The organism is Aminobacter sp. DSM 101952 (genome assembly GCF_001424795.1).
In the GTDB taxonomy this organism is placed as follows: domain Bacteria; phylum Pseudomonadota; class Alphaproteobacteria; order Rhizobiales; family Rhizobiaceae; genus Aminobacter; species Aminobacter aganoensis.
In genome coordinates this window covers 62476-118668 of record NZ_LMCL01000004.1, presented here as the reverse complement: position 1 = coordinate 118668, position 56193 = coordinate 62476, and the positions used below count along the sequence as shown (strand labels likewise).

The following is a 56193-nucleotide window of genomic DNA, read 5'->3' as shown; positions in this document are numbered from 1 at the left end:
TGCCGGCAATATGCCTCAGCCGGGCGGCCGCCAGGTTCAGGCAGCTCTGCCCGTCCGGGAATGCCCCCACGACGCGGGTGCGCCGTCGGATTTCTTTCATGATCCGCTTCAGCGGATTGTTGGTCCTGATCTTGAGCCAATGGCTGTCGGGGAAGGTAGAAAGTCAGGGGCTCATCGATATGCGCCTCCATCAACTCGGCCGCTTTCCCGAGCTTTTGCCGGCGTAGGTCCTCGATGATCATGGCAGCCTTCTCCTGCGCTGCTTCTCGGCTTTCCTGGGCATGGATCGCCTTGAGCATATGGCTGATTTCACGCACCTTGGTCTTTGACACGTGGCTGAACACGTTCCGGTAAAATGCACCATGCAGCGCTGCCAGCGCGCCTCGGACAGATAGTCGGCGACGCTTTCCACTAGGCCGCGGCAAGCGTCCGAGATGATCAGTTGCACGCCGCTCAAGCCGCGGTCGGTGGCGCAAGACGCCGACCAGCCGGACTTGTCCTCCTTGGCGCCTTCGCAGATGCCGGTAACCCTCGGAATTGACGGCGCTGGCCACCGGCAGCGAGACGTTGCGCACCTCGCCCGCCCAGGTCCGCTTCATCACGATGCCGTCGAGATAGAGATAGGGGTGATCGCCCTCGATCGGCGCGGTTTCGCCATTCCTCGATCTTCTCGACCCGCGTGCCTCACAGCGCCTCGGTGATGTCCTCCACGCGCCGCACCGAGACACCGGCCAGATACATCTCGATCAGCTGCCTCTTCGAGATATTGATAGACGAGCTCTTCGAGCGAGTACCTGCAGTGCTCTACGATCTCGATCGTCCGCGCCAAAGCTTCCGTGTAAAGGGGGGAAAGAGCCGCGCCATTTCTTCCGGCGGCTTCAGATAACGGTCGGCGTGCCGCTCGCGCTCAAAGCCGACATCGCTGAATGCGCTGCTCGACGCGGAGGCGGACCGCTTGTGTGGCGCAGGGCGCTATGAACGCAATGAAGGCAGCCAGGACACGCGGGCCGGCAGCTACGAGCGGGCACTGCACAGGCCGGCGAGGTGACGCTGAAGGTGCCGAAGCTGCGCCGCCAGATTTTCGAGACGGCCATCATCGAGCCGCCTCTCGACCGAACTCTCACTCCGTCGATAGCGCCTCCTCGACCGTCCCGCGCACCATCGCGGCAAGGTGATCCTTGATTTGCGCTTCGTCGATCCGGATCACCTCACCCACGCCCGCATCCTTTTCGTAATCCATCCTTGCGCTCCTTCCGTCACTGTAGAAGAAGCCGTCAAATCTGAAAGTGCGAAAGATTCTTCACGTTATCGCATCGGCCGTCGGTAAGCTGGTCCGACACGAAGTCCAGCTCTCGTCGGGGCGCAGCGGCACCAGCATCGGCGCCCTGCTGCTGATCGCCCGCTTGCGGTCGCCACGCCTGCGCCACCGGTGAACTTCTCCTATCCGTAGAGCCGGAACAATTTCTTGCGGTTCACGACGAGCCCTTACCGCCTCAGCATCACGAGGAGTCGCCGTAACCGAACCCTCCTGCGCTATCGCCTTCATCCTCCCGCGAACGTCGCGGTCGTCGGGACGGCTGGTCTGTAGCGAACCGTCATGCGGCGGCAGCCGATGTCTTTACACGCCCGCCGTTCGCTCATCCCGAAGGCAAGTTCTGTTTGGAAGCCCGTCACTTTCAGCCCGTGGAGGGCTGTCCAATACCGGCCAAGGCGCGATCAACGTGTGCTACTGCCGAAAGGACCGTGCCGACCAGATACATCAAGGATAGCGATGGCGCAGTTCAGGGCGCGATCTACTCCAGAACCCATTGACTGCCAGAACTGGATATGCCAATTTGGTCGAACCAGATCGCGATGTTTCCCGAACGTATGCGCACCTGGATGGTTGGACGTTGAAAATCTCGAAGGAGGAAGCGCCGTGGCGAAGGAAAAGAGCGGCTACTATGGCACGCGTAGGAAATTCTGGACGTGGGGATATGAAGGGGAAGACAATTCTCAGGACGAAATCCGTATCATGCGAGAACGCGTGGAGCAGCGGCTCGGAATTAAGGATATCAAAGTTCTGTCAGACCCGACTCTCGATGAGATTGAACTTTACCCGTCGCGTATAAAGATCCCACGTACTCTGGAGGATTTCTGTACCTCTGAAAAATGGGACAGAATTGTTCATACGTACGGTAAGGGTTTCAAGGACATGACCCTTATCTACAGGCGCGATTTCAAAAAGGCCCCGGACGTCGTGGCCTATCCGCGCGACGAAGAAGACATCGCCGCCATCTTCGACTGGTGTGGGGAAAATGGCTATGCATGCATACCGTATGGCGGTGGTTCGAGCGTCACCGGCGGCTTCTGGGGCCCCGAGCGCGACGCCTTTCCCGGCGTCGTCGTGATCGACCTGGGCAACCTCAACCAGATTCTCGAAATCGACCCCGTGTCACGCTGCGCGCGGATACAGGCAGGCATTCTCGGGCCGGCTCTGGAAGAACAACTGAAGCCGCACGGTCTCACCCTGCGCCATATTCCCCAATCGTGGGAGTTCTCGTCGCTGGGCGGCTGGATCGCAACCCGCTCGTCCGGCCATTATGCGACCCATCTCACGCATATCGACGACATGGTGGAAAGCCTACGGGTGGTCACGCCAGCGGGAACGATCCAGAACCGCCGGCTGCCAGGCTCCGGTGCGGGACCCAATCCGGATCGCCTGTTCATCGGGTCGGAAGGCACGATGGGCATCATCACGGATGCGTGGATGCGTCTTCAGGGACGTGTGAAATTCCGTGCGAATGCCTCCATCTCCTTCAAGACGTTCTATGAGGGTGCCAAGGCCGTCCGTCAGATCACCCAAGCGGGACTGTTCCCGGCGAACTGCCGCTATCTGGACGAGCAGGACGCCAAATTCTACGGCGCCGGGGACGGCACCGATTCGGTCTTGCTGCTGGGCTTCGAATCCGCTGACCATCCGGTGGACGCATGGCTCGAGCGTGGTCTCGAAATCTGCAAGGACTTCGGTGGCGTCGTGAAGCAGCGCGCGGGAACTGCGGACAACGCGCTGGAGACCAGCCGCAGCGGGCCGCAAGGTAACTGGCGGCATCAGTTCAGATACTTGCCCCGGCTGATGCATACGCGCGCAGCGATGGGAATCGTCAGCTTCACGTTCGAAACCGCCTACACTTGGGATCGGTTCGAAGAAGTTGACACCGAGATCATGCGTCGCGTGAGGGCGGCCCAGAAGGAGCACCTTGGTGGCGGTATTGTCTGCCGCAGGTTTTCCTTCCTGTATCCGGACGGTCCCGCTCCGTACTATTCGATCATGGCTCCTTCGACACATGACAACAGCCTTGAAGCCTATTCGATGCTCCACGATGTGGCGTCGAATGCGCTAATTGAGCTCGGCGCAACCATCACGCACCATCATGCCGTAGGCAAGTCGTTCCGTCCTTGGTACGACAAGGAGGTCGATCCATTGTTCCGCCGTGTGCTGGCGGCTGCGAAAACCGAACTCGACCCAAATTGGATGTTGAACCCTGGCCTGCTTGTTGACAAGCCGGCAGGATTGAAGATCGTCGGATAGGGATTCTTCAGCGATGATTGATCTATACTTCTGGCCAACCCCCAACGGGTATAAAGCCGCTATAATGCTTGCAGAGTTGGACTTGGAGTACCGTGTAATTCCGGTTGATATAACGGCAGGAGAGCAGTTTAATCCGGACTTCCTGAAGATCAATCCAAACAACAAGGTGCCGGCCATCGTGGATCACGATGGCCCGCACAACAAACCTTATGCGGTTTTTGAATCCGCGGTTGTACTGATCTATCTTGCGGAAAAATCAGGAAAATTCCTTTCTCAGGATCCTGAAAAACGCTATGAAACGCTAAAGTGGCTTGTCTTCCAGAATTCGACAATGGGTCCAATGCTGGGCCAAGCACACCACTTCATGGTGTATGCGGATGAGAAGATAGATTACGCCATTGAACGTTACGACCGGGAAGTTGGTCGAATATACAACATTCTCGAAAAACGCCTTGGCCAACATGAATATCTTGCCGGCGAGTATTCGATCGCTGATATCAGCACATTCCCTTGGGTTCGCACCCGAAAATTGCATCGACGCGACTTGTCGGAGTACCCGAACATTGATCGATGGTACCAAGCGATCAAAGACCGTCCGGGGGTTCGGGCGGGCATAGATACGTTGTCCGACAGCAAACGATGGGAAGCTAAGCCGGGCACCGAGGCTTGGAAGAACATGTTCGGAAAGAACGGAAGCTCGTAACAATCACACAAATCCTCCCAGGCGTCAGGCGCGGCGATCTGTTCGTCGCGCCTGCGCCGCGTAGCGGCACTTGAGGCAGCGGTTCTCCCTGCGGGGGCTAGCTCAGGATCTTGAACAATTCTGAGCGACCGTAAAGCCGTTTGAAGTCACCTACTATATCGGGCCACGAATCCGGCTGATGGATTGATTATCTACTTGACAGCCGAGGGATTGGATGACCAAATTGGATATACCAATAGCCGCGCTGAAACTATCAGGATCTGGGGAAATTGAGATGGATTTTTCGGCCGAACTGCCTCGTCGCATTCATATGATCTTGGAGGAAGGCGCGACGTTCGGTGAGTCCCGCGTCGCCTTTACAGACGAAAACGGGATTGATTGGTCCTACCGCCGGCTGATTGACACTGTCGAAGCTGTCTCTAGTGAACTGCGGGAACTAGGGATTCGGCCGGGTGATCGGATGATGATCGTTTGCGAAAACTCGATCGGGGCTATCGTTCTAATGTACGCTGCTAGCCGGTTGGATGCATGGGCGGTGCTAGCGAACGCCCGGCTCAGCAAGCATGAACTTGCTCTTATAGAAGAGGATTGCCAGCCGCGGCGTATATTTCGCACCCATCCCAACGTGTCTGCAACAGATGCGGGTGACGATAATGCTGATGTGCGGCTCTTTACTGGCATTGGCGCCGTGACGATCGGTCCGTTAAATGAGAACAGCGCGCCGGAAGAAGTACACGAAGGATCCGCAGAGCAAGTCGCCGTTCTAGTCTACACTACTGGAACCACGGGGCGCCCCAAGGGGGTTATGCTGAGCCATCGCAATCTGACTTTCGTCTCAAGCAGGGGAAGACGAACACAAACTCTTTCTCGCGACGATGTCGCCTTGTGTGTCATGCCGATATCTCATTCGTACGGGCTCGTGTTGATGCAAGGCATGTTGTACGCCGGCGCGCGCATGAAAATTATGCCGCGATTTTCATTACAAGAAGCGCTGGATGCTGTTCGCAGCGGAGAGCTGACGATTTTCAACGCCGTTCCTGCCATGCTGACCCGGGTGGTGGCACATGTCGAACAGACTGGGGAAAAGCTCACGCCTAACAACCTCCGGTACGCCTACACGGGCACCGCGCCGCTCGATCTGTCTTTGCGTAAGAATGTCGAACGGCTGTTCGGCGTAGTTCTGCAAAACGGATACGGATTGACGGAAACATCGCCGACGATCAGCCGGTCGCGTTATTCGATGGGTAGCGACGAGGTCAACATTGGTCCACCGATACAAGGGGTTGAGATCAGGATCGTCGGACCTGACGGTCTGGATGTCCCAGAGGGCCAGCCGGGAGAATTGCTAGTTAGAGGTCCCAATGTGATGTTGGGATACTATCGCCAACCGAAAGCGACCGCCGAAGTTATTGACGAGGACGGCTATCTTCATACTGGCGATATCGTCAGCCGCAACGATCGGGGCGAATTAGTCATTCAAGGTCGATCGAAGGAATTGATCATTCGCTCTGGCTTCAATGTCTATCCTCCGGAAGTCGAAGCCGCCCTAAATGCGCATCCCAGCATTCTTAACTCCGCCGTGGTCGGTCGTCCTGTTGAGGGAAATGAGGAAATTATAGCCTTCGTGGAAATGTTACCTGAAAGGCGTTGCGAGACGGATGACATTAAGTCCTTTCTGAAAAGCCGTCTTGCCCAGTACAAGTTGCCGCAGCAGATTATTGTTATGCAAAATTTGCCGATCGCTCCGAATGGAAAGATAAAGAAGAACGACTTGAAAAAATACTTGGATAATTTGAGCGATCCGATGGTCACGTGCTTCCGAGAACGCTCTGGGTCATGAGTCCGGAGCCTCCCCGACATGGTCCGCAATCCCGTAAAACTCGATATGGAGAACCCGCCCCGCCATGACCACCTTGCATGCTAACCTGATTGATGGAGCTTGGGTCGAAGGCGAAGCCGCGCCCAACATTAACCCCTCCAACACCAACGACATCGTCGGCACCTATGCGCGCGCTACGCGAGCAGACGCCCAAGCTGCGATCGCCGCCGCCAAGCGTACATTCCCGAAATGGTCGCGCACGAGCCCCTTGGAGCGCCACGCCGTTTTGCGCAAGGCGGCCGACGAAATTCTCGCCCGCAAGGACGAACTCGGTCGACTTTTGTCGCGCGAGGAAGGCAAATCACTGGCCGAGGGGGTCGGCGAAACGATTCGTGCGGCCCAAGTCTTCGATTTCTTCGCGGGCGAAACGCTCCGGCTGGCCGGCGAAACGTTGCCCTCTGTGCGTCCGGGCGTCGGAGTGGACGTGACGCGTGAGCCGGTCGGCGTAATCGCCATCATCACGCCGTGGAACTTCCCAATCGCCATTCCGGCGTGGAAAATCGCGCCGGCGCTTTGCTACGGCAACACCGCAGTATTCAAGCCGGCTGATCTCACTCCCGGCTGCGCTTGGGAGATCGTTGATATTCTGCACCGCGCAGGCCTGCCAAAGGGTGTACTCAATCTCGTAATGGGCCGTGGTTCAGTCGTCGGCCAGACAATGCTCGATAGCCCCGACATAGATGCTATAAGCTTCACCGGCTCGCTGGAGATCGGTCGGCGCGTGGCGGCTTCCTGCGTCGAATATGGCAGGAAGTTCCAACTCGAGATGGGCGGCAAGAATCCGCTGGTCGTGCTCGATGATGCGGACCTCGATGTGGCGGTCGACTGCGCCGTCAACGGTGCATTCTTCTTGACTGGCCAGCGCTGCACGGCTTCCTCACGGCTGATCGTCACTGAAAACATTCACGATCGCTTCGTCTCGGCAGTCACCGAAAAGCTTAAGAGCCTCGTCATCGACGACGCGCTCAAGGCGGGGACGCAGATCGGTCCGGTAGTGGACGAGAATCAACTCAGCCAGGACGAGAAGTATATCGCCATTGGCCGTGAGGAGGGCGCTAAGCTGGTGTGTGGTGGCGAAAGGCTGAACCGTGAGACGCCCGGCTTCTACTTGCAGCCCGCCCTGTTCACTGAGGCGACCAACAATATGCGCATCAGCCGCGAAGAGATTTTCGGTCCCGTCGCGGCGGTAATTCGCGTCAAGGATTATGAAGAGGCGCTGGAGACCGCAAACGACACGCCATTCGGCCTATCCTCAGGGATCTGCACCGCCAGCCTGAAACACGCGACGCACTATAAGCGCAATGCCGAGGCCGGCATGATATTTGTCAATCTGCCCACTGGCGGCGTCGACTTTCATGTACCGTTCGGCGGTCGCAAGGGATCGAGCTTCGGGCCCCGCGAGCAGGGCCGTTACGCCGCGGAGTTCTACACGACAGTGAAAACGGCCTACACGCTGGCCTGAAACAGCCTGATGCCGGTCCGCCTACCAGCCCCGGGGGTCCCAATGGCGCGCCGGCTTCGTCCATGCCGGCGACCGCGGCAAGAACGATCCCTCCGGGGCTGTGAGCGTGTGAGCTCGCTCTATGTAGTGGCACCATGCCTCGTTCGACCCGTGCGAGTGACTAGTAATACGTGCTCACACTGGTGTCGCTTGGCAGTTAAAAGGGGTCTTCCTCACTTCGTGTGGTGGCGATTTTGGTCGAGTGGCAGCATGCGTGCCCTGAGCAGCTCCGGGCCAGCTCTGCCATACATCGCACGCTTGATTGTGTTCAGGCGGTTGATTTGGCCCCCCGCCTGGCCGTTGCTCCACGACAGTTCGATGGGGTTGTAGACAGCGTCAAGATCGCGCTGCAGGACGCGTGCGAACCGCTCAATAGCGACCAAACCCGAGTTAACGGCATCGCCAATCCAGCTGTCGCGCTTGCCCGGATCGCGGCTGCGAAAGATTCCGCGGAAGCGCAGAGCAAGGCTGCGCATGGAAGCGAACTTATTTTTTGACGCCGAATAGCGAGATCGCAACACTGGCGTCGGGGCAAAGAAACCCGCTGACGTTACCTGCAGTGTCGTCGTGGTGTTACACTACTGAGGGGTGCGGCTATCTTTGAGCCAATCGGACGCGTCTGGCGTCAGCCCACCGCTCCACCGAACATGGCGACCCGCCGCATAGAGTCCGAACGAACTCAATATCAGGCAGGCACGCCTTCAGAGGCCAGGAGAGCGGTTGGGGCATGTAGCCGCGGACTCGCTTTTTGGCGAGCCAAGAAAAGGAAGTGTTGATCGCTTGGAGGTCATCCGTAAACAAATCGATACGCTCCTGGCCGCGAGTACCGACGCGACCCCAGCGACGAACCAGCGCGGAGCCGCCGAACAGATCCGGTTCGATCGACATGGCGTAAAAACGTGCCATGTTTTTAGTGGTGTCGATTCGCTGAACATACAGGCGGAACCGGTGCTGGGTCATGCCCCCAAGATTCGTCGCGCGAGGTTCAGCTGTCCAACAGCATGTACGAATCTTTGATCGCCAACCATGAATTTGATGCGACGCTCGAGGCCGGCTGCACTCCGCTGCACGAATCCCTTCTTGCGCAGCGCGTTGCGGCGTGCGTGATGCCGCTTCGTCGCGTTGGGCGAACTTATTGGGCCTGCAAAGACGACCCGAGTAGAAGAGTTCCGGCTCACTCCCGTTTTCCACTCCGCCCAAAGGGGCGGAGCGAAGCAGGCGGAGGCCTGAACGCGCCTTCACATTGCGCCGAAGAGAAGGTCGGAGCCTGTGGTAAACGGGAGTGGGGCGGCTGCCGCTTTCACCGCTACCCGCCCTGACTTGCAAAGGAGGACTGCGCCGCCTAGCGGCCTTCGCTCGTGCTGGTGGCGACAGCGTCGGCCGCTGGTTCGCCTGGGGTCATGCGTCTCAGAAGCCGGATCAGATCGCGCATGGTGTCTTGAGGCAATTGTTCGATGAGCTTCATCAATGTCAGGCGGTCTTCTGCTTCTTCTTCCGTCGTGCCCCACAAGTGCGGCGCTATGTCGAAAATCACATCGAGAGGCATAAAGCCCATGATCTCACAGAGATGTATCAGGCGCGGGATCGACAACCGAGCTTCTGAGCCTCGCTCGTACCTTCCGTAGACCGATACGGAGAGTCCTAGCAAATGCGCTAAATCGGCGCGGGAGATGCCCTTGGCTTCGCGCGTTTTCTTAAGCCAAGCCGAGATCTTTTCGTCCATCTCCTTTGCGGTAAGGGTGCCGTCGAAACCCGGCTGGCGGAAGACCGGTCTGTCAAATTCCGGATCGGTTATTTCGACCAAACCCCGTGCGCTCATCAAACTCATTGCATCAGTCAAAGACCTTACCCCGTTTTTGATTCCGCCCCTCAGCGATTACTATGCACCGAAATGAAGCACTTTGGAGCACGCCCCTCCGAAGATTCACAGCACATTCCATACTTTTTTAGGGGAAATTTCGCTCGCGGGCTCCTTTTGAGGCGGTGAAACAAAATGCTTTAGGACGCGCCCCAGCATTCGGGAAACAAGTTCGGCTCTGAAGACGGCGAAACAGCCGAGAACAGCCTTAGCGATTCTTTGCCGCTATTATCTTCCAATCGCCGCCTTCCTCTTGAAAAACGCTTCAATTTGCGTTTCGCCGTCGATCCACTTGAGCTGCGCGGAAAGCTCGCAAGCGATCTCCTGATCTGCAATTTGCATGCAACGCTTGACGCTGACGGTGGATCCGTTGCCATGCCTATTTAGGTCCCATTTGGACATTGCGAATAGGTGGGCCTTGGCTTGATCGTCTGTCGGCCACGTACCCTTTCGGGTACGGCTGTCGCTTCATTCATTTGAGGCAAAATGCTCCCGGCAATGTTCCCCATCCCGGGGCTCCGTGGGAATCTCTGCAATATTACCCGCTAAGAGATTTTTGGCGTGACGGAAAACAGATGATTTCCGCGTAGCGGTTCGGCGGGTCGAAATCGACGGGGTGACTGGGCAATTATTTGCGCGACAAACCCTGTCGGAATGTGAGACTGTGCGGCAACACGGAATTTGAGGTTTGTCGTGCATGTTGATCGGTTACATGCGGGTATCGAGCGGTGATGAGCGGCAGTCGGTTGCCTTGCAGCGCGACGCCCTGCTCGCGGCCGGGGTCGATCAGCGTCACCTGCATCAGGATCGCGCTTCGGGCGCGCGCGACGATCGGCCGGGGCTGAAGGCTTGCCTTGCGGAATTGTGCGAGGGTGACGTGCTGGTCGTTTGGAAGCTCGACCGTCTGGGCCGATCACTCTCCCACCTGATCAGAATCGTTGAGGATCTGAAGATGCGCGGGGTCGCCTTCCGCTCTTTGACGGAAGCTATCGACACGACGAATTCGCACGGTGCGTTCCTGTTCAACCTGTTTGGCACGCTCGCCGAATACGAGAGAGTGCTGATCACGGAGCGGGTCAACGCTGGACTGGCGGCGGCACGCCGGCGCGGTCGCAAGGGCGGTAGGCCACCGACGATCGACACCGAAAAGGTTGAGCAGATTCTGGCGGCGCTGGAAGCCGGCGCCAGCAAGGCGTCGGTGTGTCGGACATTCAAGGTGCCGCGCTCGACTCTCATCGATACATTGCGGCGAACCGGATGGACCGGACCGGGCAAAGAAGATGAGCCTGCTCCCCCAGTTTGAGAGCGGGTGTGACCGATGGCCTTCCTCGACGCGCAGTCGCGCACCGTTCTGTTCGACCCACCCGATGTTTATGAAGAGGCCCTCGCGCGCTATGCGCTGTCCGCTGAGGACATCGCTTTCGCCAGGGCGCATCGCCGATCGCATAATCGTCTGGGTTTTGCCATCCAACTCGCCCTGGTGCGTGATCTCGGTCGTCCGCTCCGCGCTGGGGAAGTTCCGCCTCAGGCAGTCGTCTCCGTTGTCGCCGACCAGTTGGGCATCGACGCTGCGGTGTTCGCACTCTATGCCCAGCGGGAGGAAACCCGTCGAGAACATACGCGGGAGATTGTCGTCGCACTGGATCTCCGGCCCGTCCGGGCGAGCGATTATCGATCCCTGATCACCGCGGCGGCACGCGAGGCAGCCGCTACCGAACAAGGCGAGCCGATCACCAAGGCCGTGATCGAAGCCCTGAAGGAGAGGAAGCTGCTCGTTCCTGTGCCGGAACTGCTGATACGTCTGGCGATGGCGGGCCGGGCGGCAGCGCGACGACAGGCTTATCGCGGCTTGATCCGGGGCATGGAGCAACCGTCCATCGAGGCGCTTGATCAGCTTCTCATCGATCGGTCCGGCGATCGGAGCCATCTCGGCTGGATTGCGGAAGCGCCGGAGGGGACGAAACTGAAAAACCTCAAGGGCCTGATTGCCCGGCTTGAGGTTCTGCGTTCGGCGGCGATTTCCGATGAGCGACGTAAAACGATCCATGCCAACCGCTATGGCATCATCGCCCGGGACGCCCGCATTCTGCATGCCCGTGAGATACGACGCCTTACATCCGAGCGCCGCTACGCCACGCTGACGGCGTTCGTCATCGAGAGGCAGGCGGCAATCACCGACCTTGCGATCGACATGTTCTGCAAACTGATCGGCAGCACCCGGCGCAAGGCTGAACTGAGCCGCACAGAACGCCGGCTGAAAGAAGCCGAGATTCTTGATGGGGTGGCGCTCGATCATCTCAAGCTTGGCGAGGCGCTTCTGGCCGCCCGTGAGAACAACACCGATCTCGCATCCGCAATTGCAGTCTCACTCGGCTGGGACGGATTGACCGCCAGCGTGGCCGCAGCCAGGTCCGTCGTGCGCCCCGATCGCAGCGACGAATTCGATGAGCTCATAGAGCGGCACAAATCGCTGCGAAAGCTGGGCAGGCTCATGTTCGGCGCGTTCTCTTTCCGGTCGTTTCGTCCCGATGATCCGGTTTTGAAGGCAGTGGATCATCTGCGTGCGCTCTACAGTGGCAGGAAACTACCCGCGCAGGTGCCGTTCGCGTTCATGACGCGCAAGTGGCGGCGACGTGTGCGCTCGGACGGTGTCACCATCGACCTTCGGGCTTGGGAAGTGGCGGTACTCGTTCACCTTCGGGAGCGCCTGCGGGCCGGTGACATATGGGTTGATGGCAGCCGAGCATGGCGCAGTTTCGAGGATTATCTTCTGCCTCGACCGATCTTTGCCCTGATGCGCGCCGAAGGCCGGCTCGGGCTTGCCATCCCTGACAGCTTTGCCGAATGGCGAGCCGAACGCACCGCCACGCTCGACGCGAAACTCAAAGAGCTGGCAAGGGCGGCGGCCGCCAACGCCATTCCGGATGCGGCTATTTCCGACAAGGGTTTGTCGGTCTCCCCGATCCGCGAGGAGGAGCGTGACGGGATCGTCGCGCTCAGCCGGCGTCTTTACATCCTCGTTCCCCGGATCAGGATCACCAGCCTGCTTGCCGAGGTCCACAGCTGGACCAGGTTCCTTGACAGCTTCACACACTATCGCACCGGCGAGACGGCGAACGACGAGCCGGCGCTGATGGCCGCTATCCTTGCCGACGCCACCAACGCCGGTGCTGAACGCATGGCGGAAAGCTCACGCGGCGTCACGATCCACCAGATGATGCTGATGGTAGATAGGCATCTGCGCTCGGAAACCTATGCTACGGCGACCGCCGTGCTGGTCGATGCGCAGCAGGCTCATCCCTTCGCCGCGGTCTGGGGCGACGGTCATATCTCCTCCTCGGACGGGCAGTTCTTTCCGGCAGGCGGGCGCGGTGAAGCCAGCCTCGAATACAATGCAAAATACGGCAAAAGACCAGGTGCTTCGGTCTATGGCTTCCTGTCCAATCGTTTCGCCTCCTTCTTCTCCCGGATGATCCAGGCGTCCGAGAGCGAAGCGCCCTACGTGCTCGACGGCCTCCTTCACAACGAAAGCTCCGTCGAAATCCATGAGCATGCAACCGATACCGCCGGCGCGACCGAAACGACATTCGCTATGTTCCATGGCTTCGGCTATAGGCTCATTCCTCGTATCCGCAATCTCGGCAATCGCAGGCTCTTCGTCATCGATCCCGACGCGGCGTACGACCCGCTCGGGGCGCTGATCTCGGGAGCCGTCAACATGGATGTCATCGAGCAGCACTGGGATGAGGTCTTGCGGCTGAAGTCATCGATTGGCGCGGGCCTCGTGCCGCCGTCCGTCATCCTCAAGAAGCTTGCCGCATCGCCTCGGCAAAATCGGCTCAATCAGGCGCTACGCGAAATGGGCCGGATTGAACGCTCGATCTTCATCTGCGACTGGTTGCTCGACACCAAGCTCCGACGCAGATCGCATGCCATCCTCAACAAGGGTGAAAGCCGTCACGCCCTTGCCCGGGCGGTCTTCCTCCACCAGCTTGGCGAGCTGCGCAACCGCGTGGCGGAAACCATGGCCTATCGGGCGTCAGGTCTCAACCTCGTCGTCAACGCCATTATCCTGTGGAACACCGTCTATCTCAGCCGCGCTGTCGATTATGTCCGCACCCAGGGCATCGATATTCCCGCCGAGCTGCTCTCCCAAGTCGCACCACTTCCCTGGGCTCATATCGCACTCACCGGCGACTATCTCTGGAACGAAATTGACCGACCCCTCGAACGCTTCAGGCCGATCCGCGCTAACCGTTTCAATCCAAACAACTTCGCTTTCCCTTAGCGGGTATTATTGCAGAAATGCCCACGGAGCCCCATCTTGCGGCGGCCGGATGCTGTTGCCGAGCGCAAACAATTTGGTCATTGGGAATGTGATCTGATCCAGTTCCGGAAGAAGTTTGGGAAGGCAAACGTGACATCGCTCGTAGAAAGGGTCAGCCGCTTTGCAATCTTCCTACGCAACAACGACCGGCAATCCCGGCCCGTCATGGATGGCCTTGTTCGTGTTCTGCAAGCCCTGCCCCACCTCGCCCGCCGATCGATCACGTTCGACCGCGGAACAGAGTTCACTGATTGGCCCTATCTTCAGGCAAGCATCGGTACGCAAACCTGGTTCTGTGATCCACAATCTCCGTGGCAAAAAGGCACTGTCGAGAACACCAACCGCCGGGTGAGGAAATGGCTTTCAAGAGAAGTCGACCCACTCACGGTCACCGACGCGGACTTGATAGAAATTTGCAGCCGGCTCAACGCAACGCCGCGCAAATGCCTTGGCTATCGAACGCCTGCAGAAGTTTTCCGCAAGAAAGTTCTCGCGCAGATGAGGCATGCCGGTTAGCTTCGGATGCCCTGCAAGTCGCGGTTCAGCATGAACTCACAGTTAAATGTAATACCTTTAATGATTGCTCACAAGGGGGAAGATTGATGGGAGTGCAACAACCAAACAGGGTGGAAAAACTTCTTGCAGACGTCGGAGCGGCACCGACCGTCGAAGATGCCCTACCAATCTTCCAGCGCGCCTATGGTCTGGACTTCGTAACCTACCATCTCGCATTAACGGTGGCCGATGTTGTCGACACCCCGTTCGTCCGGACCACCTACGGGCCGACATGGGTTTCCCGCTATCTGCTGCGCGATTATGTCAAAATCGACCCGATACTTCGTGAGGGCCTCATCAGGCAAATACCGTTCGACTGGCGTGAAGTTGAAGTGCCGATAAATGCCCGAGACTTCCTGCTGGATGCCTATAATCACGGGATCGGTCCCAACGGCTATTCCATTCCCATACTCCACAAGGCGCGCAGAGCACTCTTCTCGATCAATTCACACCAGTCTACATATCAATGGAGCGAGACCGTCAGCCGATACCGGAGTGAATGGGCAGATGTCGCCTTTCTCATCCATCATAAAGCTATCTTTCAGCTACACGGCGAACACGATCCGGTTCCGCAACTCTCGAGCCGTGAAATCGAGTGCCTGCATTGGACGGCCTTGGGCAAAGACAGCATCGACATCGCGGTCATGTTAAAATTGTCGGAGCATACTATCCGCGCCTATATCAAGTCAGCCCGCCACAAACTCGGAGGCGGCTCCATAACCTTTACCATCGCGCGGGCGATACAGATGCGCCTGATCAAACCTTTTGGGGGTGCGGCGCCGCCATACCTGTGAAGTGACCCAACCTTAGAATGGAAGGCGCGCATTGTCCTTGACTTTCTTCATGACAAAAAACGTCCGTGTCTGTCGGACACCGGGCAGTGCGATCAGCTTGTTGCCGTGCAGTTTGTTGAAATCCGCCATGTCGCGCACGCGGATCTTCAAAAGATAGTCGAAGTCACCAGCCACCAGATTGCAGTCCAGCACTTCCTTCAGTTCGAGGACCGCCCCCTCGAATGCGGCAAAGCTGTCCGGGGTCGATCGATCCAATACGACGCCGACCATAACGAGTGCCCCGAGGCCAACCGACGCCGGTGCGATTTCGGCACGAACGCCGGTAATGTAGCCCTCTTCGAATAGGCGCTGGGTGCGTCGATGGCAGGTTGCTGCGCTGGCATTGACCCGGGTCGCCAGTTCCGCATTGGTCAGTCGTCCTTCGGCCTGAAGCGTTCGCAGGATGCGCAAATCCGCGCGGTCCAATAAGCCCTTGAGAGATTCTTCCATATTTTTACCTATGATGAGATCATTCTCTTCATTAATTCGCCCGTTCATCCAATAGGCTACATAAGTAGGGCTGATTTCGGAAGCACCTTTCAGCAAAGGTCCATTACTCTGTGGGTGACGTGCAAACACCGATCCACCCTTTCCGGAGCCCCCGATGTCCCTTCTCGCAAGTTTTGAACGCTACCCCCTCACCTTCGGGCCGACTCCGATCGAGCATCTGCCACGCCTGACCGAAGCGCTGGGTGGAAAGGTGCAGATTTACGCCAAGCGTGACGACTGCAATTCGGGCCTCGCCATGGGGGGAACAAGCTGCGCAAACTGGAATATACCGTGCCGGACGCAATCGCCTCGGGTGCGGACACGCTTGTCTCGATCGGTGGGGTGCAGTCGAACCACACACGAATGGTCGCCGCGACCGCCGCCAAGATCGGCATGAAATGCGTGGTGATCCAGGAGAATTGGGTGCCACACTATGACGCCGTTTATGATCGCGTCGGCAACATCCTGATGACCCGCCTGATGGGCGCCGACAGCCGCCTTGTCGACGACGGCTTCGACATTGGCATCCGCAAGAGCTGGGAGGACGCTATCCAGTCCGTCAAGGATCAAGGCGGCAAGCCCTACCCGATCCCCGCCGGTGCATCGGTGCACAAATACGGTGCGCTCGGCTATATCGGTTTCGCCGAAGAGGTCGCGGAACAGGAAGAGGCGCTCGGCTTCAAATTCGACTACATCGTCGTGTGCGTCGTCGCGGGCTCCACCCAGGCCGGCATGATCGTCGGTTTCGCCGCGCAGGACCGCGCCGACCGGGTGATCGGGATCGATGCCTCCGGTACGCTCGACCAGACCCGGGCGCAGGTGCGGGCGATCGTCGACAATACATCGGAACTGGTCGGCCTGGGGCGCAAGGTTCGCGAAGACGAGATCGTCATAAATCCGGACTTCGCCTATCCGGCCTATGGCGTTCCCTCGGAGGAGACGAACGACGCCATCCGCCTCGCCGCTCGCACCGAGGCAATGATCACCGATCCGGTATACGAGGGCAAGTCGATGCAGGGAATGATCGACCTGACGCGCAAGGGCTTTTTCCCGGAGGGATCGAGAGTGCTCTATGCCCATCTCGGCGGCGCGCCGGCGCTCAACGGCTACAGCTATTACTACAGGGAGGGCTGAGCCCTCTTTCCGAGCCCGACCCCTCACCGCAGTTGTGGACGCACCGATGATAGATTTCCGACGCCTGCACCTCAAGACCATCGAACAGCGACTGCTATGGTTGTCGCACTGGATGATCCACAACGCCAATCATGTCCGGCCCAAGGTCGACGGCATCAAGATCGGCGGCCATCAGGCCAGTTCGGCCTCAATGGTGTCGATCATGACGGCGCTCTACTTTTCGGCGCTCCGGCCCGAGGACAGGGTCGCCGTCAAGCCGCATGCCTCGCCGGTCTTCCATGCCATACACTATCTCATGGGAAACCAGACGCGGGAGAAGATGGAAAACTTCCGTGGCTTGGGCGGCGTGCAGAGCTACCCCAGCCGAACCAAGGATATAGACGATGTCGATTTCTCGACGGGTTCGGTCGGGCTTGGCGTCGGCATCACGGCGCTGGCCTCCATCGTCCAGGACTTCATTCGGGCGAAGGAGTGGGGGGACGATCTGGCATGCGGCCACATGGTTGCCTTGATGGGCGATGCCGAGCTCGATGAGGGGAATATCTACGAGACCCTGCAGGAGGGCTGGAAGAACGACCTACGCAATTGCTGGTGGATCATCGACTACAATCGCCAATCCCTCGACGGCATCGTTCGCGAGGGACTGTTCGAGCGCATCGAGAAAATTTTCGATGCCTTCGGCTGGGATGTCGTTCGCGTCAAATACGGCGCCCTGCAGCGCACAGCCTTTGAGGAGCCGGGTGGAGACCGGCTGCGGGACTGGATAGACCGGTGCCCCAACCAGGACTACGCGGCGCTGACCTTCATGGGCGGCGCGGTGTGGCGGAAACGCCTGATGGACGACCTCGGCGACCAGGGCGACATATCCTCTCTCATCGACCGCCGCAGCGACTCCGAGCTTGCCGCCTTGATGGAAAATCTCGGCGGCAACTGCGTGGAGACGATGGCAGATGCCTTCGCCCGGATTGATCCCGATCGCCCGACCTGCTTTCTCGCCTATACGATCAAGGGCTGGGGCACGCCGATAGCCGGTCACAAGGACAACCACGGCGGGCTGATGAACAGCAAGCAGTTCGCCGACTGGCAGGCGCATATGGGCATTGCCGCCGGGCAGGAGTGGGAACCGTTCGCCAGTGTCGGCGACATTCCCGGCCTGAAGCAGTTTCTTGCGAACGTGCCTTTCTTCTCGAAGGGACCCCGGCGCCACGATGACGCGCACATCGACGTCCCGCCGATCGAAATCGACAGCGCGCGCGAGATATCGACCCAAGCCGCCTTCGGCAAGATCCTCGACGATCTCGCCAAGGGCGAAAGCAAACTGGCCGCTCGCATATTAACGACGTCGCCGGACGTCACCGGCACGACCAGCCTTGGTCCTTGGGTCAACCGGCGCAAGCTCTTTGCCCGCGAGGCCATGGCGGATGCCTTCATCGAGTACCGCATCCCCTCGACCGCGAAATGGGAATTTACGCCGAAGGGGCAGCATGTGGAACTGGGCATCGCCGAGATGAACCTCTTCCTGCTGCTCGGCGCGGCCGGCCTCAGCCACTCCCTATTCGGCAAGCGGCTGATACCGATCGGCACAGTCTACGATCCCTTCGTGTGCCGCGGCCTCGATGCGCTCAACTACGCCTGTTATCAGGATGCGCGCTTCATCATCGTCGGCACGCCCTCGGGCATAACACTGGCTCCCGAGGGCGGTGCGCACCAGTCCATCGGAACGCCCTTGATCGGCATGAGCCAGGATGGGTTGGCGGCGTTCGAGCCCGCCTTTGCCGACGAACTTGCCGTCATCATGGAATGGGCTTTCGACTATCTACAGCGCGACGGTGAAGGACAGAGGGACGAGCGCACATGGCTGCGCGACGAGACCGGCGGGTCGGTGTATCTGCGCCTCACCACCAAGCCGCTCGAGCAACCGGCAAAGCGCGTCGACGACGACTTCCGGCAGGGCGCCATCGATGGCGCCTATTGGCTGCGCAAGCCGGGGCCGAACTGCGCTGTCGTCATCGCCTATCAGGGCGCGGTCGCCGACGAGGCTATCGCCGCTGTTGGTGTGATCGGCGAAGCGAGACGGGACATCGGCGTGCTCGCCGTAACGTCGGCCGACCGTCTCAATGCCGGGTGGACGGCCGCGCAGAGGGAGCGCGCGCGGCAATCCGAGAGCGCGGAGTCATATCGAGACGCTGCTCGATCCCCTGCCTCGCGACTGCGACATCGTTACCGTCATCGACGGACACCCGGCGACCTTGTCTTGGCTGGGCGCCGTTGCGGGGCACCGGACGATCTCCCACGGCGTCGAGCATTTTGGACAAACCGGAACGATCCGCGATCTATACCGCCATTTCCGCGTCGACAGGCAGTCGCTGATGCAGTCAGTCAACCAGTTGACTGCTGGGAAACGGCTTCCGGACGGTCTAACACTCATTTTCCCTTAGCAGGCACGAAACGCTCGCGGATGAAAGACACATTTGCTGGCTTTGCGACGGCCGTTATCGAATATGGGCGTTTTCGCAATACCCCTAGTTGGGGGTACCATCTTGGGGTATTTATCGTTATCCGAGCAATCTTCATGTTGCTTACCATCAAACGATGGAGGCAAAGATGTATCTTCTTGTGCAAGCCCACGAATTCGACAGGTACCGGCATCTGCTTGATCAATCGTTTCGACTGCGCAAGAGAGTGTTTGCGGATCAATTATGCTGGAAGGTTAGCGTATCCGGCGCTTGCGAGCGCGACCAATATGACGATCTGCATCCTGCCTATCTGTTCTGGTGTGATGACAGCACAGAGAAACTCTACGGATCGGTCCGCCTCATGCCGACGACGGGTCCCACACTTTTATACGACGTCTTCCGTGAGACATTCCCCAATGCATGCGATCTCATCGCACCGGGAATCTGGGAAGGGACACGTATGTGCATAGACGAAGAGGCAATAGACCGCGATCTCCTTGACCTACGTCCTGATCGTGCCTTTTGTCTGCTCCTTCTGGCGCTTTGCGAAGTTGCCCTCGATAACGGCATCGATACCCTGATCTCGAACTATGAACCGCAAATGCGGAGATTGTACAAGCGCGCCGGAGCTGAGTTCGATGAGCTCGGTCGCGCAGATGGCTATGGCAGATTTCCGGTGTGCTGTGGAGTGTTCGAGGTCTCACAGCGCGTGCGGGCGCAAATGCAACAGAGCCTGCAGGTCAGCGTCCCCCTGTATTCGGGCCGTTCGTTTTCCAAGCGGGAAGTCGAAATGCCAGCGCTCATGACCGCTTGACCGGTATTACTGGAAGCCAACCAGAACCGGGAGGGACGGACTGAAGTTTTTCGTTTCAAGAAGGCAAAGCTGGCGGCCAGCTTTGATCGCCAGGCAATGAACATCAGCGACAGCATTTTGCGAAGAATTGGTTCAACGGGCCTTGTCATCTTTGAAAGAGATGGCACCCTTTTGCGACTGAATAATTCCACCCGCGACTTTATGTTGGGGGATGTCAGCAACGTGTTTGTCCAGATGCTGCAGCAGCTTCGTGAGGCGGGGGTTCGTTTCGGCTTTATTTCGGACACAAGGGGCATGGACGGCGGAACCCACGGCAGCTCTGAATTCGTGGCTCTGACCCGGATACTCGACGATCTATTGAAGACTCGAGGCGCCGTACCGGACTTCTGGATGCGATGGGGCACTTTTTTGCAAGAACCCGCGCTCCTTCAAGTTCGAGATGGGCGGCGCCGCAGGGTTACCGCTAATACGGTGTTGCGTGCGATCGAGTGGTACGGTGTCGAAAAGAAGGAGACCATATTGGTCAGTAGCACCGCCGCGGGACTGCTTGCAGCAAGTGAGGCGGGCATAACCGGCATCCACTATTTTGGGGTGCAAGGTGATCAACCTGTTCCTTCTCCGCTCGAAACGAATCCGCAATTTCCCTATCCCTCTGAAACCATGGAAGCCCGATGGCTCAACGACGAGATCCAAAGAATCTTGAGTTCGAACCGGCGTCGCTCAGCCTAGATGCAGGGTGGAGAACGTTTCAGCGACTGCGGTCCCGATCTTTTTCCTGAGGAGCGCGAAGCTTGACCGATTTTTGCGCCTCTCGCGTACGTTGTTGGGTCTTGTCACGGTCGCGATCGGCTTCGGGCCTGTCGTGCTCGGCATTGGACCGGGCAATGCGCGTTTGATCGATCGTCCGGTTGTTCGAACTCTTGTTGACGACACCCTGCTCTGCAACGTGATCTCGACCGGCCGCAGATTTCGTCGCCAAACTATCAAGGCCGCTTTTGTCTTTCCCGACTTCACCGAGATCGCGGTTTTTGGCCACGCGTGAGTCGAGTTGGAGCCCAACGACTTTCCCAATGATCTTGGTTGCCTGCTCGAAGATCAGCCGATCGGATGGATTGGCAATCTTTGTAGCCAGGCTAACGGCGGTGCTCGCCAGAGTCTCCTTCGCGGCCTTCGCCTGGGCGGCGCTTATAGGTGTGGATCTCAGCATGTGCTCTGCTCCTTTTTCGTTTGTTGGGTCACGACCGGCACGGACGGCTGTTTCAAGCCGCTGGTATTCACGTTGGAGCCCTATAGACAGGTCCTGACTAAGTTCGCGCGCCGTGCTGGGAGCGGATCGGTCCTTTGCTATCCCGTCCAGCATCTTCAGAACAAGTCCGACTGAGCGCCGGCTCTGATCGAGCCGCTTTTGAGCATCCTGCAATCTGGGAGAAGTCGGTGTATCTCGAATCTTTGCCAGGACTTTGTCGACGACGTTGCTCGGAGCCGTGGCTCCCATCCGCCGGAACATCTCCCATTCCCAACGCTTCACGGGAGGCGGGCCGGCCCGCTCGAGGCGCTTTTGACGATCGATCGGGATGCCACGTTCACGGGCCTTGTCGGCGAAACGGAGCCGCCATTCGGTAAAATCGCGGATGTTCGGATTGAGCATTTTGCCATTGGAGTTACGCAGGGCGACAATCACATGCATGTGTGGATGCTTGTCGAGATCGCTGCGATTGTGGACTGCCGAGGCATAGCGGTGCCCTGAAAATTGCTCTCTCAGGAAATCACGGCCAGCGTCAATAAGCTTTTCGCGATCGACATTTGCCGGTCCTGACAGCAACAGGTGCATGAAATCCCGCGGCTGTCGGGTCTGCATCAGAGCGCCAACGACTTTCCCTTCTGCCGCAAGCTGCTTGTGATCAGCAGTGGTGATTTCGCGCCGCTCAGTGCCATGGAGATAACGTCCGCTCCTGCCAGGGCGCTCCTCGACATGCGTCGTCGTCGAAAGCGTCACCTCCGCGCCCTTGCGCTGCATGGCGTGCAGCGTCGCCGTTAGCCCTTTCGGGCCTGACGAGAACTCGGCGGGGTATCGCGAGATCGGGGTGAGCCCCTCTTTCCGGAAAGCTTCATCCAGGCGTGCATCGATCGCATGCGCCACATCGAGTTCTCCTGGAATGCGATTGCCGGTGCTTCGATCCGACCTGTCCTTCTTTTCATGAGCAATAACGAGTGCGAAATGCAATCTTGTTTGCCCGTTTACGCCGTCGCTCACACTGAAGGCGTAGGTTCTTGCAGGGTCGCCGGCTTTATGAAAACCGTCGGCGGCGAGTGAAGCAAGTGCGCGGGCTACGCCTTCCCGGCGGGTGTTTTCAAGCTCGTAAGTCAGACGCAGCACGTCGCTGCTCCCCTTGCGATTGCCGAAATCCCTTTCCCATGAACGCACCGCTTCGTTCAGATCCGATACTTCGCGACCGTCCTGATCCTGAGCCTTTTCTTCCTTGCTCTGGTAGGCAAGCACGTTACGGGCGGAACCAGCACCGGCACCATAGGACAGGACCTTGACCACCACAGCATTGTTGCCCGCGGCCCGGCTAATCGCCGAGGCCGCGCCGGCATGCTTGGTCGACGGTCTCTTGCTCTGGCCGGCCGGCGATGGTTTTCCGCCTCCGCCGCCGCCACGTCGGCGCAGATCGTCTTCGATCAAATCAAGATAGCTCGGCAGTCGCCGACCTTCAGGTCTAGACTTCGAGGGATTTCTGGAGACCTTGTTCATCGTGTTTCCTGATGAGCTCGACAATGTAAGACGACGGCCGAACAAAGGCGGCATCGCGGATGGCGTCGATGGACCCCATCACCTCATCCAGCTTCTGTGCAATCAATCTGGTGCCCTCGGCGTGTCCGACCTCTTGCGCTAAAAATGCCTCATTGCGCCAGGCAAGTTCGCGGAGAAACTGATGCATGTTCGCCATTTGCCGATCATGTTCCTCGAGCATTGCGGGAACGTGCATGATCTCCCTGGTGACGATCAGCTTGGCGACGATGTTGACGGAGACGTCGAGCCGCCCGGCGAGAGCGTCGACATTCCTCAGGACGTGATCTGGTAGGCGAAACATGATGGGCGGCTGTCGCATGCGATCTACAGCCCCCTCGCCTTCAGCGCCTCCAGGATGAGCCTGTGCGTTGCCGACGACAGTTGCTCATGGCTCTCCAACGAAACCCTGAAAATCTTCGTCAACACGTCGTCTTCGAGATAGAGCGATATCCGTTTTCGTTTGCTGGACACGCCATCCGCCTTGGCCGGCGCCGGCGCCACAGGTCGCCCCTTGCGTTCTTGCCTGGCTGGCGTGTGGGCCTTAGGCACATCGGCCTCAGAAGACGCTGTTTCCTCTCGTTGTGCATCACCATCGGGCATGAGTGTGTCGAGGTCGATGGTCGTCGGCATATACGATGTCGCGGCCTCCTCCACGTCCTTAACCTGCTCTTCACGGGATCGGGCAAGGGCGAGAATGTTTCCGGCAGGCGTTCTTTCCCTCGACATCGTTTAGGCGGCCTCCGCCTGCAGAAGTCCGATGAACTCGTTGTTGATCCTCTTCACCAGATCGATTGCGTCGAGCACGCTTTCTGACGCCCGCTGTTTGGCCGACGGCGTCAACGACGGATTGTCTGCGATACCCGCAAGCTTGGAGTAGAGGGAACCATAACCCGCCCCGACATCGCTGAAATGGTTGCTCTTGCGGATGACTGTCTCAACCATCGGAATCCGGCCGCTCGCCAAGATGGCATGAACCTCGGGAAGGGATCGATTATGTTTGAGCGCAATCATGTCCACGTAGTTCCAGATCGCCGCGTAGGGGATCGGCCCACGATCCCGCTTCCGGCCTATCTCCGTCAAAATTGTAGCGACTTTGATTGCCGATGTTGCAGCCGTCGGCTCAGGAATGACCGGAATGAGGATTGCATCGCACTCGTGGTAAACCTCGATCGCACGTTGATGCACATAACCGCCGACATCATAGATCCGGATATCTGCCTCCGGAGCCTTGTCGAGTCGCTCACGGAATCTGTCTCCCGGCGCTACGCGCAAATGTAACAATGTTCCGTCGGTCGGTAACAGCCCCCGCTTCATGGATACATTAAACCAGCGCGTCGACGATTCCTGCTCGTCGCAATCGATCAGAAGCGTCCTGTGACCTTGCTGGGCGAACTCCGCAGCAAGATTGACGTTCAGGGTCGACTTTCCGGCCCCGCCTTTGAAGGTCGATATGGCGAGCGAGAGAGGTTTGACTATCATTGGATTTCTCACCCTTTGAGCCGAAACCGATGTCACGATCAACCGATCCCGCCCACACGTTCGCATGCGGAAGATCGAAATCCATCCGATTCGGCAAGTTGCCTTCGCTCCCCACCTGACACGAGGGAAACGCTTTCTCTTATCGGCCGCGAAGCTTTGCTCTTACTTCTTCCTGTAGTCGGGCTGCGACTACGCCCTCCTGAAACCGCCTCATGTCGCGCTCACGTAACGCCTCGACAATCGGATCTCCGCCCGGCCAAAACCGAAGGATCGGGAGGATGAGCAGCAAGAACGCGGCGATTGTCGCCGCCTTGAACCAAGCCAATCGATCATAGAGATTGGAAGCCCACGCCCAAATGTTCTCGGTCGTTTCAAGCGGCAGAAAAGCATAGGAAACCGTCAGGACGATCCAGTAGCCGACGAAGGCCGCAACCAGAAGGCATGCCGCTGACACCAGCAAAAAGCCTGCAATCTTGATCAACAACCAAACAGCGCGGAATGGAAGAGTGAAGACCGTGAGCGCCTTCCGATACATCGCCATCCTCTTATCCCCACACACAAATCAAACGTCTGAACAACCTTACCTCAATTTTCAGAGCTTTTCCATACTTGCACTACAGTACAATTTCGTGCATGTTCAAAAAAGTCAACAGGTGACGGATGCGAACATGAAGAATGGCGCATGGCGATCTTCTCGCCACCTCATTTATGGCCTTTTTGGTGCTCTGGTCTCACTGCCCGAAACAGTGAGGGCGGATGCGGCTGGGGAGTTCGTGAGCTACTACCAGCAGGCCTATGTTCAGGGGCAGGACCTGGTCCCCGCGTCGCCAACACCACTCGATACATCCTCGATCACAACGCGACTCGATCTTCAAAGTGTCAGCCCGAAAGCCGCGTTGGGCGGCAGCGCGTTTCTCGCTGCGGATGGAACGATCATTAAACTCGCAGGCCTTCAGGGTTGCCTTTCGACCGAGCCACTCGAATATTCGGGTGTCAGAGCCACCTGTGCCATGATCTCGCTTGCCGCGATGACGGCGACCATCGGCGAGGTACAGGCTATCGCTGGCACTGCATTCCCCTGCCATGAGCTCGGGCGGACCCCAGGCGAGCCGACGGTTCGATATGCGGAATGCTTTTTCATGGACGGAGACACGGTGCGATCACTTTCCGAGGTGCTGATCAGCAAAGGAGTGGCGTTTGCTTTCCGTGATCGGACTGGCCAGCCCATCTTCCCGGAATATGCTCGGGCGGAACAAGGCGCGCGAGGAACGAAAGCCGGTATCTGGGCCAGCGCCCATTTCCTCCATCCCTACGGCGAGCGTTACCGCGCAAATCCGACAATGCACTGATGCGGATCGGAACTTTGATGCTTATTTCCACGATCGCAGTCTCCGGCTTCTACGCAGGCTTCGTCATAATGCCGATGCTCACCGGTGGCGAGTTAACACAAATGCAGCCTTCTAGGCTGCCGGTCGTTCCCGTCCAGGCATCGCAAGCTGATGCTCCTCCCACGGAAGACGCGGCGCTTCCGCCATCTTCCGCATTCACACCATTCCCGACGCATGCGCAGTTTGAGACCGGCGATAGCTGGGTCTCAAACGGGCGACGGTACCGGCTCTATGGTCTACAGTCATGCCTGCGCGGGACTACCGTTGCCCTATCTCAGGGGACTTCGCGCGACTGCGGTGAACTCAACGTGATCATGATGCAGGCGTTGGTCAGGGACACAAAGCCCGTCTGCGCCACCATTCAGTTGGTCGACCAGAACAATGCCGTGGTTGCATGCCAGACGACTGCCGGGGAGCACCGATATGATCTTGCGACCTACGTTATCGCGCAAGGATGGGGATTTGCGGCAGTCGACAGCACTGGCCAGGTCATTGTTCCCGGATATAGAGTCGCCGAGGAAAGCGCCCGCACCGCCCGCGCGGGTCTTTGGGACTATTCCGATTTGCCGCACCCCGTCTCTGTTCTGATGCAACAAGCCGGAGTGTCGCGATGAAGCTTGCCACCATCTTGACGATTGTCCTCGCCCTCATCCCGACAGGGACGCTGGCGCAAGCCCGCCCATCCGACGTTCCCCGTCAGATATACGGCAAGGTTCAGGTCATTGATGGCACCACATTCGAGTTCGTCAAAACGCGTCAGCTTATCCGTCTGGCTGGATATGAAGCCCCCAGACTGGCGCAGAACGCAACGACCGAAGGTGTGACATGGCCTGTCGGTCAGGTCTCGCGTGCCTGGATGATCCTTCGAACTCTTGGCCAGGACGTCAACTGCGCGCCTATAGGTCGCGACAGCAACAAGAACCTGATCGCGCATTGTTTTGTTGGCGAGACAAATCTTGCAGCGACGGCAATCGCGGAAGGGATCGGCTACGCCTTCAACTATCGTAATGAACCCCAAGTCCCGGCCTATTTCGATATTGAAAGAAGGGCGAGAGGGCTTGGTTTCGGCATCTGGTCGTCGCCTGACCTGTCTCCTCCCTGGCTCTGCAATGCATCGCCAGAGCCTGGTGATGTGTCTGATGGCCCCGCGTCGGCCACAGAAGAGGGGCTTCCTCTGCCCCTGCCCGTCACTCCCGACAAAGCACTGTCGTTCACGCAGGTGCACGGAGGTTAAATGAAACGCCCTTTCGAAACTTCGACCATTATTGCCATTCTACTGGCTGTTTCTCCGGTTGCCGCCGGCGCGCAGGACGGCGCCACCCAAACCCAGATCGAGCAACGCGATCCGGACTTTTGCGGTGCGGGCGGTGCTGGTTGTGATCCGGCAGACGTGCAGCAATGGAAGGCGGTTGGCAACAGGCTTGCAGACCTGTCTTCGGCCGACCTTAGCCAATACGCCTACGCCTGCGCCAAGCATCGCGAATGGAAATCGGAGTGCGAAACCAATCCGATCGCTATCCTGAAGCGCCTCGGGATCGAAGGATATTGAGGTTGCCGATGAAGAAGCTCGACTACGGATCGCTTGTCGCCGCCGGCATTGCTTTCGTCGTGGGATCTGCCGGCGGGTACACGATCAACGAGTTTGAACGGGCCGACAGGATGGCGGAGCTTGAACAGGAGGTCGCGCGGCTCGAGAGTGAGCTTCAACGGCAGCCGACATTTGACTTTCCCGACGACAGTCAAGCGAGTGCCGCGATCGCCAAATCGGGCCGCTCGATCCGCATCTCGGAGTGCAAACCTCGTCAGGCCGTACCCGGTGTCACCTGTACCGGCATCATCACAACAACAAGCGGTTCCTTCGCGGGTACGACGCAGCCCGGCACCCTGTCTTTTGCGAAAATCGACGGCACCTGGGTGCAGATCCAATAGATCACTCAAAGGAGACGGACGGTGAAAGCGATCATGTTCTTGGCCGCAGGCTTGATAAGCACGTTTTCTGGGGTGTCAGCAAAGGCACAGGACGCCGAATGGGGATGTCAGGTTCTGCTGTGTGCCGCATCGAAAAGCCCATCCTGGCATGGCGTCCCCTATTGCGTTCCACCCATGCAAAAACTCATCACCGCCATGTCCAAGCCCGGCTTCTCCTGGCCGATTTGCCACGAGGCCAATTCCGGTAAGCCGGGCCACGAAACCTACGAGGATTGCCCCGCGGGAACGACTGTCGGCTACTCTTCTTCAGGCGGCGACAACAATTGGCGGGGTGAACCCAACCAGTGCATCAAAACGGTCAATGTCTGCGGGACCTCGGGCCACTACTTCAACAGCAATCGGGATGGCGAAAGCTGCATACAGCAGGTCGCCACTCCGCGCCCGCGGCGCGCGGATCCCTACTATTTCGATATTCCAAACGAGGACGGGGTGAAAGAGAGGTTCTGGTTCAACCTGAACCACTAGCGCTCACTGGTCTGTCTCGGCAGATTTCTGTTTCTTGCGGCGGGCTTTCCAGACCGCTACCCGAGGGAGGTCGGCTTCGGTGATCTTGAGTAAATCCTCGATGACAACATCCCACTCACGCTGCATCTTGTCGAGCGTCGACAGCTTGACGTCCCGCAGCGCACGCGTCACCTGCGATATATATGCTTCGTGCACGCCGAGTTGCTCGGCCAGATCCCGATTTGTCAACTTGCGCTGGGCCTTCAACCGTTCGAGGCCAATGGCAAGCCTCTCCTGGAACGACAGGGAGTCGAGTACAGAAATGTCGACGGCCTCGACAGGCGGCTCGCGTTTCAGACGAGGCATCGGCCACCATCCCCGGACAGGACCGTACTTACGCAGCGACAGACGCACATGCCGACAAGGTGACGGCAAGGCGCGCCATGGCGGCGCATTGGAAATATCCTTGAAACTCTTTTGCTCATCCGTTACCCGTCGACTGCAAACCACACCGCCCAAGCGTAAACCAATTGTTGTCCATATTTTAAACGGGGCAGTTCACAAGCTTGTTATGCTTCCTACACCGGCCCTATCCGCCCATGCAAGTGGAGCTGCTTGGTCCGCAGGACCGGAGGAAGACCTGCATCCTGTGGGTTCGCAAAATTCATGCGGATAGTTGTCAGAAACGGCCCCGCTCACTGTCTGGCAGAGCTCACCGAGGAAGAAGCCGCAGCACTGCGCGCCTGGTACGGCGACGCTGCTTCCAATGCCGATAAGGCAATCGCTCTCGCTGTGATCCGGCAAGCCAAAGTGATGAACGGCTGGATCGAGTGCGACTGTCTCGCCGGCCGGTTCCAGCCACTACTTGCCCCGATCCGGCAAGAGCATACCTATACGCTGCGACGACTGACATCAAAGGACGAGGACCCTCTTCGACATGAAGAGCGGCCAAATCATACAAGCACCTGCCCATTTCACGTGGATAAGGACGCCACGCCGGCGCTCATCGACCGTAGCTATCACATTCGGCCTCTCCGAAAAACTGATCAGAGTTACATCGATGCATTGCCGGCCATTCCAGACCGCCTTGCTGACGTCGCAAACCACGAGATTAACCGCTCGACGGAACGCAACGACAGGCCGTCCAGGCTCGGCGGCATCCTATGGCGCCTGCTTGATGACGCTGGCATGAATGCCGTTCCGCCACTGCAGGATGACCACGACCCTTCGCTTCGAAATCAGCTGTCAGAGCTGCGCGCCGCTGCCAGGCACCTTCGGGTCTTGAGAACATGGTCTCTCAACGCCTTGCTGTCGACGTGGGCGGCCGACTACTGGGCATCAGGTAGCCGCTGGCAACGCCTGCTCGAAACCTCACGTCCGGACTGGCCCGGAACGCTTCGCCGAACCGGCTTCATGCTGCTTTTTGCGAAAAGCGTTTCCGCGCAGGCAATCATGCCCGCCTCGTCCTCGCGTTCAATCGAGGTGCTCGGGAAAGTGCGACAACCCTTGCGCGGCGACCCGGCACATCGAGGCCCCTTCCTCGGTTTGCTTAACGTGGACTTCGGCGACGACGACGAAGGGCCAGCGCGGGCTGTCCAGGCCTACGCCCAGCCGGTCTACAATGGCGACACGCTGTTTCCGGTGGAATCCGGTTTCGAAAGAGATGTGTGCCATCTCCTCTTCTGGCTTCAGGGGTCGCTATTTGAAAGCATTCCTGATCTCCGAATCAAGATCACCAAGCCGCTCTTTGCAATCGAAACACCGCTTGGGCCCTGCCGGCCGGATTTCATCCTGGAAGCAACCTACAAGGACCATGGAACCGCTATTTTGATCATCGAGGCCTTCGGTATGGAAACGGAAGAGTATCGCGACGCCAAGGACAAGACCGTTCCCCGCATGAAGCATCTCGGCCCGATGTTCAGTATTTTTCCCCAGGACCTCGGCGAGGCGAACGCACAAAATACAGCGAAACGGCTGCAAGAGTGGGTGATCGAGAAGGTTCGACATGTCTGAAGTGACGCCTCGGAGGCCATGCGGGTTCTTCAACCCGGCGAGGCATCCAGGTCGTGCCTTGCGGCAGCAAGCAGGGTATCCTGAACCGGAGCCAGCATGTCTGGAGGGCAGCCTCCGAACATGCGTGAGACGAGATCGTCGGCAAGTTCAGACAGGGTTGGCTTCAGCCGTTGCGGAAACAGATGGTCGATATCGCCCTCCTTCGCACCGAGACGCTCTAGTTCGGCCCGCATTGTTCTCAGCTCCATTTCTCGCTCCTTTATCATCAGCCACAGCCCCGGTTCGGCCCTGGCCGCGGCCACGATCCGTTCGAGGCTACGATCACTGGAAACGTGCCGGGTTGAGAGACGTTCGATTTTGGCCATGGTTGCCGTTGTCCTTGCGCTGGGGAGCACGACCGCTTCTTGTCGAGCCCTGTAAACTGGGGTTTGGTTTGACGCTGGCCCACTACGTGCGGCCCGGCACGCTGTCGGGCTCCGCATCTTCTTCGCCCAGCGGATCGCGCGCCGTGTCCGCGAACTCGCGCAGCCAGGCTCTCGAACTATCCTCCGACAACCTGCCTGAAAGCGTGTCTATCAAGAGCTCGACGTCCGCATTCAAATCTCCTGGTTCAACCACATTTTCGCCGGCCTGCTGGAAGATGACGTCATTCAGGGCTTTAAGATCACCTCCGAATGCTTCCTTCACGTCCTGGCGTTTCAGAATGGGCAAACCGGACGACCGTTCGCCGGCAGCACCTGTAGGAACGCCTGAGCCATCCCGTTGACTGCGCCGCTTTACTGGAGATCCGGAATAGACGCTCTGGCCAAGCTTTTCTTCATCGATATCAAGATCGACGTCGTCAGCGGATTCGGTGTGCGCATCTTTTGTCTCGCCCCGCTTTGCTTTCCGGCTGGGCGGACCATGCGCAGGCTTACGAGCCGGCTGCGGTTGCCCGCCGCCGAGGTCTTCTTCGGCGACACCTGCCGCGCGCGTCTCATCGAGGTCGAGCCGCCTCCGTAGCTCATCGAGGGAAGAAATATAAACGTGACGAATGCCTTCCTTGACCACAAAGCGCAAATCCTGGGGCTTGCGGACGCGCTCGACCGCAGCAAGGTCTAGGTCAGCTCCGGGTTCGGAATTACCGCCCTGATCACCCGGCGCGGAGCGCGCGAGAGATCCGAAACGGTCACTGTCAGCAATCGTCCACTCAACGGGCTTCATACAGGGCTTCGGCACCATCTTGAACTTTCGCACTTTCGCAAACATCCGTTCGCCGCCAGCATCCAGTTTCATGATCCGCATCACCGGCATGCCGGTGACCTGCAGGATCGCCTCCTCTGGCTTCATCATCATCAGCGTGTTGACCGGCAGGAGGTCGACGGAGACCGGCACTTTCGAGATCGAGCGCTGACGGCGACCGTGGCGATGGGAGTAAGACGATTGCTCGACCCATTCCGTCGTCTTCCCGGCCGCCAACGAGACCGCCATCGCATCGTCCTGGTTCTGGAAATTCATGAAGACCTTGATCGTCGATGCCCCCATCAGGATCTTCTGTCCAGACCGCTGGTACAACCGCTCCAACTGGGCGCCGTCCTGGAGAATGAAGACGAAACGCACACCGTTCTTTCGTATCAGGGGCGCGAGCGTCAGCACCGTGTCGATGCGGCCGCCATTGCCGAACTCATCAAGCATCATCATGACTTCGTGCTCACCGTTGGGCAACGGACCCATCTGAACCAGCTTGTCGGCCATTTGCTGGATGAACATCGAGATCAGGCGCTCGTAGATCTGGATGGCATTCCAGTCGGCCTGGATATAGATCACCAGCTTGCGCTTCCGTATGGTATCGACCGGAATGGTGGTGATTGATGTCAACGCCTCCACGAGCGGGTTCTGCAGGAAATTGAGTTTGGCGACGATTTCGGCCGCAATCCCCTCACCCAGCTTTTCATGCCGGCCGGCAAATTTGGTAAGCTGCATGCGGGTCTGGTCGGAGAGGACCGTTTCGTAGTTCTCCAGCAGCTGGACGATCGCCGTGCGCTCGTCGGACATCGAGTTGAGGATACGGTACAGTTCGCTGAGCGACTTGCGGGTGTCGGGGCATTCGAGCACGAAGCCAAGCATGGCGGTGAGCAGGATCCGGGCGCTTTCCTCCCAGAAATCGGAGGAATCCGAGCGCAATCGTTCCGGCAGCAGCATCTGTGTCAGCTTCTGGAGATCGGTGATGCGCTGGTGCGGATCGGTGCTGATCAGGTCGAGCGGATTGTAACCGTCGGTGAATTTCGATCCCGGCGCCAGCAGGAAGGTCTCAAAGCCCTTGTCCTTCAGAAAACCGGAAGTCTCCTCGAACAACTCACCGCTCATGTCGAGCACGACCTGCGACCCCTCGAAACTCATCATCGAGGGGATGACAAAGCCGCGTGATTTCCCCTGCCCCGGCGAGCCGATCAGCATCACATGCTGGTCACCGTCGTTGCGCAGAAGAAGCCCTTGTTTCAACCCGAGCACGATCCCGTGCTTGTCGCGCAGGCGAAAGTCAGCCGCATCCTTGAGGGTCGCAAGGCGGGCCTTGCCCATGATCATCTGCTGGCGCTTCTGGATTGCTGCACCGATCGGAAACCCCACCAGCGCGCCGGCTGCGGCGAGCCCCGCAAGTGTGGCCTGGACCGTCTGCCGGGATGGCCGCTGGTAGCCACCGGCTGCATCGGTCGTGCCGAACGGTGCCTGATACATGGCGGCAAGATGGCTACCATAATAGCTGGCAATGTCGGCATGTTCGCCAGCTTTCGTGGCAACGAGATAAAAGGCGAAGCCGTAGATAAAAGCGCCAGCCCAGGCGGCGGCAAGTATCATCACGGTGAGGGCAATCAGACTGAACATCGAGCGGACATGCAGGAGGTAGAGGATTTTGCGCGATAGCGCCCTGCCTCCTTTCAGCATCCAGATGCACATCAGAAAGAATAGGAAGGGTGACGCAAGCGTGAATGCCAGAAGCGACAAACCGACCGTGTTGCGCGTATGGATGATCGACCAGGTGTAGCGAGCAGCATCACCGAACCGTACCCGGCTCACATAGTCGAAATACGACGTCGATCCGAACGACACCACGTAGGCATCGTAAATCAGCGTGAAGAAGGCGAGCCATATGCAGACCACGCCAAGCAGCGCGACCGGCAATGTCAGGTAAGACAGCTTCTGGAGGCCCGTCCATTTCGGGCGATCAATCTCTCCGTCCGTGTATACGCTGGCCATGTTCATCAACCTCGTCGGCAAAATAGATCTCGCTGACACCGCGACCGCCGGCGGCATCGCTCTTCTTCAACTGGACTACGATCGGGATGATCGAGCGGATATAGCGAATGATATCATCGCGTTCCATGCGGACATTGCTGTTCAGCACCAGCGTCGAGAGGCGGTTGAAGGCATGGTGCGGCGAGTTGGCGTGGATCGTTGACATCGAGCCAGGGTGACCGGTGTTGATCGCATTCAAAAAATCGAACGCCTCGTCGCCGCGCAGCTCCCCCATGAAGATACGGTCGGGACGGAGACGAAGCGCCGTCGCCAGCAGGTCGCCCATTGTCACCCTCGCCTCCCCTTGTCCGCCCTTCGAGACCAGCAACGAGACGACGTTTTCCTGGCGGGGTTCGAGCTCGGCCGTGTCCTGCATGAGGATGAAACGCTCGTGGTTCGGGATTGCCGTCAGCATCGTGTTGAGAAAGGTCGTCTTGCCGGTGGAGGTGCCACCCGAGATCAGCATGCTGCGATGATTGGCGGCTGCCAGCTCCAGAAAAGCCCGCGCCTTTCCGATCCGCAACAATCGCGAGAGCTCGATATCAACATCATCGAGATAATCGTCACCGGTGACCTTGGTGAAACGGAAGGCGCCCGCTTCCTCATAGTCGTTGAGGTCGAACCGTCGGATGAACTGCTTGCGGATCGAGAAAGCGTGACCGGTTGCCGAGGTCGGGCTCAGAACAAACTGAACGCGCTCGCCGCCTGTCAGTGTCGCCGACAAAAGTGGATTCTCCGCATTGATCGTCTGCTTTGTGAAGGAAGCGGCGCGAGACGCCATGTGGCGGATGACATCCTGGTCCAGTCCGGAGATTTCATGGCGCACCATCCGGAGCTGGCCGATCTTCTCCAGCCAGACTTCGTTGCTGCGCTGGCAAGAGATTTCGACGACAGCGGGGTCGTCGAGGAACAGCCGGATCGGCTCGAGCGCCTCGGTCAGAAAGTGCTGTTCGGCGGAAATCTGGGGGCGGGCATTCATTTGCCGTATCTCACTTTGCGCAACCGCTCGAACTCTTCGCGCACCGGGTCAGGATAGAGGCCGGCAAAATCGAGATCGCGCGTCACGAAGACATTGATATCGGAGCCCTGCGGAATGTGAATGGTCGGACGGATGTTGCGGGAATCCTCAAACGCCGTTGCTGCCATTTGCTGGATACCCGATGCAATGGTTTCTGCGGCTATCGAGCGGGCGCGGTCCTGAGAACTTTCCCCATTATCCTGCGGGATACGGGTGACCGTGCCGTTGTCGTTAACGATGGTGATGTAGCTGTCTTCCTTCTGGCCAAGCTGCGCGATGTACTGTGTCGCGCCGCCGATCAGCGTCATCAGCGCCGGCGGTCCGAACCGCTCCCAATTCTTTCTGTCGACCATGCCGGTCATGCCCGAACGGCCAAGACGGTCCGTCCCATAGGAACCGAGCTGCACCGAGACGCCGTCGCCGCGGATCATCCGCGTCCAGACAATCAGGATCCGCTCCTGCCCCCTCTGGACGCCGGACTTGTAATCACCGATCAGCGAGGATCCGGCGGGGATAAGAATACGACGGCCATCGAAGGAATAGACGTCCTCACGCACAATCCCCTTCACCATCCCGGCGAGATCGGAGTTGATGGCTGTTTCGAGCGTACCGCGGATCATCGTGCCCTGCGGTATCCAGGCATCGGTACGGCGATTTTCTGTGGCGGCCGACACCTCCACCCCCTGTCCGCCCATCGCCTTCAGGAAGGCCCGATCGCCATCGACAGCCCCGCCGCCATCTCCAGTAACGGTATTTGATGCACTGGCCGTGCTACTCGCCCCAAACGGACCTGCGCCAGCAGCGTCGGACGACGTCGCCGAAGCGCTTCTCGTCTGGTCGGATTGGTCGAAGACCATGGCGGAGGAGCGGACGCGCTCCAGCAACTTCGCCTTCCGCTCCAGCTCAATGCATTTCGGGTCGTCGGGATTTTTGCCCCGGGAGCAATCGATGTCCGCAGGCGGTGCGACAGGAGCTGAGGCCGGCACCCGCGGCGCCGGTGGTGGCGGAGGCGGAGGTGGTGCTGCGGGGACTTCGACCGTGGGCAGCGGTGGCGGTGACGGCGTCCGGAACCCTTCATTTCTCGGTGTCTGGACCGGCCGGAATTCCTCGCGAGGGGTCGTGTCGATCGGCGGCTCTGCCTCCCCACCCGCCAGAAGGAAATACAGGACGACACCAACGCCGGCGATGCTGGCGACGACTGCAAACGGGCGCATGAGGCCTATACCACCGCGCCTGACCTGTCCGCCGATGGATGCATCAGCGTCGATGGAATGGTAGTTGGGATCCGACATGAGCGCCTCCTATCTTGATTGCGATTGTTGGTTGGATGTCCCGCTGCCAATTCGCTTCGGCGATACCGCGCCCTCGATCGGCGCCGGTATATCGGCAGGCGTTGTCCTCAGATTGAAAAGGCAGGTTTCGGCTTCGGTACCAAAGCGCAGCGTCCATTGCCGCGAGACCTTGTCGATAACGATGTAGTCGGCCTCGCGGCGATAATTCACCAGGCTCTCGCGGCGCCTGCCATCGACGATGAAGATTGCCGGGATGTCACCGGTGAATTTCATGAAGGTCTTCAATCCATCGTCGAAGACCCAGAGCGGTTTGGCTCCGTCGCTGCCCTTGAACCCGTAGTCGTAATTGACCTTGTCGCGGCGGATATTCTTGATGTTGGGATTGCGCTGCGCATCCTGCGCCTGTTTCCAGAGCTCCGCCGTGCCTTTGAGACCCGCGTCTTCCGGATAGGTGAAGCGCAACTTGAAGGTCTGGTTCTGCATCGCTTTGGTGTCGTTGACACGAAGGTCGAAGGAATAGGTTCGCTTCGTCGTGACCACCGACAGGTTGGTGGCCGCGTCCTTCTCCATCGGTTTCAGGGTGAGCGAGCGCCGATCAGCCGAAGTGAGGATCTGCCAGGAGACTGTATCGCCGGCGACGACCTGTGTTATGTCCTCATCGGCGCCGAAGAGGATCGTCGTGACCAGCCCGTAGGTGCCCGTTACGAGGAAGACCTGCTCGGCCGAATAGGGAAGTGACCGGATTCTTGGGTCGAGGCGTCCCGGCCGGGCGACCAGTTCAGCATGTGCAGCCAGCGGCCCGAGCAGTACCAGGAGGGAAATTGCTGCCGTCCGCCTCATCATGGCGTGATCCCCGACGGCATGGTTTCGGGGACCCTTGCATATTCGGTCACGACAAAGCCGAGAGGATTGAAGAGACGGACCCGGTTGCTGGCGGGCAGGTTGATTTGCCGGTAGCGTATCGTCGCCGACCAGCGCGTGACGACATCGCCACCACGGCGACGTTCCCTTGTTTCGAAGCGAACAGCCATGGTCGATGGATTAAGCGGATTGACCGAGAGGATTTCCGGGCGGATTTCTCCGGTTGCGCCGAGCATCTTGACCGGTCCCCTCGGATTGGAGGGGTTCATCCAGGTCTCGTAATCCTTGAAGGCCTGTGAGCCCGGTTCTGACCACAGCGCAATCATGTCGAAATTATCCGATAGATAGCGGGGATCGTAGGTCTCGCGGCGAATGACGTAATTGCCGGCGAATGCTGCGCGCACGGCCTGGTTTTCCGAAACCGTCGCACGGTCTTTATCGAGCGTGGTTACCGTCTCCATGTAACCCGTGTTCCGATCGACGATCAGCGGAACGACCTCGGTGCGAACAAGCGGAAAGAGCTGCGCCACCGAAAACGACAGCACACCTGCGACGGCCCAGCCGGCCACGGCAAACCCCAGCAGGATGACGCCGATCAAGGTACGAAGTGATCGGTTTTTCTCACCCCAGGAAAGGTGCTGATCGTATATGTCCTGCGGACCGGCGACCTGGTCGGTCGGTGTGGTACGCAATTGCTTTCTGAACAATGCCAAGTTCAATCCCCAAAATCATGTTCGTCGTTAAGGTTTGCGAGTTGCGTCGTCGGTCAGACCCGGCTTACATCTGGAAAAGCTGGATTCGACCCGCGCATTTCTCGCCTCATTCACCGCTACGCCGGCGCATGGTCAGCATCCGGCCGAGCGCGCCGGCACCCGCCATCGTGCCGCGGCTGGCGAGGGCCGCCGCTGCGGCCGCGCCTTTCGGTCCGGCCAACATCCCGAGGGCCACCGCGGCGGCCTGTCCGCTTCTGGAAGTGCTGGAACCGAGTCTCGCGCGGGCAGCGCCGTACATTGTGCTAACACCGCCGCCACCAGGCGTATTCGCTGTCATCGAGCTATAGGCAAATGTCCTCGCGAATTCAGGTACCTGGAAAATGAAATAGGAGATCAGCGCCAGGTAGAGCACCATGGCCACTACGATGGCGAGCGCGTTTTCCTTGGTTGCCATTTCGCCATTGATCGTATCCATCATGCCGATCAGGAAGCCGAACGACAGTCCGGCCATGACGTAGGTGAAAAGCAGCATGAACATGCCGTAGGCGATGCCCCTGACCCAGGCCTCGAAGACAAAACGCGTGATACCGAAGAAATAGGAAAGGATGGCGATCGGGCCGATAGCCAGCATGACTGCGGTGATCATCTTGGCGAACAGCGTCACTCCGGTCAGGATCAGCAACATTGGCAGGAGTCCAAAAACGAGAACGATGAACACCACCACCGCGCCGGTGACGTTCGGCATCCACCCGGATTCGTAGGAATTGAAGAGCTGCATGGCAAAGTCGTAGACCTTGCGGGACATGCTCGCGACCTGAGAGGCAAGATCGGAGCCGGCCGCCTGCCCGCCCATCGCCGAGGAAATGGCAGCACCGAGGTCCTGTGGTGACGTCAGAACGATCTGGCCGATATTGTCGTAGAAGGTGGCCCAGGACATGACCAGCGCATAGGCAAACGCGAGTTTCGAGGCCGTGATCGCCATGTCCTGAAGAGATACGCTCGACAGGCCGAGCGCGCCCCAGAGAAAATAGAGAATGAGAAACAGTGCCAGGATCGATGAGACCAGATTGCTGTTCTCGGCGAACAGCCCCCAGGCTTTCTCCAGCGACGCCTCGTTGATCTTGTCGAAGTATGCGAGTGCATCGCCATAAAAATTCACGGCGTAGCTGACCGGATCCATCATTCCCCCTGGAAGGAATTGACGGGTCGCATCGGACCGCAATCACTGCTGACGATTTCCGTGAGCGCCTGTTGCGGCGCCGTCGGTTCCTGCTGTGCCTCGTAGCCGAGCGCCGGCACGGGGTTCTCGTCGGCTGAGCATTTGGCCAGCTGTTCGTACTTGCTTGCGCATCCGGACAAAATGATAAGGGCGATGACCAGCACAGGGATAAACCTCACTGGTTCTGCTCCTCGAATGCCTGCAGCTGCTCGCGAATCGAAGCCTCGCCCGCGCCACCACCGCCATCGCGCATCACGCTGTCGGGAAGCGTTGCGAACGTCTTGAGGTTCTGGGATGAGGTTGCAAGCGCCGCCTTATACTGCTGGTTCAGCAGCATCACCTGGTTGTTCAGCGAGCCGACGGCCTCGTTGGCGGTCTGGTTACCCTGCAGCACCATCTGCGTGTTCTGTTCCAACGCGCCCTTGAGATCCTGCGCCGTACCGATCTGCTGCGTCGCCTGCATGAAAGCGTTCTGCCGGTCCTTGGTGGCGCTGTTCATTGCGTCGGTCAGGGCAGTCAGCGTCGTCAGCGCGTTGATGCCTTGTGAATAGGCCTGGTTGGCGCCTGAAAGCTCGCCGCCCTTGACGGTATCGACGACCATTTTCACCAGATTGAGCCCGTTGATGAGCTTGGCGGCCGTGTTCTGGAATTCACCGCTGATGCCGCCGAACAACGCTTCGTTTCCCGACAGGATGCTGTTGAAATCAGGCGCCTGGCCCATGCTGAACCCATTGCCGGTGGCGAGCTTGGCAAACTGGCTTGCATCCTGTGACCGGTCGCCAGTGATCGCCTGAAGCGTCTTGATCGTATTGTCCTTGACGATCGACGTGTCGCCCTGGATCTGCTTCGAGAGCTTTTCGATCTCCTGGCTTATCGCGATATTGGCCGCGTCTTTGACCGGGACCTGCGCAAGGGCGTGCGACATGCTGGTGATGCTGAGCGCTGCGGCAACAACGATTTTCTTCATCTGCCTGTCCTCTCTCTCTTCCTGTTCAATTTGCCGTTGGCCTGGCGTCGACGACTGTCACGAGCCCGAGCGCCGGGTCCTCCAACACCGAAAAGGTCGCGACATCGCCACTGGCGCGTGCCTGCTCCTGAAGGTCCTCGAGCCAACGCTGAATCTGATCTGTGGTGGCGGTCGTTGGCACCGCAAAGCATCGGGTGCTGCCGGTATCAATGATGGTCGAGGGGCACTGGACTTCAGCCATGACGAGCGAACCATCGTGGTCCTTGGCGTTGCCGCCTCCCGAGCCGCGCAAGGCCGCGGAAGAAGACTGGAGCCCAGCCTGCAGACGCTGCAAATATTGCTGGTTTGCCGCAAGCGATTTTCCCAGGAGCTCGTTCCAGACTGAACCACGTTCGACCTGCGCCTGAGTATTGCGGTCGACCGCCTTTTTCAGCTGCTCCCCGCATCCGCGTGCATCACTGACGGTTTCCGTCTCGACATCATCGCCCGACGGGGTCCGGTCGCCGTTCTCAGCCTTGTTCCGGCTGTAGTAGGCCGAGACTTTTTTGACGTAGTCCTGTGTCTCGGGAATATTGGGTATCCGTCCGTTCTGGAGGGACTGACGATAAGGCCCAGCATTGTATCCGGCGGCGATCAGGTCGTAGCGATTACCGAACATGCCCTGCAGTTGCTTGATGTATTTGACCCCGCCACGAATATTGTCGCGCAGATCGTAGGGATTGACACCAAGCCCAGCTGCAGTCCCCGGCATCAGTTGCATGACGCCAGTGGCCCCCACAGGAGACCGCGCCGATTGGCGAAAGCGTGACTCCTGCTCGGCGATCGCCAGCGCGAAATTGGGATCGACCCCCTGGCGGATCGCTTCGTCGGCGACCATACGGGCGACCTCCTGCTGGCTATGCGTGCGCTTCGACGGGCTGGCAGGCGTGGTCTCACCGGCCATGCCATCGGCCGAGCAATCCGCCGGCGCACCGGATCCCTGCCCGGGCGCTACGCTGTCTGTCGTGCCGCCTGACGCACCCTTCAACGCTTGCGTGTCCGACTGATAGGTCTTGTACCAGTTCTCCGTCGCCTGCTGGATCTTCCGGCGGGCGTTATCGATTACCGGCACTTGCGCAAAGACGGGTGCGGATGTGAGTAAGGTGGAGAGCACGATAGCGCCAACGGTGGCCAGCTCAGGAATTCTTGCGTTGGTCATCGGATACATCCTCCTCCCAGTCACAGAATTTCGAAAGCCAGTTCTTCGGATCGTTGCCATATTCGTCGAGCAGCATCTCGACCTCGCGGACGGTCTCCTCGCGACCGGACAGGACCTTGATGAATTCCGGCATATGGGACATGTCGACACGGGCGATTACGCTGCTCTTTGCCTGCTTGATCAGCATGAAGCGCGAGGCCGGATCGCCATTCTTGACCCAATCGAATTCAGCCCTGGATAGACCGAAATGCTCCATGTAGGAGTTTTCGTCCGCCTTCGGATTGGCGAAAAAGATGTTGGTCGATGTCTGCTCAATGATCGTCCGGCTGACGCTCGACTGCACCACGTCGTCGGCCGACTGCGTGCCGAAAATGACGAGACCGTTCCGTTTCCGGATGGTCTTGAAATAGTCCTTCATGGTGCGTTTGAATTCGTCGTCGTCGAGCAGCTTCCAGGCCTCGTCCATGAGGTTGATGATCGGCGCCTTGCCGTCATAAACCTCGTCGAGCCGATGGAACATGTAGAGGAGTGCTGCGGTTCGCACCGGTGGATCGTCGAGGATAGACGTCATGTCGAAGCCGATCATCGGCCGGGAGACGTCGAGATTGTCGTCGGCATTGTCAAAGAGCCAGGCAAAGGGTCCGTGATCGACCCACTTGTCGAGCCGCGCAATCAGGCTTCCCTCCGTTCGCTCGCTGCCTGCCAGCAGGGCGCGAAGTGACGACAGTCGGCGATAGGACCGGTCCTTCGTTTTCAGGACCGATTTGATCGCGGTGCGGATGATGGTCTCTTCCTGTGGCGTCAGGCTTTCGCCTTCCTTCGCCGGCTTTAGCATGAAGCTCAGGAGACGATAGAGGAAGACGCGGTTCTCCTCGGTATCGTCGAGGAGCAGCGGGTTCCATCCCGACGGTTCGCCGGGTTCGAGCGTCATGTAGGTTCCGCCCGCCGCCCGTACCATGATGTCGAGGCCGCGGTCCTTGTCGAAGACGATCGTTTTCAGGCGCGGGCTGACGCGGTAGGCCTGAAGGATCAGGAAGGCCATGATCACGGTCTTGCCGGAACCCGTCGGTCCGAACACCGTTGTGTGCCCGACATCGCCCTGGTGAAAGTTGAAGAAGAACGGCGTGCCTGACGTCGTTTCGAATATGGTGATCGCTGGACCCCAATGATTGCCGTCCGGCTTGCCGTAGGGATAGGCGTGAAAGCTGCTCAGGCCCGCGCAATTGAGCGTCGAGATTACGGCACGTCGGGCGATATAGGCCTGATTGCCAGGGAGCTGCGCCCAATAGGCCGGTTCCGCGTTCAGATCCTCGCGGACATAGGAGGCACCCAGCGCACCAAGTTCGTTGCCGATCAGGGCGACACCATCGTCGAGTTGGGCCGCCGATCTCGCCACTGGCATGACGGTGAGATGATGCTCGGCGAAGGCAACGCGTTTCCTCGCCAGTTCGTCACGCGCAAGATCGAGATTGGCCTGGACGCTGGAACCACCCTCGTCTGCCTTCGACAGCTGCCGGTCGAGGCGCTCGATCCTGCTTCTCGCGGCCATGTCGTCAATGAAAGACATGGATTGGGCAAGCACCATCTCGAATGGGAGCTTGAGAATGTAATCGAGCATGCCGGCGCCCGTCTCGGGCGGATATTCCTTCAAGGACACCACCGCGGCATAGCGGTCATCGCCAGGCGTATCGCCCTGAAGATGGATGGTTCGGTTGCCGATCGATGTGCGGCGCGCTGGCAGCATCGCGTCTATGGGAAGGTTGCCGAGCCGGATCGGTCGGACACGGCCGCCATTCAGCAGCGTGTAGAAGAATTCGCATTGTTCCGAAAACCAGATTTTGGAGGTTCCCTCCTCGACCTCCATGCTTTCAGAAAAGTCGCGGTAGATCGTCTTGCCGTTGCCAAGATCCACCTGGATGCGCTGTACGTCGCGCAGGACTTTGGGACCGTAAGCGGCAAGCGACTTCTCGAGCGCCTTGGTGGCTTCAACCAATTTGTCTCGCATCGAGCGAAACTGCTCCTTGCGAACGACATCGCCACCGATGCCCATGATGCGGGAAAGCGCGGATCCTTGTTTGAACAGCGGGCGCACGACGAGCGAGATGTAGGTGTCGTTGACGAACATCTCGTTGCGCGAGATGCTCGCCTGATAGACATCGTCCAGACGCTGGATAAAGGGGTCGGTAAAGGTTGCCGGCAAGGACGGTGCGACCTTGCGCCTGACAACATGGGTGTAGAGCGCAAAATTGCCAATCGAGGAAATGGCGCGGAAAGCCGAGTTTCGCTGCCGCTGCAGCATGTTGATCGTTTCGATGTCGGCCGTTTCGAACGAAAAACCTGTGAGACGCAGGGTCGAGACCAGGCAATCGTTCTTCAGCCGGATAATGCCGTTTTCGATCGGAACGTAGAAGGGAACATGGGTCGAGATACTGCGATCGGCGAAGATCTCCCAACCCTTCGACAAACTTCCCTTCAGCGATCTTGCCATCGTGCTCATCGGTCAGGCTCCGTAGGTCCGGATACCCCCGCCAAGTCTGCGGCCGAGGGGATTTATGCCGCACATGCTGAGACGGCCGAGGATGTCGAAGAACCAGAGATCGAGTTTGACCGTCAGCACATAAAGAATCCCGTGCAGGATGACGAAGGAGACGGGAAACCAGAGGATGGAGCCCAGCACCATGAACACCATCAGCGAGACAAAGCATTCCGCCAGGAAGTAGGTGTAAGGGATCCCCATCACCGTCGGCGGCCGCGTGAGGGCCAGGATGACGGGATAGGATTCGATATAGTCGTCACCGCCTGACGTCTTGTTGCCGGAGTTCGCCATGATTACGATCCCGCCCCAGCTAAGAAGTCGACAAGCTCAGCGGCAGCGAACATGCCGGCGAGGCTTCCACCGACCCGCAGAAGCGCGCCCCAGGACCAGAAGCCAAAGGCCGCTGCCAGGAACATACCGATGAACGCGATCGCGCCGACGGAGCGACCGAATGCGCCAGTGAAGAACTGTACCAGTCTGTCGGCAGCATTCTCCAGGGCATCAAGGCTCTGCGCTGCCGCCGGCTCGTATTGACTGACGAACAGCACCGAGGCGGCAAGCAGCACCATCGCGGCATGGCCGGCCCACTTGCGTTTGACCAGGGAGCGGCAGGTTACGCTGCCAACAAGAATTGCCATGACCACTATGTTCATTGAAGTACCTCTTCCTTGACGATTTTGACCGGACCGCCGAGTTGCGCCGCTTTCAGCGGCTGCGGGTAGCGGCTGTCCAAAGCGAGCGGGCTTGCAGCTGAGAAAACAAGCATCGGGGACCTTGCCCGGTCGGCCGGGCCTGATCGGCGGTTCTGATTGGATTGAGAGTCAGGTGTCGGAGCAGGTGTCGGAGGCTGGGAGCTTGCCGACTTGCCGGTATAGTAGCCGACAACACGTGTCACATAGTCCGCGGTTTCGCGGATCAGCGGCAGGCATTGATGCGCGTCAACGCGGGGTTCTCCAGCATTGTATGCGGAGGCGATCAGCACAGGGTTGCTATACTTGTCGATGAGCACCCGCAGGAAACGCGTGCCCGCGCGAATATTCGGTTCGGGGTCGGTGAGGTCATGGACGCCAAAGGCCTCGCCGATCTTCGGCATGACCTGCATCAAACCGATGGCGCCGGCCGAACTGACAAGGCCGGGATCGAACCTTGCGTTTTCCGCCCGCATGATCGACAGAACCCAGTTAGGATCGACGTCCTCCTCAGCAGCGATTTCCATTGCAAGTGCCGCGTAGTCTTCGGGCACGCCGGAAAGCAGATCGGGACGGGCTGGCGTCCTTGTGCGATCGGAAGACGTGCGGGGTTCGATGGCCGGATTGGCAGACCGACGGACAGTGCCTGCGTCAGACGAGAAAACGCTGATGGGCGAGAGCACGGCGCGGTCGCGCCGTGCTCTCATGCTGCCGGCCGCTTCTCCCGGTAGCTCTGTGTTACTGTCGTCGGTTTCAATCGCTGCTTCTGCAACAAATGAAAGAATTGCGGGAATTGCGTTGGTATTGGCCTGTCCCCCAAAACGCTCATTGAAACTGGTAAGGTCGATGCTTGGCGGTGGGTGTGGGTCAGCGTCGACGGCGAGTGCTGACAGCGCACCGGGCTCACTTGAGGTTTCACCCGCGAACCGGAACGACCAATCGGTATGGTCATGATTCTCGCCGATCTTGAGTGGGTCGCTCTCGGCGGACGTTGCGGCAAGACATGTAGCCAGGAGCACAGACGTCACCACAGGCCAGACTGCCCTTCGTAACACTCTGGATCGCGGTCTAATCACAGAAGAAAGCAGGCTGTCATCCATTCCGAACCAGTCCATAACTTGTACTTCAATACAAGTTATGGACTGCAATCCGCGCCGGAAATCAACTGAAAAATATAACTGGAGTACAAGTTTTATCCCAAAGGCCGATATCGCCTTCAGAAATACTACACAAAATCAATCCTTTAGCCGCGACCACCGATCCGGCTTCCATCGATACTCGATCTGGTCTCGATCGCCAAGAATTTGAGCCAAACGAACAGCGGTTCCCCCTTTGACCAGCACGGAACCGGCGTCGGCACCTGACTGTCCTTGATAGATTCGGCACGTAAAATTTGGCAGTTCCCGCTGGATCCTGGATACCGGCCAGCAAGAAGAAACCTGATAACGAGAACCATCAAGATTCGGCGCGAGGCCACGTGAGACCTGCTGCACCGGCCCAAGACGATGGCGCCCGAACGACGTGCCATACTCCAGCTGGCACTCGGTGATATTTCTGGGATAATTCCTGCAGGCTGTGAGGCTGAGATAGGCATACGGCGCTGGCGGCAGCGGCCGGGGCGGCTGCTCAAGCCGCCCGCATGCGGCCAAGGGAATTGCGACGGCCATAGGCCAAAACAGCGCCTTCAAGATTTGCACGGCTCACCTCCTAAGTTTCCTGCTGATATCCGGCATGTTCGAGGGCTTCGAGAAAGAGATCCCTTGCGAGCCCGCAATAGGGCGACGAAGGCTGCGCCAGATGCAATTTGGTCAGGACCAACCCAAGCGTTCCAATGGTCGTGGTTACCTCTTTGAGGTCATCATTCAGGCCATCGCGAAACAGTTCACGTCCATCATGGCCCTTGACGACGATCGCATAGTCGTTGCGGGCAATGCTGTGCCACAGTTCGACGGTACCGGTTTCGCCGTCCTGGGTTTCCGTGTCGCAGGTGAGCATCATCGCGTAGTCTGGAAGAGGAACGTCGCACTCCTCGATCCAGGTCCCGCAAGCAAACTCCGTAAGAGCCACCACAGACGAGAACAGCAGCAAACGTTCGTTTACCAGCAGCCGCCGTTGCCCGAGGCGCACGAAGCCGTTCATAACACCCGAACGGATGAGATTTGGCGCGAGACCTTCCTCGCAGTGCTCGCAGATCTGCACCAACTGATCGTTCCGGACAGAGAACGTGTTGTGAAAACGACCGAGAACCAAGCGTTCGATGTTTTCGGTGCGGCCGCCAAGCGACTCGACGAATGCGAACGCGCCAAACCGCGTCCAGGCTTGCTTGACATCACTCTCAGCCGATAACTCTGCGGTGCTCACCAGACTGGATGGGCCAGCCACGATACCTGCGGTCCGCGTCTCAGCACCGCAGTGCGGGCAATCAATGCTGACCGGTACACGGTACCATTCCTTCGTCAGTAGAGATCGGTGGCTTGTCAGTGGGAAACCCGTCTTGCTATTTTGCTGGTGGGACTTGCGGATATCAGTGCATAGCCGGCGCTCATCGCCTTGCAGCAAGAAAGAAATGTCATCGAACATAGTGAGAGCACAGCGACGCGACTTGCACTTCAATACAAGTTTGTAGCAGTCATAGTCGAAACGCTCAAGATGGGGAAGTCAGGTTTGGTGGTGGAACCGGCCAAAGCAATCCGGTCGTGTCCCCCCTGAGATTCGCGGGTGGTTGCACCGACCGCCTTGGCGCTGGAAAACTACCGTTCGGACACATCCTCGACAGCTGCGCATATTACCGGCCAACGCGGCTCGCCCGACGGAGTTCGCCGGACGTCAATGTCTCGACCTCAAGCCCAAGCTGGACAGCACATTCAAATAGCAGCAGAAACATTCCTTCCAGAACACTGGGTCATTTCAGGTCGAACTGAACTAACGGATCGGAAACAAGAACGGCCACCGTTCAAGCCGCCACCTGGTCCAGCCTCCGGTCGAGTTCGCGAACGGAAATACCGAGCAGTTCAGCAGCCCGCGATTCACCGATTACCCCCTCAGCTAGGGCGCGGAAGCACAGGCGCTCGAAGCGCCTTGGTTCTTCTACTTCAGGAGCCAAGCTTTCCGGCTCCTCATAGGGCGCATCGCGCCATCCTCTTTCTGAAAAGACCTTGAAGAGTCGTGTGCAAGCGGCCTGGCTGATAATGCCGAGATCCTGACAACGGTATGCAAGCGCCTGGACGCTCACACCGAAACGTTTCTTCAGCGCAACCAGCTCTCCAATGCTGATCGACGATCGATGCGCGCCAACCTCTGCACGCAAAACATCGGCCGGCATTAGAAAGGCGCCAGCGAAGCGATGTGCGGCTTTTTCCTCGTCAACCCCGTCGCACGGCGCAATGACCATGTGCCCCAATTCATGTGCAAGGTTGAATCTTTTGCGCTCGGACCAGGTGCTGCGCTTGACGACAATCACTCGCGCAGCTTCGCGCTCCTTACGTCGAACCTTGGCGGCGAGCCCATCCACATTGTCGAGATCGAGTGATAAAACCTTTATTCCTCGCTCTTCAAGCAACTCTGCAAGCTGTGGAATCGGATCGTTGCCGAGACCCCAATCGTCGCGGACGGATCGGGCTGCATCCTCGGCATCGCGAACGTCGGTGACTGCATGCGGCGCGCTCCGTGGCTGCTCCCACTCTACGCTCCGCAAGTGAAGCAGGTCTTCAACGGCAAGATAGCGCTCCAGCATGTGGATGGCACGGGCCTCCAACGTTGCTACTTCCTTGGAGGACGCTCCCAATTTTTTTCGGAAATCTACACCCTCGAGCGAAAGCTCATCGTCCCTGAGAAGGTATTCTTCCGAGACGGCGAGGGCCTTGGCCAACGCCATCAGAATTCCAGAACTTGGCATGTCCTCGTTTCGTTCATATTTTCCAATGGCTTGCGCCGAAACGATCCGGTCCATAGCATCCGCAAGAGCGCGCAACGAGAATCCCGATGCCGATCGGGCAACCTTAAGCTTGTTTCCGATCATAATGGCCTCCTTGTAACAGTCGGTTTCCATAACTATGCATACAACTTATTTTTGTAAACTAAGTTCCCTTGCAGGGTGAAAAATGCACTCCCATATCCGGAGCGCTGCGGCGTTTGGCGCACCTTTGTAAACCGGACCATAGGGCGCCGCGACTGCCGCCGCTATGGCGAGTTGCAGGCGGACAAGACGACAAATGGAGCTGGATATGGCGGGTACTGACGATCAGGTTGAGAGATTTCTTCAGGCGATGGCGGAGGAACTGGCCATTCCGGAGTCCCGGTATGAGCAGGCGGAAAGAAGCTACAAGTCTCTAGGAGACTGGTTTCATCGGCCTGAAAGCACGGTTCGCAATTTTGATCCGACCGTTTACGTGCAGGGATCGTTTCGACTCGGAACCGCAATCCGGCCGATAAACGATTCCGAGGAGTATGACGTCGACTCGGTTTGCGAGCTCAAGAAGCTTGCGAAAGGTGACCTTACCCAGTTCGACCTGAAACAGCTCCTAGGTTATGAAATCAAAGCCTATCATGATGCCAAAGGCATGACGAAGCCTGTGGAAGAGGGTAGACGCTGCTGGGTGCTTTCCTATGCCGACGGTGCGCAATTCCACATGGATATCGTGCCTGCCCTTCCTAACGGGATGGAGCAGCGACTTCTCCTGGAGCGTGCCCATTTCGACGTACGTTGGGCAGATACTGCCATCGCCATCACCGACCGGGAAGTCCCGACCTACAGGCAGAAGACGTATGATTGGCCGCGCTCCAATCCTAAGGGGTACGGTGAATGGTTCAAGTCACGAATGGCCGTGGTCCTCGCGCGGCGGAAGCGGGAGCTGGTGGAATCGTTGCGCCAGCGAGGCGTGACGGCGAGCGTCGAGCAACTTCCGGACTTCCGCGTACGCACACCGCTGCAAGCCGCGGTGATGATCTTGAAGCGGCATCGCGACAATATGTTCGCCCAAGAGGCCGACTTGAAACCTATTTCCGTCATCATCACGACCCTGTCTGGTCACGCCTACGGTCAGGAAGACACCATTGCCGGCGCTCTCTTCTCCATCCTCAACGGAATGGATCGATATATCCAGCATGACGGGTCCAAATTCATCATTCCAAACCCGACCGACCCTTTCGAAAATTTTGCTGACAAGTGGGAAAAGAACCCGCGCAAGGCCGAGGCCTTCTTCCGATGGCTCAACCAAGCACGGGAAGACTTCGGTCGCGCTGCCCGTGCCGCGACGTTGCAGGGTATGAACGAGGCGGTGTCGGCCCGTATGGGCGCAGCATTGTCGGATCGGGCCACGCGCCGCATCGGCGGCGGCAGCGGGCTCCTGAGGGCGGCGTCGGTGGCTCCCATCGCGCCGGTCGCAGCGATTCCGTCTTTTGGAAATGCCGCTCGGGTTCCCACTACGCCGAAGGGATTTGCATGAGCTGGTGGCTTACCGACGTTGCCCGTGCGAAAGCCGAGCGAACTGCGATCGCGCAATTGTCTGAACGCGATGGCTGGTTGTCGGGTATCTCCTGGCGGCTGGGAGATGATCTTCATCTGATCGTGGATTTCGACGTGCAACATGGCGCAGAGACGTTTGGTCTTTCCATGATATATCCGTCCACCTTTCCCGACACACCACCAATGGTGCAGCCCCGCGATGAACGGCGCCTTTCCTGGCATCAGTACGGCCCCGGCGGTGAGCTTTGCCTCGAGTTCAGGCCGGACAACTGGGCTCCTTCGATCACCGGCGCAATGATGGTTGAAAGCGCCCATCGTCTTCTGTCAGGAGAGCGGCCAGGCGAAAACGAGCCCGGCATCGTCCGCTCAGCGCATCAGGCATCAATCGGCAGGGAGACCCGTGGCGAGTTTACGCGCTTCATTCTTGACGACAGCGCCGCGACGGTTCTTGCAGCTTTGCCCGTCGATGTTCCGACAGCCATCACCGTCTGGGATCGGCTCGCCAAGCCAACATGGGTCGCATCGCTCATGAGCGTAGGTGAAGAAGGGATATTGTGGGCCCAGAATGCGCCGCAACCCTCGCACTCCTCGGTCGCAAATGGGTTCGTTATCCGGACAACGCGAAACGTTGACCGCTTCCGCCTAAGCCCCAAAGATTTCGCCGACGTGATGCCGGTAGAGTTTCCCGACCTGCTGGCAAAACTTCCCAAGAACCCATTCGATGGTTTTGTGTTGCTTGGAGATGAAAACCATTGGGTCGCGCTAAATCTTTACCCCTATGAGGGCAAACAGAGTGTCTTTGGCTATAAGATAATTGTCGCCCCAAGCGTCTCTGGAAGGCTGCCTGCAGGTTACGACAGCTTGGCGCAAAAGCGGATAGCAATCGTTGGCTGCGGTTCTGTGGGTTCAAAAATCGCAGGCACGCTCGCGCGATCTGGCGTACGCAATTTCACGCTGGTCGATGACGATGTCTTTTTCCAGGCAAACCTTGTCAGGAATGATCTTGATGCGCAGGCAATCGGTCAACACAAAGTCGATGCCCTTGGAGCCCGCCTGCAGAATCTGGTGGCAAACGCAGACATCTCCGTTCGGCGGATTGCACTCGGTCAGCAGGAGAGTGCAGGATCGACAGAGTCCGTTATGGAGGAGTTGGTCCAAGCCGACCTATTGGTCGACGCGACGGCAGACCCCCGAGCGTTCAACCTCGTTGCAGCTGTTGCCCGTCGTCATAGCAAACCCATGGTCTGGTGTCAGGTCTTTGCGGGTGGGATCGGCGGCATCATTGCTAGGGTCCGCCCGGGGTTTGATCCGATCCCTACCGAAGCGCGCAGCCAAATCCGCGCATGGTGCGATAGTCATAACGTGCCCTGGATCGCCGCAACCGAGACGGACTATGGCATCGAGCGAGATAACGCCCAACCGTTGATCGCCGATGACGCTGATGTCAGCGTAATTGCCAACCATGCGTCCAGGTTCATTCTGGATTTTCTCACGCGCGAGCAAAGCGTCTTTCCTTGCTCTGCCTACGCGATCGGACTGGTGGCCGAATGGATTTTCCGTGCGCCCTTTGATACCTGGCCAATCGATCTTCGGCAGGAAGGTGACTGGGGTGGTGCGCAGGAACTGGCTTCGTCCGAAGAGCTCAAAGAGCTCCTTACATCGCTGTTTCCGAAGGTGAATGCGTGATCAGGGTCACACTCTCCAGACAGATCCGTGATCGCATGAAGTTACCGTTGAGGCGAGCCGGATCGCGTGAAATCGGCGGCATTCTCATGGGACAGGAGATTGCAAGCGGGCATTTCTCCGTTCTAGACTTCTCGGTGGACGAAGCGTCAGGAGCCGATGCCCACTTTGTGCGTGATGCTGATCATCACCGCCATGCGCTGGATGCGTTTTTCGACCGAACAGGTCACAATTATCAAGCATTCAACTACTTGGGCGAATGGCATTCCCATCCAAGTTTCCCGGTTCGACCAAGCCTCACTGACGTGCGCTCCATGCAGGAACTGGTTGACGGTGAAAGAGGTATCGGTTTTGCCGTGCTCCTGATTGTGAAGCTTGGGTTTTGGGGCCGTTTCAATGCATCAGCGAGCCTGCACCGGCGTGCACTCCCGCCTGAAATGATCGACCTGCGCGCAAATTGAAGGGCATCGCGATGAACTGGAATACATTGGATTTTGTCGTTCGATCGTTGGTCTCGTGGTTCGTGCGAGCCCGTCATGCTGAAAGCTGGATTTTCCGCGGAGCCGTTGCGGCCTTGGTTGCAATCCACGGGGCAAACTGGGTCTTCAAATATTCCGGTACCATCGGAGGGGAGTCCGGATCGATAGAGTTCGGAACGGCAGGTGCTGTGCCCGATAGTATTCTCTGGATCATCACGGTCGTCTGCATTGCCCTCATGTTGGGATCGGCCGTGTGGGCCTGGATACGTTATGCGAACGAGCAAAAGCGTCTTGCGCGGAAAAAGGTCTTTGTCATCGAAGGGAGAGGTTTGCGCGATGACGATGGATCATCGCTCAAATCCGCCGTACCCGAAAGCATAACGGGCACGCGTATCGACTACATGCTCGATCTGCGGCAGCGCAAAGATGGCGTAATCGTCGAGCCGGAAGATCTCCTTCCACCTGTTGCCGCAATGAAAACCTGGGTCCATCAGGCGCAGAAGGGCAACGAACGTAGCGACCTTACGACAGTCTATGGCGGCCTGACGGCCGTCCCATTGACCTTTTTGACCGGTCTGCTTCTGGACGACGAAGGCGATATTGTCGTCATGGATTGGGATCGGGTTGCAAGCCGTTGGCGCCTGCTTGACGGTCAAGACGATGCATCACGTTTTGAAATTACCGGTATGGAACAGGCCGGGGCACAGCGGGAAGTCGTTCTCGCGATCTCAGCTTCGTATATGGTGAAAACCGAAGATCTCGCGACGACGTTTGACTGCCCGATTGTCAGAATGACATTGCCTGACCTGCAATCATCTCATTGGTCTCAGGCGAGGCAGTCAGAGCTAGCCGATCAGTTCCTCGGCGTCTTGAAAAAGCTCGATGCAATGGGCGTGGAGCAAGTCCATCTGGTTCTGGCAGCCCAGAACAGTGTCGTGTTCAATCTCGCTCGTCGTTATGACAAGCGAAATCTACCGAGGGTCGCGGTCTATCAGTTTGAACGTTCCCAGGAAAGGCGATACCCGTGGGGGATCGAGATGCCTGTTGCCGGGGTAAATGTTGCCCGTGTGATTCAGACGGATGAAGGCGCTGCGCGATTTCCGGAACGGACGTAAGGGTGAGCCTCGAGGACAGCTGGGATATGGCGAACACCTGAGCGTATGGTGTCCTGACACTTGAGAAGTTTTGGCTCATCCTCGGACCGGGCGCTGACCTCAAGGCCGACCTCGATAGGAGCCGGTCTATTCCGCGTGGGGATCAACAGTCTTGCGGTCCTGCTGCAAGAGGTGATGGGGATGGACCGGCTTGCCCATCATCCGTGCGTTCAGCAATCGCCAGCGTGACCGCTTGAAACTTTTGTTCTTTGAACGGTGTTGTATCGCAACCGATGCTAGCTGGAACAGCCCCGCATCGCTGCATTGGTGGGGCCTGGTCAGTGTATCACGTAATGGGACAAGGTTGCCATGTGTCGGGTTTTTGCATATATTCAGTGTCGGGTTTTTGTAACGGGAAACCGATCATGGATCAGACATTGAAGCAACGGATCAGGACGAGAGTTAGCCGGACGAAAAAGACCGACGTCTTCATTCCGCGCGACTTTGCTGACCTGAGCGGTGGCGATCAGGTTCTTCGGGCCCTGAGGGCGTTGGTGAAGGATGGCGCGCTCATACGCTTGGGCTATGGTGTCTATGCGCGGGCCGTACGGTCACGGCTGTCGGGGCGCGTTATGGTCTCCAGTTCAAACGGGTTTCACGGTGCTGCCCTCCAGGCCCTGAACAAACTTGGGGTCCCTTGGGAGCAAGGTGACAGCACCCAGGCCTATAATCTGGGGCAGTCCACCCAGGTCCCGGTTAATCTTACCGTCAAGGTCGGGAAACGCTTCAGCCGCCGGCTATCCGACGGCCGTACGGAGCTTCGCGTTGAGCGATAAGCCGGACCTGCAGACGCTGCTCGAGGTGCAGGACCACTTCGCCCTGCCCTCGACGGCCCTCGTCGAAAAGGATTGGTTCGTCGTGCGTGCCCTCGCGGCGATCCACGACGTAGAGGTCGACGGATTGACGTTGGCTTTCGGTGGCGGGACGGCGCTTGGCCGGGCATATCGTCTGCTCGAACGCATGTCAGAAGACATAGACTTGCGCATCGTAGGGGAAAATGCCGGTGAGCGCGGGTCCCTCAAGCGTATGAGACGCGCGGTCAGCAAACGTCTGGAAGACGCCGGCTTCACGGTTGAAGGGCACGTGCTGGTCCTCCAGAACGGCTCTTATGTACGATACGACCTGCCCTACGATCCGATCGCCAAGGGCGAGGGTGTCCTACGCCCGGAGATCAAGATCGAAATTGCGGCTTTTCCGATCTGCACCGCCCCGGAGTTGTGTTCGGTCACCTCATTCGTCGGGGAAGCCACCGGCCGGCCGGCCGAGGCCAACGATGTTAAATGCGTTCGTCTGGTGGAAACGGCTGCCGACAAGTTCGTCGCGCTCGGGCGCCGGGCAGGCTTTGCTTTTGCCGGGCACGAGCCGCTAGACCATACGCTGGTCCGTCATGTCTATGACATTTCACGCATGGACGGTAAGTACGACCTAGATACAGCAGCTGCAATTGCACTGGATACGATGGTGGCCGAGGCAAAAGGTGACCGGGCGGACAAATACCCGGACTACAAGTCAGATCCTCGCGCTGAGACGCTCAAGACGTTTGAGATCATGGCGACACATGCCGAATTCGCCGCGCACTACGAAAAGCTCATGGGCGACATGGTATACGGCGCGCGGCCAAGTTTCGCGGAGGCCTTCACCGTTGTAGAACGCTTTGCGCAGAAAGTCCGAGAAGCCTAAGGTCGGTTTCGCCGATGCAGACTGGAACATTGACCGGAAACGCAGAGCTCATCGATAGGCGCGTTGTAAGGCCGGTGTTGCTACCGGGTCACCCGACCTAAAATGGCGGCAATAGGGTAGCAGGCTGCCTGACAAGCCTGTCCCGTTGATGCTCGCTTGCAATTCTTGAAGCTTGCCTAGTCTCAGGAGGCTGATGCCGACAAAGCTGCATCGAGCGACCTGCCCCCACTGCCCGCAAGCCAGGACCTGAAAGTGAGCAGGTCGGGGTTTATTTCGGTATGCCTGCGGCGAAGGCCGTCTGTCTTGAGTTGGTGATTAGCTCTAAGTCCATGGCTTATGTCATGCGCTACATTGATTTCCCCCATTGAGCTTTTGTCTGTCGACGATGTTGGTCGCCGGCGGGATTGGTCGGACGAAGAGAAGGTTCGGATCGTCGAGGAGAGCCTGCAAGGCTTCCGGCAGGGCTCGGTAACGGCGCGGCGTTATGGATTGTCGCGGTCACTGTTGACCCGTTGGCGTCGGGAATACCGAAGCGGGCTTCTGCACGTTTCCGCGTCAACGGGCTTCGTGCCGCTTTCGATTTCGCCACCGCCGGCGGCATCTTTCGAGATGGACCCGCGGCGGCCTGAAGACGACAGGATGATCGAGATCGGCCTGCCGAACGGTCGCCGCCTGACGATCCCGGCTTCGCTTGATCCAACTATCCTTGCTCGGCTGTTGCCGGTTCTGGACGCGTCATGATCGCCTTTCCGCCCGGGGTGAAGGTGTGGATTGGGGGCGGTGTGACGGACATGCGTTGTGGCATGAATAGCCTGGCGTTGAAGGTGCAACAGGGGCTTGGCCGCGATCCGCATGGCGGCGAGGTCTTCTGCTTTCGAGGTCGCAAAGGTGACCTGATCAAGGTCCTGTGGCATGACGGCGTCGGCATTTCGCTCTACCTGAAGCGCCTGGAGGCAGGCAAGTTCATCTGGCCGGTTAGCCAGAATGGCTCCGCCGTGCCGGTGTCGGCGGCTCAACTCGGCTATCTTCTGGAAGGGATCGACTGGCGTAATCCACGCTGGACGCAGCGACCTGCAACGGCAGGCTGATCGCGAACATTCCTCTGTTTTTGTTGGGCTTTTAACAAGCGGCATGGTAGCTTTCGGCCATGGACGACGCTGCTTCGGAGATAGCCAGGTTACGGGCCGCGCTTGCGGCGTCGGAGGCACGTGCCGCCTCCGCCGAGGCTGATCTCGCGCAGGTGCGAGCCGTCGTGACGACGTCCGAGGCGATGATCCGGCACCTCAAGCTCGAGATCGCCAAGGTGCGTCGCGAGCAATATGGTCAGAGTTCGGAACGACGCGCCCGGCTGATCGACCAGATGGAATTGCAGCTCGAAGAACTTGAGGCCGACGCCACCGAGGACGAGATCGCCGCGGAACGCGTGGAGGCGGAGGTTGTACAAATTCCAGCCTTTGAACGCCGCCGCCCGGTGCGCAAGCCGTTTCCCGAGCACCTGCCGCGCGAACGGCTGATCATTGAAGCTCCTTCGACCTGCATCTGCTGTGGCTCGGCCCGGATCGTGAAGATGGGTGAAGACGTCACCGAGACGCTGGAGGTGATCCCGCGCCAGTGGAAGGTGATCCAGACGGTGCGCGAGAAGTTTACCTGCCGGGACTGCGAGAAGATCAGCCAGCCACCGGCTCCTTTCCATGCGACACCACGCGGATGGGCGGGACCGAACTTGCTCGCGACGATCCT

At 58.6% G+C, this 56193-nt stretch carries 52 protein-coding genes and 10 pseudogenes (2 of these 62 cut by a window edge); 30 read left to right on the top strand and 32 right to left on the bottom strand.

What is annotated here, in order from left to right:
* Nucleotides 1-100, bottom strand: the 5' portion of a protein-coding gene (locus tag ASC75_RS26855) for a hypothetical protein (RefSeq protein WP_235864289.1). Its footprint begins 80 nt before the window's first position; the window shows 100 of its 180 coding nt (coding positions 1-100); its start codon is at nucleotides 98-100; its stop codon lies beyond the left edge, outside the window.
* Between ASC75_RS26855 and ASC75_RS26850 the strand changes: the two genes are divergently transcribed.
* Nucleotides 99-227 (top strand): hypothetical protein, encoded by a 129-nt coding sequence (locus ASC75_RS26850; RefSeq protein ID WP_268963014.1) that lies wholly within the window; start codon nucleotides 99-101, stop codon nucleotides 225-227. The genes ASC75_RS26855 and ASC75_RS26850 overlap by 2 nt on opposite strands.
* Here ASC75_RS26850 and ASC75_RS26845 read toward each other — a convergent pair.
* Together ASC75_RS26845 and ASC75_RS25910 are read right to left on the bottom strand one after the other, a co-directional pair.
* Nucleotides 219-520: pseudogene (locus ASC75_RS26845) on the bottom strand (transposase); the annotation flags it as partial. The gene ASC75_RS26850 and the pseudogene ASC75_RS26845 sit on opposite strands and share 9 nt — an antisense overlap.
* A gap of 231 nt (nucleotides 521-751) precedes the next feature.
* A pseudogene (locus tag ASC75_RS25910) lies at nucleotides 752-921 on the bottom strand (DNA polymerase III subunit alpha); the annotation flags it as partial.
* Between the two features lie 34 nt (nucleotides 922-955).
* Between ASC75_RS25910 and ASC75_RS26655 the strand changes: the two are divergent.
* On the top strand, nucleotides 956-1048 hold the full coding sequence (locus ASC75_RS26655; RefSeq protein WP_244487770.1) for a hypothetical protein: 93 nt from the start codon (nucleotides 956-958) through the stop codon (nucleotides 1046-1048).
* A gap of 265 nt (nucleotides 1049-1313) precedes the next feature.
* On the opposite strand, the pseudogene ASC75_RS26650 reads toward ASC75_RS26655, so the two are convergent.
* Nucleotides 1314-1641: pseudogene (locus ASC75_RS26650) on the bottom strand (IS3 family transposase); the annotation flags it as partial.
* Between the two features lie 277 nt (nucleotides 1642-1918).
* Between ASC75_RS26650 and ASC75_RS06520 the strand changes: the two are divergent.
* From ASC75_RS06520 to ASC75_RS06505, 4 genes are all read left to right on the top strand, one after another.
* A complete protein-coding gene (locus tag ASC75_RS06520) occupies nucleotides 1919-3571 on the top strand; it encodes an FAD-binding oxidoreductase (RefSeq protein ID WP_036588668.1) in 1653 nt (550 codons plus the stop codon).
* 13 nt (nucleotides 3572-3584) lie between these two features.
* Nucleotides 3585-4274, top strand: coding sequence for a glutathione S-transferase N-terminal domain-containing protein (locus ASC75_RS06515; protein ID WP_036588669.1), 690 nt, complete (start codon nucleotides 3585-3587; stop codon nucleotides 4272-4274).
* Nucleotides 4275-4488: 214 nt separating this feature from the next.
* Nucleotides 4489-6114, top strand: coding sequence for a class I adenylate-forming enzyme family protein (locus tag ASC75_RS06510; protein WP_244487769.1), 1626 nt, complete (start codon nucleotides 4489-4491; stop codon nucleotides 6112-6114).
* A 64-nt stretch (nucleotides 6115-6178) separates the two neighbouring features.
* Nucleotides 6179-7615 (top strand): aldehyde dehydrogenase family protein, encoded by a 1437-nt coding sequence (locus ASC75_RS06505; protein WP_036588670.1) that lies wholly within the window; start codon nucleotides 6179-6181, stop codon nucleotides 7613-7615.
* A gap of 212 nt (nucleotides 7616-7827) precedes the next feature.
* On the opposite strand, the pseudogene ASC75_RS06500 reads toward ASC75_RS06505, so the two are convergent.
* From ASC75_RS06500 to ASC75_RS26925, 4 genes and pseudogenes are all read right to left on the bottom strand, one after another.
* A pseudogene (locus ASC75_RS06500) lies at nucleotides 7828-8130 on the bottom strand (transposase); the annotation flags it as partial.
* A 235-nt stretch (nucleotides 8131-8365) separates the two neighbouring features.
* Nucleotides 8366-8614 (bottom strand): annotated as a pseudogene (locus tag ASC75_RS06495) (WGR domain-containing protein); the annotation flags it as partial.
* Between the two features lie 382 nt (nucleotides 8615-8996).
* Nucleotides 8997-9482, bottom strand: coding sequence for a helix-turn-helix transcriptional regulator (locus ASC75_RS06490; RefSeq protein WP_036588671.1), 486 nt, complete (start codon nucleotides 9480-9482; stop codon nucleotides 8997-8999).
* Between the two features lie 238 nt (nucleotides 9483-9720).
* Nucleotides 9721-10024 (bottom strand): annotated as a pseudogene (locus ASC75_RS26925) (hypothetical protein); the annotation flags it as partial.
* 185 nt (nucleotides 10025-10209) lie between these two features.
* On the opposite strand from ASC75_RS26925, the gene ASC75_RS06480 reads away from it, so the two are divergent.
* The 4 genes and pseudogenes from ASC75_RS06480 (at nucleotide 10210) to ASC75_RS06470 (ending at nucleotide 15188) form a co-directional block, all read left to right on the top strand.
* Nucleotides 10210-10815 (top strand): recombinase family protein, encoded by a 606-nt coding sequence (locus ASC75_RS06480; RefSeq protein WP_055971942.1) that lies wholly within the window; start codon nucleotides 10210-10212, stop codon nucleotides 10813-10815.
* 15 nt (nucleotides 10816-10830) lie between these two features.
* Nucleotides 10831-13800: a Tn3 family transposase gene (locus ASC75_RS25190; RefSeq protein ID WP_072495413.1), complete on the top strand. Its 2970-nt coding sequence runs from the start codon at nucleotides 10831-10833 to the stop codon at nucleotides 13798-13800.
* A 33-nt stretch (nucleotides 13801-13833) separates the two neighbouring features.
* Nucleotides 13834-14355 (top strand): annotated as a pseudogene (locus ASC75_RS25185) (IS30 family transposase); the annotation flags it as partial.
* An 86-nt stretch (nucleotides 14356-14441) separates the two neighbouring features.
* Nucleotides 14442-15188, top strand: coding sequence for an autoinducer binding domain-containing protein (locus tag ASC75_RS06470; RefSeq protein WP_055971939.1), 747 nt, complete (start codon nucleotides 14442-14444; stop codon nucleotides 15186-15188).
* Nucleotides 15189-15200: 12 nt separating this feature from the next.
* On the opposite strand, the gene ASC75_RS06465 is transcribed toward ASC75_RS06470, so the two are convergent.
* Nucleotides 15201-15677: an Lrp/AsnC ligand binding domain-containing protein gene (locus tag ASC75_RS06465; RefSeq protein ID WP_055971936.1), complete on the bottom strand. Its 477-nt coding sequence runs from the start codon at nucleotides 15675-15677 to the stop codon at nucleotides 15201-15203.
* A gap of 154 nt (nucleotides 15678-15831) precedes the next feature.
* Here ASC75_RS06465 and ASC75_RS06460 point away from each other — a divergent pair.
* The 4 genes and pseudogenes from ASC75_RS06460 (at nucleotide 15832) to ASC75_RS06445 (ending at nucleotide 20849) form a co-directional block, all read left to right on the top strand.
* Nucleotides 15832-16850: pseudogene (locus tag ASC75_RS06460) on the top strand (1-aminocyclopropane-1-carboxylate deaminase).
* A gap of 46 nt (nucleotides 16851-16896) precedes the next feature.
* A pseudogene (locus ASC75_RS06455) lies at nucleotides 16897-19288 on the top strand (transketolase).
* 166 nt (nucleotides 19289-19454) lie between these two features.
* Nucleotides 19455-20120: an acyl-homoserine-lactone synthase gene (locus ASC75_RS06450; RefSeq protein ID WP_055972026.1), complete on the top strand. Its 666-nt coding sequence runs from the start codon at nucleotides 19455-19457 to the stop codon at nucleotides 20118-20120.
* A gap of 96 nt (nucleotides 20121-20216) precedes the next feature.
* Nucleotides 20217-20849, top strand: a complete 633-nt coding sequence (locus tag ASC75_RS06445; RefSeq protein WP_055971933.1) for a hypothetical protein — start codon at nucleotides 20217-20219, stop codon at nucleotides 20847-20849.
* 19 nt (nucleotides 20850-20868) lie between these two features.
* Here the strand turns inward: ASC75_RS06445 and ASC75_RS06440 are convergent, their stop codons facing one another.
* The 5 genes from ASC75_RS06440 to ASC75_RS06420 all read right to left on the bottom strand — a co-directional run bounded on the left by ASC75_RS06440 (nucleotide 20869) and on the right by ASC75_RS06420 (nucleotide 24934).
* Nucleotides 20869-22875, bottom strand: a complete 2007-nt coding sequence (locus tag ASC75_RS06440; protein WP_235916756.1) for a relaxase/mobilization nuclease domain-containing protein — start codon at nucleotides 22873-22875, stop codon at nucleotides 20869-20871.
* A complete protein-coding gene (locus tag ASC75_RS06435; protein ID WP_055971929.1) occupies nucleotides 22841-23233 on the bottom strand; it encodes a hypothetical protein in 393 nt (130 codons plus the stop codon). Before ASC75_RS06435 ends, ASC75_RS06440 begins: the two co-directional genes overlap by 35 nt.
* Before the next feature lie 5 nt (nucleotides 23234-23238).
* Nucleotides 23239-23640, bottom strand: coding sequence for a hypothetical protein (locus tag ASC75_RS06430; RefSeq protein WP_055971927.1), 402 nt, complete (start codon nucleotides 23638-23640; stop codon nucleotides 23239-23241).
* 3 nt (nucleotides 23641-23643) lie between these two features.
* A complete protein-coding gene (locus ASC75_RS06425; protein WP_055971924.1) occupies nucleotides 23644-24393 on the bottom strand; it encodes a ParA family protein in 750 nt (249 codons plus the stop codon).
* A 139-nt stretch (nucleotides 24394-24532) separates the two neighbouring features.
* Complete coding sequence (locus tag ASC75_RS06420) at nucleotides 24533-24934, bottom strand: hypothetical protein (protein ID WP_055971919.1); 402 nt, start codon at nucleotides 24932-24934, stop codon at nucleotides 24533-24535.
* Here ASC75_RS06420 and ASC75_RS06415 point away from each other — a divergent pair.
* The 6 genes from ASC75_RS06415 to ASC75_RS06390 are packed head-to-tail and all read left to right on the top strand — an operon-like array spanning nucleotide 24900 to nucleotide 28235.
* Complete coding sequence (locus ASC75_RS06415) at nucleotides 24900-25742, top strand: nuclease (protein ID WP_235916750.1); 843 nt, start codon at nucleotides 24900-24902, stop codon at nucleotides 25740-25742. The genes ASC75_RS06420 and ASC75_RS06415 overlap by 35 nt on opposite strands.
* A gap of 17 nt (nucleotides 25743-25759) precedes the next feature.
* On the top strand, nucleotides 25760-26395 hold the full coding sequence (locus ASC75_RS06410; protein WP_055972016.1) for a hypothetical protein: 636 nt from the start codon (nucleotides 25760-25762) through the stop codon (nucleotides 26393-26395).
* On the top strand, nucleotides 26392-27015 hold the full coding sequence (locus ASC75_RS06405; protein WP_055971916.1) for a thermonuclease family protein: 624 nt from the start codon (nucleotides 26392-26394) through the stop codon (nucleotides 27013-27015). Before ASC75_RS06410 ends, ASC75_RS06405 begins: the two co-directional genes overlap by 4 nt.
* The gene (locus ASC75_RS06400) at nucleotides 27016-27330 is read left to right on the top strand and encodes a hypothetical protein (protein ID WP_055971913.1); all 315 of its coding nucleotides are present in this window, start codon (nucleotides 27016-27018) and stop codon (nucleotides 27328-27330) included.
* Nucleotides 27331-27338: 8 nt separating this feature from the next.
* Complete coding sequence (locus ASC75_RS06395; RefSeq protein WP_055972013.1) at nucleotides 27339-27710, top strand: hypothetical protein; 372 nt, start codon at nucleotides 27339-27341, stop codon at nucleotides 27708-27710.
* 21 nt (nucleotides 27711-27731) lie between these two features.
* Nucleotides 27732-28235 carry a hypothetical protein gene (locus ASC75_RS06390; RefSeq protein WP_147181618.1) on the top strand — a complete coding sequence of 168 codons (504 nt, stop codon included), beginning with the start codon at nucleotides 27732-27734 and terminating at the stop codon, nucleotides 28233-28235.
* 3 nt (nucleotides 28236-28238) lie between these two features.
* Here ASC75_RS06390 and ASC75_RS06385 read toward each other — a convergent pair whose 3' ends face one another.
* The gene (locus ASC75_RS06385; protein WP_055971907.1) at nucleotides 28239-28580 is read right to left on the bottom strand and encodes a helix-turn-helix transcriptional regulator; all 342 of its coding nucleotides are present in this window, start codon (nucleotides 28578-28580) and stop codon (nucleotides 28239-28241) included.
* Between the two features lie 300 nt (nucleotides 28581-28880).
* On the opposite strand from ASC75_RS06385, the gene ASC75_RS06380 reads away from it, so the two are divergent.
* Nucleotides 28881-30227, top strand: a complete 1347-nt coding sequence (locus ASC75_RS06380) for a hypothetical protein (RefSeq protein ID WP_055971904.1) — start codon at nucleotides 28881-28883, stop codon at nucleotides 30225-30227.
* Nucleotides 30228-30256: 29 nt separating this feature from the next.
* Here ASC75_RS06380 and ASC75_RS06375 read toward each other — a convergent pair whose 3' ends face one another.
* The 17 genes from ASC75_RS06375 to ASC75_RS06300 form a co-directional block, all read right to left on the bottom strand.
* Entirely contained in the window at nucleotides 30257-30592 is a 336-nt protein-coding gene (locus ASC75_RS06375; protein ID WP_055971903.1) for a hypothetical protein, read from the bottom strand.
* Nucleotides 30593-30674: 82 nt separating this feature from the next.
* On the bottom strand, nucleotides 30675-33461 hold the full coding sequence (locus ASC75_RS06370; protein WP_055971900.1) for a type IV secretory system conjugative DNA transfer family protein: 2787 nt from the start codon (nucleotides 33459-33461) through the stop codon (nucleotides 30675-30677).
* Nucleotides 33430-34479 carry a P-type DNA transfer ATPase VirB11 gene (virB11, locus tag ASC75_RS06365; RefSeq protein ID WP_055971897.1) on the bottom strand — a complete coding sequence of 350 codons (1050 nt, stop codon included), beginning with the start codon at nucleotides 34477-34479 and terminating at the stop codon, nucleotides 33430-33432. Before virB11 ends, ASC75_RS06370 begins: the two co-directional genes overlap by 32 nt.
* Nucleotides 34476-35810, bottom strand: coding sequence for a type IV secretion system protein VirB10 (gene virB10 / locus ASC75_RS06360; protein WP_055971895.1), 1335 nt, complete (start codon nucleotides 35808-35810; stop codon nucleotides 34476-34478). Before virB10 ends, virB11 begins: the two co-directional genes overlap by 4 nt.
* A gap of 9 nt (nucleotides 35811-35819) precedes the next feature.
* The gene (locus ASC75_RS06355; protein WP_055971892.1) at nucleotides 35820-36653 is read right to left on the bottom strand and encodes a TrbG/VirB9 family P-type conjugative transfer protein; all 834 of its coding nucleotides are present in this window, start codon (nucleotides 36651-36653) and stop codon (nucleotides 35820-35822) included.
* Nucleotides 36650-37384 (bottom strand): type IV secretion system protein, encoded by a 735-nt coding sequence (locus tag ASC75_RS06350; protein WP_055972011.1) that lies wholly within the window; start codon nucleotides 37382-37384, stop codon nucleotides 36650-36652. The genes ASC75_RS06355 and ASC75_RS06350 overlap by 4 nt, the downstream gene beginning before the upstream one ends.
* 106 nt (nucleotides 37385-37490) lie before the next feature.
* Nucleotides 37491-38564 carry a type IV secretion system protein gene (locus tag ASC75_RS06345; RefSeq protein ID WP_055971886.1) on the bottom strand — a complete coding sequence of 358 codons (1074 nt, stop codon included), beginning with the start codon at nucleotides 38562-38564 and terminating at the stop codon, nucleotides 37491-37493.
* A complete protein-coding gene (locus ASC75_RS06340) occupies nucleotides 38564-38767 on the bottom strand; it encodes a hypothetical protein (protein WP_244487768.1) in 204 nt (67 codons plus the stop codon). The genes ASC75_RS06345 and ASC75_RS06340 overlap by 1 nt, the downstream gene beginning before the upstream one ends.
* 11 nt (nucleotides 38768-38778) lie before the next feature.
* Nucleotides 38779-39570: a hypothetical protein gene (locus ASC75_RS06335; RefSeq protein WP_055971880.1), complete on the bottom strand. Its 792-nt coding sequence runs from the start codon at nucleotides 39568-39570 to the stop codon at nucleotides 38779-38781.
* Between the two features lie 25 nt (nucleotides 39571-39595).
* On the bottom strand, nucleotides 39596-40768 hold the full coding sequence (locus ASC75_RS06330; protein ID WP_055971878.1) for a lytic transglycosylase domain-containing protein: 1173 nt from the start codon (nucleotides 40766-40768) through the stop codon (nucleotides 39596-39598).
* Entirely contained in the window at nucleotides 40746-43265 is a 2520-nt protein-coding gene (locus ASC75_RS06325) for a VirB4 family type IV secretion/conjugal transfer ATPase (protein WP_055971875.1), read from the bottom strand. The genes ASC75_RS06330 and ASC75_RS06325 overlap by 23 nt, the downstream gene beginning before the upstream one ends.
* A gap of 3 nt (nucleotides 43266-43268) precedes the next feature.
* On the bottom strand, nucleotides 43269-43595 hold the full coding sequence (locus ASC75_RS06320) for a VirB3 family type IV secretion system protein (protein ID WP_052820915.1): 327 nt from the start codon (nucleotides 43593-43595) through the stop codon (nucleotides 43269-43271).
* Between the two features lie 2 nt (nucleotides 43596-43597).
* Complete coding sequence (locus ASC75_RS06315) at nucleotides 43598-43942, bottom strand: TrbC/VirB2 family protein (RefSeq protein ID WP_036588783.1); 345 nt, start codon at nucleotides 43940-43942, stop codon at nucleotides 43598-43600.
* Between the two features lie 11 nt (nucleotides 43943-43953).
* The gene (locus ASC75_RS06310; protein WP_162244899.1) at nucleotides 43954-45012 is read right to left on the bottom strand and encodes a lytic transglycosylase domain-containing protein; all 1059 of its coding nucleotides are present in this window, start codon (nucleotides 45010-45012) and stop codon (nucleotides 43954-43956) included.
* A 216-nt stretch (nucleotides 45013-45228) separates the two neighbouring features.
* Nucleotides 45229-45690, bottom strand: coding sequence for a hypothetical protein (locus ASC75_RS25905; protein WP_147181615.1), 462 nt, complete (start codon nucleotides 45688-45690; stop codon nucleotides 45229-45231).
* A 10-nt stretch (nucleotides 45691-45700) separates the two neighbouring features.
* The gene (locus tag ASC75_RS06305) at nucleotides 45701-46573 is read right to left on the bottom strand and encodes a hypothetical protein (RefSeq protein ID WP_235916748.1); all 873 of its coding nucleotides are present in this window, start codon (nucleotides 46571-46573) and stop codon (nucleotides 45701-45703) included.
* A gap of 373 nt (nucleotides 46574-46946) precedes the next feature.
* Nucleotides 46947-48011: an XRE family transcriptional regulator gene (locus ASC75_RS06300; protein ID WP_055972003.1), complete on the bottom strand. Its 1065-nt coding sequence runs from the start codon at nucleotides 48009-48011 to the stop codon at nucleotides 46947-46949.
* A gap of 205 nt (nucleotides 48012-48216) precedes the next feature.
* On the opposite strand from ASC75_RS06300, the gene ASC75_RS06295 reads away from it, so the two are divergent.
* The 9 genes and pseudogenes from ASC75_RS06295 to ASC75_RS06260 all read left to right on the top strand — a co-directional run.
* Entirely contained in the window at nucleotides 48217-49437 is a 1221-nt protein-coding gene (locus tag ASC75_RS06295) for a nucleotidyltransferase (RefSeq protein WP_055972001.1), read from the top strand.
* Nucleotides 49434-51143 carry a ThiF family adenylyltransferase gene (locus tag ASC75_RS06290; RefSeq protein WP_055971872.1) on the top strand — a complete coding sequence of 570 codons (1710 nt, stop codon included), beginning with the start codon at nucleotides 49434-49436 and terminating at the stop codon, nucleotides 51141-51143. Before ASC75_RS06295 ends, ASC75_RS06290 begins: the two co-directional genes overlap by 4 nt.
* A complete protein-coding gene (locus ASC75_RS25180) occupies nucleotides 51140-51601 on the top strand; it encodes a Mov34/MPN/PAD-1 family protein (protein WP_197283355.1) in 462 nt (153 codons plus the stop codon). Before ASC75_RS06290 ends, ASC75_RS25180 begins: the two co-directional genes overlap by 4 nt.
* Before the next feature lie 11 nt (nucleotides 51602-51612).
* Complete coding sequence (locus tag ASC75_RS06285; protein WP_156381130.1) at nucleotides 51613-52734, top strand: SAVED domain-containing protein; 1122 nt, start codon at nucleotides 51613-51615, stop codon at nucleotides 52732-52734.
* A gap of 404 nt (nucleotides 52735-53138) precedes the next feature.
* Entirely contained in the window at nucleotides 53139-53549 is a 411-nt protein-coding gene (locus ASC75_RS06280) for a DUF6088 family protein (protein ID WP_052820911.1), read from the top strand.
* On the top strand, nucleotides 53539-54453 hold the full coding sequence (locus tag ASC75_RS06275) for a nucleotidyl transferase AbiEii/AbiGii toxin family protein (protein ID WP_244487767.1): 915 nt from the start codon (nucleotides 53539-53541) through the stop codon (nucleotides 54451-54453). The genes ASC75_RS06280 and ASC75_RS06275 overlap by 11 nt, the downstream gene beginning before the upstream one ends.
* 336 nt (nucleotides 54454-54789) lie before the next feature.
* Nucleotides 54790-54969: pseudogene (locus ASC75_RS26645) on the top strand (transposase); the annotation flags it as partial.
* A gap of 221 nt (nucleotides 54970-55190) precedes the next feature.
* On the top strand, nucleotides 55191-55541 hold the full coding sequence (gene tnpB / locus ASC75_RS06265; RefSeq protein WP_055971864.1) for an IS66 family insertion sequence element accessory protein TnpB: 351 nt from the start codon (nucleotides 55191-55193) through the stop codon (nucleotides 55539-55541).
* A 59-nt stretch (nucleotides 55542-55600) separates the two neighbouring features.
* On the top strand, nucleotides 55601-56193 hold the start of the coding sequence (locus ASC75_RS06260) for an IS66 family transposase (RefSeq protein ID WP_055971861.1). Its footprint extends 1045 nt past the window's final position; 593 of the gene's 1638 nt are visible here — the first part of the coding sequence; its start codon is at nucleotides 55601-55603; its stop codon lies beyond the right edge, outside the window.

What these genes read in the sequence shown, in the direction of transcription:
- ASC75_RS26850 (WP_268963014.1), top strand. Translation starts at nt 99, where the DNA reads ATGATCCGCTTCAGCGGATTGTTGGTCCTGATCTTGAGCCAATGGCTG.
- ASC75_RS06515 (WP_036588669.1), top strand. Translation starts at nt 3,585, where the DNA reads ATGATTGATCTATACTTCTGGCCAACCCCCAACGGGTATAAAGCCGCT.
- ASC75_RS06510 (WP_244487769.1), top strand. Translation starts at nt 4,489, where the DNA reads ATGACCAAATTGGATATACCAATAGCCGCGCTGAAACTATCAGGATCT.
- ASC75_RS06505 (WP_036588670.1), top strand. Translation starts at nt 6,179, where the DNA reads ATGACCACCTTGCATGCTAACCTGATTGATGGAGCTTGGGTCGAAGGC.
- ASC75_RS06490 (WP_036588671.1), bottom strand. Translation starts at nt 9,482, where the DNA reads ATGAGTTTGATGAGCGCACGGGGTTTGGTCGAAATAACCGATCCGGAA.
- ASC75_RS06480 (WP_055971942.1), top strand. Translation starts at nt 10,210, where the DNA reads ATGTTGATCGGTTACATGCGGGTATCGAGCGGTGATGAGCGGCAGTCG.
- ASC75_RS25190 (WP_072495413.1), top strand. Translation starts at nt 10,831, where the DNA reads ATGGCCTTCCTCGACGCGCAGTCGCGCACCGTTCTGTTCGACCCACCC.
- ASC75_RS06470 (WP_055971939.1), top strand. Translation starts at nt 14,442, where the DNA reads ATGGGAGTGCAACAACCAAACAGGGTGGAAAAACTTCTTGCAGACGTC.
- ASC75_RS06465 (WP_055971936.1), bottom strand. Translation starts at nt 15,677, where the DNA reads ATGGAAGAATCTCTCAAGGGCTTATTGGACCGCGCGGATTTGCGCATC.
- ASC75_RS06450 (WP_055972026.1), top strand. Translation starts at nt 19,455, where the DNA reads ATGTATCTTCTTGTGCAAGCCCACGAATTCGACAGGTACCGGCATCTG.
- ASC75_RS06445 (WP_055971933.1), top strand. Translation starts at nt 20,217, where the DNA reads ATGAACATCAGCGACAGCATTTTGCGAAGAATTGGTTCAACGGGCCTT.
- ASC75_RS06440 (WP_235916756.1), bottom strand. Translation starts at nt 22,875, where the DNA reads ATGAACAAGGTCTCCAGAAATCCCTCGAAGTCTAGACCTGAAGGTCGG.
- ASC75_RS06435 (WP_055971929.1), bottom strand. Translation starts at nt 23,233, where the DNA reads ATGCGACAGCCGCCCATCATGTTTCGCCTACCAGATCACGTCCTGAGG.
- ASC75_RS06430 (WP_055971927.1), bottom strand. Translation starts at nt 23,640, where the DNA reads ATGTCGAGGGAAAGAACGCCTGCCGGAAACATTCTCGCCCTTGCCCGA.
- ASC75_RS06425 (WP_055971924.1), bottom strand. Translation starts at nt 24,393, where the DNA reads ATGATAGTCAAACCTCTCTCGCTCGCCATATCGACCTTCAAAGGCGGG.
- ASC75_RS06420 (WP_055971919.1), bottom strand. Translation starts at nt 24,934, where the DNA reads ATGGCGATGTATCGGAAGGCGCTCACGGTCTTCACTCTTCCATTCCGC.
- ASC75_RS06410 (WP_055972016.1), top strand. Translation starts at nt 25,760, where the DNA reads ATGCTTATTTCCACGATCGCAGTCTCCGGCTTCTACGCAGGCTTCGTC.
- ASC75_RS06405 (WP_055971916.1), top strand. Translation starts at nt 26,392, where the DNA reads ATGAAGCTTGCCACCATCTTGACGATTGTCCTCGCCCTCATCCCGACA.
- ASC75_RS06400 (WP_055971913.1), top strand. Translation starts at nt 27,016, where the DNA reads ATGAAACGCCCTTTCGAAACTTCGACCATTATTGCCATTCTACTGGCT.
- ASC75_RS06395 (WP_055972013.1), top strand. Translation starts at nt 27,339, where the DNA reads ATGAAGAAGCTCGACTACGGATCGCTTGTCGCCGCCGGCATTGCTTTC.
- ASC75_RS06385 (WP_055971907.1), bottom strand. Translation starts at nt 28,580, where the DNA reads ATGCCTCGTCTGAAACGCGAGCCGCCTGTCGAGGCCGTCGACATTTCT.
- ASC75_RS06380 (WP_055971904.1), top strand. Translation starts at nt 28,881, where the DNA reads ATGCGGATAGTTGTCAGAAACGGCCCCGCTCACTGTCTGGCAGAGCTC.
- ASC75_RS06375 (WP_055971903.1), bottom strand. Translation starts at nt 30,592, where the DNA reads ATGGCCAAAATCGAACGTCTCTCAACCCGGCACGTTTCCAGTGATCGT.
- ASC75_RS06370 (WP_055971900.1), bottom strand. Translation starts at nt 33,461, where the DNA reads ATGGCCAGCGTATACACGGACGGAGAGATTGATCGCCCGAAATGGACG.
- virB11 (WP_055971897.1), bottom strand. Translation starts at nt 34,479, where the DNA reads ATGAATGCCCGCCCCCAGATTTCCGCCGAACAGCACTTTCTGACCGAG.
- virB10 (WP_055971895.1), bottom strand. Translation starts at nt 35,810, where the DNA reads ATGTCGGATCCCAACTACCATTCCATCGACGCTGATGCATCCATCGGC.
- ASC75_RS06355 (WP_055971892.1), bottom strand. Translation starts at nt 36,653, where the DNA reads ATGATGAGGCGGACGGCAGCAATTTCCCTCCTGGTACTGCTCGGGCCG.
- ASC75_RS06345 (WP_055971886.1), bottom strand. Translation starts at nt 38,564, where the DNA reads ATGGATCCGGTCAGCTACGCCGTGAATTTTTATGGCGATGCACTCGCA.
- ASC75_RS06335 (WP_055971880.1), bottom strand. Translation starts at nt 39,570, where the DNA reads ATGAAGAAAATCGTTGTTGCCGCAGCGCTCAGCATCACCAGCATGTCG.
- ASC75_RS06330 (WP_055971878.1), bottom strand. Translation starts at nt 40,768, where the DNA reads ATGACCAACGCAAGAATTCCTGAGCTGGCCACCGTTGGCGCTATCGTG.
- ASC75_RS06325 (WP_055971875.1), bottom strand. Translation starts at nt 43,265, where the DNA reads ATGAGCACGATGGCAAGATCGCTGAAGGGAAGTTTGTCGAAGGGTTGG.
- ASC75_RS06320 (WP_052820915.1), bottom strand. Translation starts at nt 43,595, where the DNA reads ATGGCGAACTCCGGCAACAAGACGTCAGGCGGTGACGACTATATCGAA.
- ASC75_RS06315 (WP_036588783.1), bottom strand. Translation starts at nt 43,942, where the DNA reads ATGGCAATTCTTGTTGGCAGCGTAACCTGCCGCTCCCTGGTCAAACGC.
- ASC75_RS06305 (WP_235916748.1), bottom strand. Translation starts at nt 46,573, where the DNA reads ATGTTCGATGACATTTCTTTCTTGCTGCAAGGCGATGAGCGCCGGCTA.
- ASC75_RS06300 (WP_055972003.1), bottom strand. Translation starts at nt 48,011, where the DNA reads ATGATCGGAAACAAGCTTAAGGTTGCCCGATCGGCATCGGGATTCTCG.
- ASC75_RS06295 (WP_055972001.1), top strand. Translation starts at nt 48,217, where the DNA reads ATGGCGGGTACTGACGATCAGGTTGAGAGATTTCTTCAGGCGATGGCG.
- ASC75_RS06290 (WP_055971872.1), top strand. Translation starts at nt 49,434, where the DNA reads ATGAGCTGGTGGCTTACCGACGTTGCCCGTGCGAAAGCCGAGCGAACT.
- ASC75_RS06285 (WP_156381130.1), top strand. Translation starts at nt 51,613, where the DNA reads ATGAACTGGAATACATTGGATTTTGTCGTTCGATCGTTGGTCTCGTGG.
- ASC75_RS06280 (WP_052820911.1), top strand. Translation starts at nt 53,139, where the DNA reads ATGGATCAGACATTGAAGCAACGGATCAGGACGAGAGTTAGCCGGACG.
- tnpB (WP_055971864.1), top strand. Translation starts at nt 55,191, where the DNA reads ATGATCGCCTTTCCGCCCGGGGTGAAGGTGTGGATTGGGGGCGGTGTG.